We start from the raw sequence: 42926 nt of genomic DNA on the forward strand, positions 1-42926 counted from the left end.
CCCTCCGCCCCGCCCTCCGCGGCAACGCCACCGCAGCGGCGACTGGTTGAGCAGGTCAACGCGCTGAGGAAACGCAATGGGTGTGCGGAGTTGATCGTGGACGCCCGTCTCACCGGGGTTGCTGAGCGGCACGCCGCGGACATGGCGGCGCACCGGCGCGTGGATCACACGGATTCAGCCGGGCGCGACACCGCCGAACGCGTGCGCGGTGCCGGATACGCGTGGTCCGCCGTCGGCGAGACCCTCGTCCATGGTCCGCGGAACCCGGAGGCCGCCGTGGACAGATGGATGCGAGAATCAGGCCAGAACCCGCAATTTGTGAACTGCGCCTACCGACACGTGGGGGTAGGTCGCGTCGAGTCGCCGAGCGGGCCGTACTGGGCTCAGGTTCTCGCCACGCCGAGCTGATATGCAACTGCGGGCCACATGAAAAGAGCGCCGACGCGCGCGTCATCCAGCCCCGTGAGCGTTCACGTCGCGCTGGGTGTACTCCTTTTCGAGGCAGCGAACCAACGGTCAAAATCGAAAAGCTTCCTGCGGCATCCCTGCCCTGCGCCGTTGCCAGTCAACAAAGCGTTTCTCTATGCTCAAGTGGCATGTTCAAGAAATGACATGAAGGCCTCCTTGGCCACCCCCACGTTTTGGTATAGAGGAGTCTGCTGTGAGCAAATGCCTTTCCGTGACTGTGATCTTCGGGGAACGGAACGCAGGCGGACCGCGATTCGTCGGCATCCAGAGTCCCGGCCTCCTGGCGTGGGCCGGGACGTCTTGATGGCCGAGGGCAGTACAGCGGTCGGGCAGCTGTTGCAGGGCTTCGACGAAATGAATCTTCCGGCCTCGGTGTTGTTCTCCGCAGCGGCTCTCGACACCTTCCTGGAAGCCGCTTCGGACGTCTACGACCGCATCACTCCGTGCGATCCCCTGCCATGTTTCGCCGTTCTCCTGGGAACAGGCGACAGGGAACAGTGGTTCGTGGAGGACGTGGCCTTCGGCGAAAACGTCCGCGGTGTCCATCCGAGCGCCCGGGAGGAGTTCCAGGAGTCCATCGTGCCGCGGTTCGGGCCCGCCTACGAGAACCCGGTGCGGGCCTGGTGGCTAGACCCGCAGGACCTCCTGCGGATCACGAGGGAGGGCGAGAACGGCGGGCTCGACGTGCTCGGGTCCATACACATGCATCCCGACTGGCACCGCATCGGTCCGGAGGCGGCCCGCGCGCATCCGCTGGACGAGCAGCCGACGGAGATGGACGCCTACGTGTTCCGTAACACGGCCTGGCCGGTGAACGTGGTCTGCTACCTCCAACGCGACGACGGAATCTACTGCTATGCCCTGTCGGCCTGGGACGCGGACTGCCGGGCTGTCGCCCTCCGACTGCGCCGGCCTGCCCGGGTCCCCGGGATCGGTGATGACCGTGCATGATGACGTCTCCTTGCGCGCCGTGTGGCGGACGATGGCCGAAGCGTGGAGCTCGGGCGACGCTGTGCTGTTCGGCAGCGTCTTCGCCGAGGACGTCGACTTCGTGACGGTCCGGGGCGAGGAACTCCACGGCCGACAACAGGTCGTGGACCGTCATGCTCACCTTTTCGCCACCGTCCACCGCGGCACCCGGCTGGAGGCCGACGTCCGCCCGGTCCGTGAAGTGGCTGACGACACATGGTTGGTCCATGCCGTCACCTTGATACGTCCGTCGGGATACGCCACCCACGCGCAGGCCCTCGTGATCCGTACGGCAGGCGCCTGGACGATCACCGCCTTCCATAACATGGAGTTCAGCGATGTCGAGCTCCCCCCGCCCACGGGAGAACGCTCATGACGCGCCCACGCCTTCGCCACCTTGCCCTGGTCGTTCAGGACGCAGCCGCTACGGCTGCCTTCTATCGAGAGACCTTGGGCATGGAGCAGTTTCACGCGGATCCGGACGGCAGCAGGTTCCTCACCGACGGATACATCAATCTGGCCCTGATCCAGCAGCGCCTCGACTCGGACGTACCTGCCGGGTTCAACCACTTCGGTTTCGAGGTCGCCGATGTCGAAGACACCATGGACCTCATGACGGCTCGTGGTGCCCCCCGCCCTGAGCGACGCAGCGGCAACCGCCCCTTCGCCGAGTACCGGGCGACGGACCCGGAAGGGAACTGGTTCGATCTGTCGGAGCACGGGTTCCTGCCGCCGGAGCGCGAGAGCTGACCAGGAGTGTCGGGACACCGGAACAGCGATGTCGGCCGCGGGTCCCAACCGGGAACCGCGGCCGACCTGTTGGTCGCCGCCTCGTGCGACATCAGCCGGTACCCAACGGCCGCGGACGCAGTCGTGAGGATCTCGGACCTGACACTGTGACCCCGATGGCCAGGGCCGGGCATCCACATGCACGGCGAACGCCGAGCGGCCCTCCACAGTTGTCCCCGGACTTTGTAGAGAGGCCGAGGGCCGGACGGCCTTGTCGCCGGGTTTTCAGATAGGGCAGAGTGCGTGCTGCGGAGCGAGAATGTTGTGGCGGCCCGGCAGGCATCCCCAGTGATGCACCCGGACTGGATGCCGGGGCCCACAGTTTTCCGATTCTCCGGAACGCCTGCCGCCCTACGGAAGGTATTTAGGGAGCTCCGGGTGAGTAGCCAAGCTCGCCCTCGTTCATCAGGCAAGGCCCCACGCCATACCGTGCACGCCCGGCGCGCACCGCGTAACCAGGAAATGCGCGCGGTCCGGAGCGTTCATCGCCAGGCACTTATCTGTGAGGGGTGAGGCTCCGATCTGTTCGCTGTAGACGTGTCTGCAGGATCTCGGTGGCGCAGAGGAATGGAATCGGGTTTCCAGTAGGTATTCGCGCACTGGCGATCCCTCCCAACGGCCGTAATGTGTTGACGGGTTGCCTGACGGCGTGACCTCGATGGTGTAACTGGTGACTTCTGTGGCGAGCTTGGCGAGCACATGGCCGAAATGAACATCGATGACCAGGAGGTTCAGGTCTTTCATGTACACGCTTCGTTCTACATATCCGGAAGTGACACTGATGTGTGGGGGCTCGTTTGCCTCGTGGTCGATAATATGAGCGAAAGTTGCCCGGGTAGCTCCGTGTCGATGTGCCCGGAGGACGGTGGTCGACGCCACCGCAGTCACCGCGCCGTCCGCCCCGACTCTGACCACTTCGTTGGCGATGAGTGCCTGTGTCCGCTGGTCCGCGTCACGCAGTACGGCAGCCAGCCCGTCTCCCATGACCGTTTCCACGTGACCGTGGGGGCCCGGATTCCGCCGAGGACTGTCCGCGACCCTGCCACGAGGCTTCCGCGGACCGAGCAGAGAGCGCAGCGTGCCGTCCGACAGGCCGAGCAACTCGTCCAGCGCGTCCAGGGCGCGCAGCGAGCGGGCGTGTTCGGGACGACGGTGACCGCGCTGCCAACTGCTCAGCGTCGCCGGGCTGACGAAAAGCCCCTGGGTTCGCAGACGCTCGCTCACGCGGTCCAACGGCAGCCCGCTCCTGCGCAACGCCGTCCGCAGTGTTGCTGGAAACGCGTCGTCTGCGGGGTCCCCGCTGCCACCGGGGACGACGGTGGACGACTCCGTTGCGTTGTAGCCGTCATGCATCGTGCTGAGCATCGGTTGCCCGCCTTTCATGCCTCCTGCGCCCGGACCGGTCCTGCCCGGGCGTCCACGCTTCGGAGACAGGTCAAGGTCGGTCCGACAACGAAAACCGGGCGGGCGGGTCCCCTGGCCAATGACCTGGCCCACCACTGACCGGTGTCCGGACGCTGCGAGCCACGCGTCCAGCTACCCTGCGGCCTGCTACCGAGGCCGCCGGCTTACGGAGGACCGTTGACTGAGGTGAACCGAGACTCTCACCGCAGTGCCGAGGGCCCTGACAAGGGAGGGCCGTCGCTGGTGGGTACGACATGTCCCGAGTGCGGTACGGACCTCGGGCCGCACTGGCCCGGCGGGCCGGAGTGTGATTGCGTCTGGAGTGCCGTGTCACAACTGCGCCGTGCGCGGCAGGCCGGCCAGCGGACGGGCTCCGAGGGAGTTCCCCCAACGCTCTTTCCGGAACTGCGGCGCGCTGCCGAATGCGACGTCTTCGTCGAGCATCCGCAGGAGCACGCGCCCGGCGCGGTGGCCCGGCCACACGGGGACGCCGGGACGAGTCCGAGGCTGCGGCGCGTGCCGGGTAGCACCGCCGACCGGTCGGTTCGCCCCGGGCGGGCCCGCAACTCTGGCCGTGTCTCGCTTCGGACCGTAGCCGTCATGGTCGCGGCGGCCGGTGCCGCCGGGATGGCGGTCGTCGGTGTTCTTCTGATGACCGACAACCACGAACCGGCAACGGCGGGTGAGGAACCGCGCCTGTCCTCCTCAATGGCCCCGCCCCCAGGCCCCTCGGAGTCGGCATCTCGGCCAACATCCACCGCCGTTCCCGCCGCCCCCACCACCGCGTCCTCCCGCTCGAAGCCCTCAGCCTCCGCCGAGCCGTCGATCAGCCCAGCGGCTTCTGCCTCTCCCGCTCCGACCATGACGGAACAGCCACGCGGAACACGACTGCCCTCACCATCCGCCGAGCCACTGCGATTCGGGGCCACGGGCGCGGCCGTGGAGGAGCTGCAGTTGAGGCTGACGCAGTTGTCGGCGTACCAGGGCCCGATCGACGCCGAGTACGGAATTGACCTCGCCCTGGCGGTCGGACAGTACCAGCGGACCCGCAAAATCGAGACCGACCGTCCCGGGCACTACGGCCCCGGTACGCGTGCGCGTCTTGAAGCGGAGACACAGTCGCCCCACCCGCAGCTCCAGGACGATGGCGCCGCCGGTAACGACCAGCGGAGCGGCGAGTGAAGCGACAGACGAAACACCCGTCAGCAAAGAAGCTCCGTACAACTTTCTGTTGTCGCTCTTCGCCGCCGGGGTCTCCTGCTGTGTCCCCAGTAGTTCGTCCCTCCGAAGATCGACGAGGAGAAACGATGTCGCATCACAAGGTCTTGCCCCGGCAGGCCGCTCACCGCAAGGTGACCCACAACAAGCCGCGACGTCTTGGAGCGACCCTCGTCACCGTGGCAACCGAGGTCATACGCCCCCATGGGAGGCGCCGTGCTCGGCGGAGATCCGGTTTGGACATACCACCGGGCGACCGCTTCTGCTGGAGACGTTTCGTTCTCGACCATCACCGGCACTGCACTTGCACGCCAGTTTCACCGTCGTGAGAAGCGCTGTAAATCATCCCTGTGCACATCCGGGATGTTAATCACGGAGTCCGGAACGAACCGTGAGGGCAGGCAAAGGCCTCGCACGGTGGTGAGGCTGAGGGGTGGCGATCCTGGCCGCCGGTGCCCCGGATTCGACGGGAAACCCTTGCGGCCGGGATCGTTCGTCGTCGCCGTGCGCTCGGGGTGGCGTCACAGCAGTGGCGAGAGAAGCGTGTCGGGGGCCGGTGGCCGGCCGTCACTGGCGGCGACGGAACGCGGGCGGCGGAGTCGAGGCAGCTCCAGGACAGTGCAGCCGCTGTCGGTGAGGCGCCCCATCAGCCCCTCCGCTTCTTGTGCTCGTCTGTCGAACACCCACGGTCCCGTGACCAGCACGGTGCGGTACCAACCGGCCTGGACAGCGCTGACCAGGGCCTCGAAGCGGCAGAGAGGCGAGCCGGACCGGGCCCCGTTGTCGGAGTACACGGCGGGCTCGAACAGATTCAGTTGTCGTGCGTAGTCGGTCAGGGCGAGCCGGTGACTTTCCATGGCCCATATGTCGTAAGGGAAGCAGCGCAGGTAGATTGCGCAACCCGTGCCGGGTGCCGGAAACAGCTCGCTGGACATCGCCATCAATCTCCTGTGTCGGAAGATGTCGCCCTTTCGAAAACATCCAAGCTCCGAACGGGGATGCGTAGCAATGAGGGAACGGTAGGGGATCGGTCCGGGCCCGATAAACGGGTGGCGTTCCCGCGCCGGCGTCATGCCCTGGTGTGGGCGCGACGCAGAGCGCGTGCGGTGGCGGGGTGCTTCACTGGAAGTGGCCGAACCCGTGGGGGCAGGGATGTCCCGGAGGGCTGTGGATGACTAGGGTCACGGACACCGACCGCTGGAGGAATGGGGAGCGCGAGGGGTTTCCTTTCGTCGGGCGCGGCACGGAGCTGAGACGGCTGACGGCCGCCGTGCGCCGCCCGTCCTCCGTCGTGGTGGTCGAAGGGGAGGGCGGAGCGGGGAAGTCGCGCCTTGTTCACGAGGCGGCACGAGTGCTGTCTCTGCAAGAGCGTCGTGTCCTCGTGGGCTACTGTCACCCCTTGCGCGAGCCGTTCCCGTTCGGGCCCGTCCTCGAGGCGCTTCGGTCCGCCGGGAACTGGTTGCCGCCGACCGCTGACATTCCGCCGGTGGTCGGCTGCCTCGGTCCGCTCCTGCCCGATCTCGCGGACCTGCTTCCCCCGGTCCCGCCCGGGCGGACCGCGGGTCAGCAGCAGCGGCTCCAGCAGATCCAAGCCGTGCGCGCGCTGCTGGATGTCCTCAGCCCCCTCGTGCTCTGTGTCGAGGACCTTCACTGGGCGGACGAGGCGACGCAGGAACTCCTGCTGCTCCTCGGCCGTGACCCGCCGGCCGGCCTCTCCCTCGTTCTGACCTACCGGCGCGAGGACCTTGCTCCGGGTGAGCCCATGCTCGGTTCGGGGTACCGGCGGGGACCGAGCACCGGTGGATGCGAGATCCGCCTGCGGCCTTTCGGCCTCGGTGAGGTCCAGGAGCTGGCGTCCGCCGCGCTCGGCGGGCAGGCCGACAGACAATTGGCAGAAGCGCTGCACCGCCGCAGCGCGGGGCTCCCCCTGATCGTGGAGGAAGACCTGATCACCCTCGTCGAGTCGGCGCACGAGCCCGGTTCCGGGGGCCGTGGACCTGCCCTGGCCTCCGTCCTTGAGCGCGCAGAGGTTCCCCGCACGCTGCGTGAGGCAGTCAGTGCCCGTCTCGCCACGCTGAACGGTCCCGCACTCGCCCTGGTGGAGGCGGCGGCCGTGCTCGATGTCCCCGCGGATGAGCTTCTGCTGGCGCGAACCGCGTGCTTGGAACCGAATGAGGCAGCCCGGGCGGTGACCGACGCCCTGCGGGCCGCCGTTCTCGTCGAGCTGCCGGATGGAAAGTACGGACTGCGGCACGCCCTCGCCCAGCGTGTGGTCTACCTGGGCATCCCCGGCCCCGGACGCCGGCGCCTGCACCGTCAGGCCATCGAGGAGCTGCGGCGGCTGCCCTCTCCGCCGCTGGTGCAGATCGCCCACCACACCCGGGCGCTCGGCGACCGCCAGGCATGGATGCTGGTCGCCCAGGAAGCCGCTGACCAGGCGGTCGCCCTGGGCGACCAGGGCACGGCGGCCGGCCTCCTGCACGAGGTGCTCGCCGACACGGGCCTCGCGGACGACATACGCTCCCGCGCGGCGCTGAGGCTCGTCGGCATCGCCAGCCACAGCATCGACTACACAACGTCCCTGAGCGCACTGCGCCGCTTGTTGGACAGCGTCCGGATGCCGACAGTGGTCCGGGGCGAGATCCGCCTCCATCTCGGGCTGCTCATGATCAACCAGGGCCGCGACCAACGGAGGGGTGGCGACGAACTGAGGCGGGCGGCAGTCGAGCTGTCCCAGAAGCCGCACCTCGCGGCTTGCGCCATGGCAGCTCTCGCCCTGCCGGAAAGCGAACGGCCTCTGGCGGTCGACGAGCAGTGGCTCGCACGCGCCGAGCAGACTATCTCGGGGGGCGCCAGTCCCGGGGTAGTCGCGAGCGTGCGGTGTTCCCGGCTCTCTCTGCGAGCGGCGGCGGGGGACCCAGGCGTCTGGGACGCCGTCGAGAGCGTGCCGCGCCACATTGAGACGCCGGGAGCGGCCGTACAGAACGCGCGCACGGTCTTCTTCCTCGGCGGGATAGCGGTCTTCCTGGGGCATGACGAGCGTGGCCGGAGGCTCATCGAGGAGGGACGGGAAATGTCACGCCTCCTCGGCAGCGCCATGCTCGTGACCAGTGCGGACAACCAACTGCTGAAGCTTGCTTTCCTCGGGGGCGAATGGGAGGGACTGGAGGAACGGTTCGAAGCCCTGCGCGCCGAGAATCGCTCCTTCATGTTCCGGGAGATCGAGAGTTCTCTGGTCCTGGCACGGCTGATGGCTGCGCGCGGACAACAGCACACGGCTCTGGCGCACTTCACCGAGATCCTTGAACGTGCCGAGGAACGTGCGGCCTTCACCGGAATTTCTCAGGCAGCCGCGGAGATCGGTCGGATACTGCTGGACCAGCCGGATTCCACCGGGGAGGCCTGGCAGAAGGTCCAGCCGGCCTTGCGGTCCTACCTCGGCAAAGAGGTGTGGTTCGGCTCCGACCTTATGCCCGTAGCCGTTGAAGCGGCTCTGGCGAGCGGGCATCGCACCGATGCCGAAGCCCTGGTGACCCGGTTCGAACAGTTGACGGGAGGACGCGATCTGCCTGCGGCGCACGCCGAGCTGCTGCTCTGCAAGGCCCTGATCGCCATGGCTGACGCCCCTGGGACAGCCGCTTCGCGATGTGACGAGGCCGCCGAGGCGTTCCGGCGTATCGGTCGCCCCTACGAGACCCTTCGGGCCACCGAGCGTGCCCTGCGCTTGCGCGCATCCTCAGCACCGTCCGACGACATCATCTCCGGCCTCTCCGACACCGCCGACGCGTACGCCGTACTCGGAGCTGAGCATGATGCCGCCCGGTGTCGGCACGCCCTGCGCGTTCTGGGGCACGTGCAGCCGAACAGGCGCGGGCGCCGGGGCTACGGCTCGGCCCTGTCGCCACGCGAGCGGCAGGTCGCGCGGTATCTCACCGAAGGAGTCGGCAACCGCGAGATAGCACAAGCCCTGTTCCTGTCCCCGCGGACCGTGGAACACCATGTCGCCAGTGTTCTGCGCAAGCTCGGGCTCCCGCACCGTGACGCGCTCAAGGGCAGGCTCCTGGACGATCCGTAGCCGTCGACCGCCGCTGCCACTCGCGCCATGATCGGCCCCGAGACGGCGCACCCTCGTGGGAGCGTGCCCGGTTCATTCAAAGCAGCTGGGCGGCGGTCAGTGCCGCGAGAGCCAGCACGGCGGCGCTTGCGGCCGCCGCCGTAGTCGGCCTCATGGAACGGGGCGTCTCGGCGCGGCACAGGGCAGCGATGCGGCGGTGAGCGACGAGCCAGAAGGCGAGCAGCGCGGCGATCGTGCCCGCGAGGAGGGGCGTCGGCGCGAGGGCATCGGACGTCAGAGCCTGGCGTCCGACCAGTGCTGCGGTGACTGTCCAGGTCAGGGTGGTGCGCCGCCAGGCGAGCCGGGTGCGTTCGGGCTGGAGCCCGGGGTCACGGGTGTGAGGAGTGGTCATGCGCCGCCCATGGCCACGACGGCCACCACAACGAGTGACACCAGGGTGACGAGGACGGACAGCACCGCGGGGAAAGCCGTCGCGGGCAGGTCCTCACCCTTGCGGATCGCCCGCTCGCAGCGGACCCAGTGGTGCACCGCCCGCAGAGCGCACAGCGAGCCGGTGCCGATCACCGCCAGGGCCAGCCCCGTGCGCACCGCGTCGGCGATGTCCGGGAGGAACTGGTCGACGGCGAAGCCGCCGCCGATGAGCGCGAGCGCGGTGCGGATCCACGCGAGAAACGTTCGTTCATTGGCGAGTGAGAAGCGGTAGTCAGGGGTGTCGCCGTCGTCGCGTATGAGCTCCGGGGAGAACCACAGCCTCAAGTGATGCGGGGAGCGACGCGGGCGTCGCTCCCCTCGCTCCCGGATCATCCCGCTGTGGCCGTGCCGCCGCCGGTGTCCGCGTCGGACGTGCTGGCGGTGAAGAGCTGTGCCAGCACGGTGTAGGCGGCGCCGGAGGCGTGGTCGGAAGGACCGGTCGCGGCGAGTTCCAAGGAAGGGGGCGGGGTGGTGCTGTGGGTGTACTGGCTACGGAAGACCTGCTCGGTCCGGGCGGTGAGGGCCGGCACGTTCATCTCGGGAGTGAAGGCGATCACGACGCGCTCCGGGCCGAACATCTTGGCCGAGTTGGCCACGGCGACGCCGAGTCGGTCGGCAGCGCTCGCGATGACGTCGTCGTCCCGTCCGGCGAGACCTGCGGGTGTCTCTCCGCGCCGTTCCAGCTCACGCTGGATGCCCCAGTGGCTGGCCCACGTCTCCAGGCAGTCCTGGGCGCCGCAGTGACAGGGGCGACCTGTCCCCGTACCGACGCACGAGTGCGCGAACCCGCCCGCGGTGCCGCTGAAGCCGCGGTGGATGCGCCCCTGCACCACCACGGACACGCCCAGGCTCGTTCCCACGCTGAAGATCATCAGGTTACGGCCGGCCAGTCTGCCGTCGAAGAGCAGCAGGCCGGAGGCCACCGAGTTGACGTAACTGTCGAGGATGACGGGCGTCTCCATCAGGGCGGCGAGACGGCGCTGGAACGGTACGTTCTCCCAGCCCATCGATCCGCTGTGGCGGACGAGGCCGTACTGCTGGTCGACGACGCCCGACACCGCGACGCCGACGCCGATGAGGGCGGAGGAAGCCCTGCCCTCGGCGGCGAGCTGCATCGCACGGGCGACGCTCTCGCCGACGTCCTGCGGGTCCGTGGAGGCGAGCGGCTCCTGGTAGGAGGCGACGACGTCACCGCGCAGATTGACCAGCACCACGTAGGCCTCCGTCGCCGACAGCCTGACCCCGGCGGCGAGGACCGCGTCGCTCCCCAGGTCCAGAAGCCGCGCGGGCCGGCCGCCGGTGTTGCGTACGGCCTCGGCCTCCGTGAGCAGCCCCGCACCGAGCAGCCGAGCCGTGATACCGGTGACCGTGGCCGGACTCAGTCCCGTCTCGGCCGCGATCCGTGCCCGCGCCACCGGTCGGTGGGCGCGGACGACGTCGAGGACCAGGGCTTCGTTGATCTCGCGGATCAGGGCTTTGCTCCCGGCGCGTGGCCTCATGGGTGACGTTTCCTTCTGGTGATCGATCGGCACGGAAAGGGTCTCCCTCGTCAGGGCGGGGAGCAACACTCTAATTTATTCGGTCATTGACAGAAGTTAACACGGTGATTAGCTTCCACGGCATGAGTCACCACCTCGGAGTGGGCCAGGGCCAACGGCCCGACGGCTCGCACATCCGAATCCTTCTCAGCGTCCCCGCGGCGGAGCGGGAAGCGTTCTTCCCGCCCCCGACACTCCACGCCCTGGCAGCTCTCGGCGAGGTCACCGAGTGCGAACCCGCCGCACTGCACGACGCGGACAGGTTTCGCCGGGCGCTCGACGGCGTGCACGTACTCGTCACCGCCTGGGGCTTCCCCCGGCTCGACGCCGACCGCCTCCGGCTCGCCCCCGACCTGCGCTTCGTCATGCACGCCGCCTCCTCGATCCAGTGGCTCGTGAACGACGACTTCTGGGCCACCGGACTGCCTGTCTCCCAGGCGGGAGCCGCGATGGCCCCCGCCGTGGCCGAACTCTCGCTCGGCTTCACCCTGTCCCTCCTGCGCCGCACCCACCGGCACGACCACGCCCTGCGCTCCGGCCACAACTGGGCGACGGCCGCCGGGACCGGGCGGGCGCGTGAGATCAGCGGCGCCCGGATCGGAGTCGTCGGCGCCTCACGCACCGGAAGGCACTACATCCGGATGGCCCGGGCCCTCGGCGCGGAGGTGCGCGTCCACGATCCCTACGTTCCGCCCGGTGATCCGCTCGCCGCGTCCACCGTCGGGCTGCGGGAGCTGATGGAGACGAGTGACGTCGTCGCCGTGCACGCCCCCGCCACCCCGGAGACGCACGGCATGATCGGCGCCGACGAGATCGCGGCGATGCGCGACGGGACCCGGTTCGTCAACACCGCCCGGCCCTCCATCGTGGACATGGACGCGCTGTTCGACGTGGTCGCGTCCGGCCGGATCGACGCTGCGCTCGACGTCTTCGACCACGAGCCGCTGCCCGTCGACGACCGCTGGCGCGGCCTGCCCAACGTGCTGCTCACACCGCACCTCGCCGGCGCCACCAGCGACTCGCGGCAGCGTGCCGGACAGATCGTCGTGGACGAGATCCGCCGCCACCTGGCGGGGGAGCCCCTGGAGCACGCGCTGACGCGCGAGGACCTGGCGAGGATGGGATGACCACGACCACGGCACGCAACATCCTGCTGCTCCACTGCCACGACCTGGGGCGGTTCCTCGGGGCCTACGAGGTCCCCACGGTCGTCACCCCGCACCTGGACGCGCTCGCCGCGCAGTCGACGCTCTTCGAAGCGGCGTTCGCGACCGCGCCCCACTGCAGCCCGGCGCGAGCCTCCTTGTTCACCGGCACCTATCCGCAGACCAACGGCGTCCTCGGCCTCACGCACGACCCCTTCGGATGGGATCTCACCGATCCTTCGGCGCATCTCGCCCACCGTCTGGGCGCGGCGGGATACACCACCGAACTCATCGGCGTGCATCACGAATCCCGGGTCCTGCCGGACGACGTCGTGGCCGGACGCCTTGGCTTCGACCGGGTCCGCACCGGCGGCGACCGTGACACGGTCGTCGAGCGCACCGTCGAAGCCCTCGACCGCGTCGCTACGTCGGACGCCCCCTTCTACCTCCAGGTCGGCTTCCACGAACCGCACCGCACACCGTCGGCGCGTGACCGCCCCGGAGTGATGGGCTTCCTCGGAGACTCCGTGACCGCGGACGACTCGCGCGGGCTCACCGTCCCTCCCTACCTGCGCGACGACGACGGCTCCCGTGAGGAGATCGCCGAACTCCAGGGGGCCGTACGGCACATGGACGGGGGAGTCGGCAGCATCCTGGCACGTCTCGACGCGCTGGGCCTGAGCGACGACACCGTCGTGGTGTTCACCACCGACCACGGGCTGCCGCTGCCCCGGGCGAAGTGCACGCTCTACGACCCCGGGCTGGAAGTCGCCCTGCTGATGCGTGCTCCCGGCCGGCCCGCATGGCGGGAGCGCCGCGTGGACGCCCAGGTCAGCCACGTCGACGTACTGCCCACCCTCTTCGAACTCGTCGGTCTGCCCCACCCCGGGGACTGCCAGGGCACCAGCCTGGTCCCCCTGGTCGAACAGGGCCGACCCGCCCGTACCCACACGTTCGGGCAGCTCACCCACCACATCTACTACGACCCAAAGCGCGCCGTCCGGTCCTCCTCGCACAAGCTCGTCGCCAACTTCGCCAACGCCCCGCTGGCAATGGACCCCACCCAGTCCTGGGTGCACCGCAGCCTGCCCGCAGCCCTCAACGGCCCCACCCTCGGCTCCAGCCCCGTACTGGAGCTGTACGACCTGGTGAACGACCCCCACGAAGGCGACAACCTCGCCCTCGACCCCGCACTCGCCCCCGTCCGGGCCGAGCTCGCCGCGGCCCTGCTCCGCTGGATGCACGACACCGACGACCCCCTCCTGAACCCGAACCCGCTTCAGCCCCGCCACCACGACACCCTCACCGCGCTGACCCACGCGGCACACGCCACCGCGCAACAGTCCGGCGAGCTCCCTTCCCCCGCACCCGCCTCGGCCGACCGTCCCGCCACCGCCGTGGGCCGTAGCGTCGCACCGCCCAGAGAAAGAGAAACAGCATGAGGACACGACCGCTCCGCTTCGCGGCACTGGCCGCCACCGCCTCACTCGTCTTCACCGCCTGCTCCGGCTCCGGCGGGGACGGCAAGGCCGAGGTGACGCTGTGGATGTACCCCGTGATCAAGGACGAAGCCGCGAGCAAGAAGTACTGGGCGCAGACCGAGTCCGCGTTCGAGAAGGCCAACCCCGACATCGATCTCAGCATCGAGCTGCAGACCTTCGACAAGCGGGACGCACAGATCTCCGCCGCGCTCGCCGCCGGCTCCGGCCCCGACATCGTGCTCATCACCCCCGACCAGGCCGCGACTTACCACAAGGTGCGGGGGCTGCTGCCCGTCGGCGACGCCGTCGACGACCAGCGGAAGGCATTCTTCCCCGAGACCCTGAAGGCGGCCACGCTGGACGACGAGCTCTACGGCGTGCCCCTCTTCCAGAACATCAACACCACCGCGTACAACACCAAGATCTTCGCCGACGCCGGACTCGAACTGCCCAGGACCTGGGACGACGTGCGCAAGGCCGCCCCGGTGCTCGCCAAGAAGGGCATCGCCGTCATGGACTACTCCGGCAGCCCGGAGCAGACCCTGAACATGTCGTTCTACCCCCTCCTCTGGCAGGCCGCCGGCACCGTCTTCACCGACGACGGCAAGGACATCGCCTTTGACTCGGACGCCGGCGTCTCCGCTCTCCAGTTCCTGGTCGACCTCAAGAAGATGAAGGGCCTGCCCGTCGACGCGGCGACCGAGGGTCCCGCAGTCGAGGGCGCCCCGATCGCCGCCGGCAAGGTCGCGCTGCGTCCCGTCACCTCCTTGCCGGAGCTGGCGCAGATGCGAGCGGCACTGGGGGAGGAGAACGTGTCCCTCGGCGCGCCGCTCCAGGGCGAGGTGCGGGCGACCTACGGCAACCCCGGTCTGCTCTCCCTGACCTCCATCAACGAAGAGGAGAACCGCGAAGCCGCCTACAAGGTGCTCGCCCACCTGAGCTCGCCCAAGGCGCAGGAGTCGCTCAACGCCGCCGCGGGCAACTTCCCGACCCGGACCGATGTGAAGGCACCGGGCAGAGGCCCCGACTTCGAGGTTCTGAACGCGGCACTCAAGGACGCCAACCCCGGGGAGCCCTCTCCCGCCGCCCGCCAGGTGATGGCCATTCTCGCCCCGTACATCCAGGCGGCCCTCGGCGGTGACCTCTCACCGAAGGAGGCACTGAAGAAGGCCGCCGAGGAGTCACGCGCGCTGCTCGCCCGGTCCTGACCTGCTCGGTGGAGCGTGCGGCCCGGCCCCGGGACCACACGCTCCACCCGACCCGCCTCCTCCACGCTGATAGGCCGCCATGTCCGTGCACACACCTCCGAGCAAAGGCTCGGACAGCAGACCGCTCCGCCATCCTGCACCCATGCACCACACTCCCAGCAACCCCGCGGCCCGCCGCCTGCGGCGCCGTGAGGCGATGGCCGGCATCCTCTTCGTGCTGCCGACGCTCGTCATCTTCGCCGTCTTCAAGTTCTTCCCCATCGCCGGCGCCGGTGCCATGAGCATGACGCGCTACCGCCTCAACGGCGACGTCACCTGGCTGGGGGGCGAGAACTACACGCGCCTCTTTTCCGACCCGCACTTCTGGAAGAGCCTCGGCGTGACGATGAGTTACGTGCTCATCTTCGTACCGCTCATCATCGTCGTCTCCCTCGTCGGCGCGCTGCTCCTGAACAAACTGGTGCGGTTCACCGGCACATTCCGGGCGGTGCTCTTCCTGCCCTACCTCAGCTCCTTCGTCATGGCGGGCATCATCTGGTCGTGGATCTTCGCGACCGACGGTCCGCTGAACGCCGCCCTCGGCGGAATCGGACTCAGCCCCGTGCCCTTCCTGACCGGCGACCAGCTCTTGGTGCTCGCCTGCCTGGCCCTGGTCTCCGTCTGGAAGGGCTTCGGATACTCGATGCTCGTCTTCCTCGCCGGACTGAAAGCGCAGCCGGCGGAGGTGCACGAAGCCGCGCGCATCGACGGGGCGAGCAGCTGGCAGGCCTTCCGGCACGTGACGCTGCCCCTGCTCAAACCGGTGCTCTTCTTCGTCCTCGTGATCGAGACGATCATCGGCTTCCAGGTGTTCGACACCATCTACGTGATGACCGGCGGTGGCCCCAACCGGGCCAGCCACAGCCTCATCTACTTCCTCTACGACGAGGGCTTCAAGTTCCTCGACTTCGGCTACGCGGCGGCGATCGGCATGGTCCTCTTCGTCATCGTGCTGATCCTGTCCCTCATCCAGCGGCGCCTCGTCGAAGGCAAGGAGACCAAGTGACCACCTCCACCTCGGCTGTCGCCTCCCGGCGGGCACGCGCCCACCGGCCGCGCAAGTGGCTGCCCGCCGCAGCCCTGACCGTCATCTCACTGTTCACGGTCGCGCCGCTGCTCACCGTCGTCGTCCTGGCCCTCTCGCCCGAGGGCGCCCCGACGCTGCCGCACGCGATCCCCGACTCCCTGACCCTCGACAACGTCACCAGGATCTTCGAGGTCGGCGAATTCCCGCTCTGGCTGTTCAACTCCTTCGTCTACTCGGCCGTCTCCGTGGTCGTCATCCTGCTCACCGCGTCCATGGCCGCCTACGCCCTCGTGCGCAAGCGGTTCCCCGGCCGCAACGCCATGCTGTGGGCGATCGTCGCCACCCTGATGGTGCCGATGCAGGCCACGCTCATCCCCACGTTCATCCTCGTCGCCCGCATGGACGGCGTGAACACGCTGTGGGGGCTGATCATGCCCACCCTCGCCAACGCACAAGCCGTCTTCCTCATCCGGCAGTTCGTCCGCGACCTGCCCGACGAACTGTTCGACGCGGCCCGCATCGACGGGGCGGGGGAGTGGCGCACCTTCACCCGGATCGTGCTGCCCCTCATCCGCCCCGTGCTCGCCACGCTCGCCATCTTCGTCTTCCTGTGGCACTGGAACGACCTGCTCTGGCCCCTCATCGTCGGGCAGAGCGACGAGGCCCGCACCCTGACCGTCGGACTCGCCACGCTGCACACCGAGACCGTGTCGACGGCCGGCATCATGTCCGCCGCGTTCGTCAGCTTCATCCCGTGCCTCGTCATCTTCATCCTGCTGCAACGGCACATCGTCGCCAGCATCACCTCGTCGGGGGTGAAGGGATGATCCCCGGTTCGCCTGCCGCTCCGCTCCGCTTCGGACTCATCGGCGTCGACTCCCCGCACGCGCCTTCCTTCATTCGCCTCTTCGGCGACGGAGTCACCGGCACCGTCCCCGGCGGCACGATCACGGCCGCGTGGAAGGGCGAAGCGGCCGCGGACTTCCCTCCCGGTCGGGACCGCATCGAATCCTTCGCGCAGGAGGTGACGGCACTCGGGGTCCCCCTGCGGGCAAGCCCCGAGGAGGTGGCCGAGCACTGCGACGCCCTGCTCGTCGTCGCCTCCGACGCCCGCACCCACGCCGGGTACTTCACGCGGCTTGCCCCGCTGGGGAAGCCGGTCTACGTCGACACGCGCTTCGCACTCACGACGCGCGACGCCCGTCACATGCTGGGCTGCGCCTCCGCCTCCGGATGTCTGCCGCTGGCCGGCTCGCCCAAGCGCTTCACCCCCGAATTCCGCGACGCCGTCGGCTCCGGCCGGATCGACCGGGTGGACCTGACCGGTCCGCTGCCCACCCAGCCGGGACACCCGGTCCTCGACTGGTACGGCGTACATCTGGTCGACCTCGCCGTCGCGGCGCTCGGACCTGGATGCGTGGGCGTCGACGCGTCGGCGAGCGGGAGCACCACACTGACCTGGTCCGACGGGCGGGTCGCGACGCTCGGCGGGGACGAGGAATGGTCGCCGCTCACCACCGGACGACTGAGCGGCCCGGCCGGAGACCGCCACTTCACCATCGAGGCGGGGCCGCCCATGCTCAGTGGCCTGCTCACCTCGATCGTGGACGCCTGCCGACGTGGCGCCCCCAACGTCCCCCTGGCCGAGGTGTCCGAGATTGTCTCCATCGTTGAGGCCGCCCGCCGCAGCCGTGCAGCAGGCGTGCCCGTCACGCTGCCCGGCTGACCCACTTCTCTCCGTACTTGCTGGCAGAGCGACGCCCCCCCCACCTGGGCGTGCCCTTCCATCAACCGTCCGTACCGAATCAGGTGTTGCCCCGATGCTCCAGACCTCGTGCTGCTCCGCAAGTCGTGCCACCGCGGCAGGGCCGGAGCCCCGTGTGCCGGACGCGCCGTCAGCGCGCAAACAGGATGTCGTAGAACGTCGGAACATGGCGCACCTTGCCGGTGGCACCTTCCTCATGGGTACGGACGCCGGCGACGGGTACGCGGCCGACGGCGAGGGCCCGGTGCGTGAGATCCACCTCGCGCCGTTCCTGATGGACACCACGACCGTCACCAACAAGGCGTTCGCCGAGTTCACCGACGCCACCGGCTGGGTGACGCTGGCGGAGCGGTTCGGCACGTCCTTCGTGTTCGCCGGCCTGCTGCCCGCGGGTGCACACCACGGTCGCCCCGTACCGACGACACCGTGGTGGCGGGAGGTCGCGCACGCGGACTGGCGCCACCCGGAGGGTCCCGGATCCGGTATCGCCGCCCGCATGGACCACCCGGTGGTCCACGTCACCTGGCGTGACGCCCGCGCCTACGCGAAGTGGGCAGGCAAGCGCCTGCCCACCGAGGCCGAATGGGAGTATGCCGCCCGTGGTGGTCTGGCCCGGGCCCGCTATCCGTGGGGCGACGAGCGCGAACCCGGTGGAGCGCACCGGATGAACGTCTGGCAGGGCGAGTTCCCCGCACGCAACACCGGCGAGGACGGCTACCTCGGCACCGCACCGGCCGACGCCTACGAACCCAACGGATACGGGCTGTACAACACCTGCGGCAACGTGTGGGAGTGGTGCGCCGACTGGTTCCACCCCACATGGCACGCCACCGGTCCCCGGAACGGTCCCACCGGTCCACCGAGCGGGGACCGCAAGGTGATGCGCGGAGGGTCCTACCTCTGCCACGAGAGCTACTGCTTCCGCTACCGCGTCGACGCCCGCAGTTCCAACACCCCGGACAGCAGCGCGGGCAACATCGGCTTCCGCTGCGTGGCCGCAGCCGACTGACCGCACCCCCGATTCCTGTCGTCCGGGCTCCGCCCACCTGAGAGCAAGCGCTTTCCCTCTTGGGCGATCCGCTCGGGCGCCACCACCTCACAGAAGAAGGACACGCCAAAAATGTCCCGCAATGTCATCGGCATCGTCATGAACGGTGTCACCGGCCGCATGGGCTATCGCCAGCACCTGGTCCGCTCCCTCCTGGCCATCCGTGAACAGGGCGGCCTGCCCCTGGGCGACGGCACCGTCATCTGGCCCGAGCCCATCCTCGTCGGCCGTAGCGCCCACAAGCTGAAGGAACTGGCCGACCGGCACGGTCTGGAGCACTGGACCACGGACCTGGGCGAGGCCCTGGCCCACCCGGTCGCCCAGATCTACTTCGACGCCCAAGTCACCCAGGCACGGGAGCAGGCCATACGGACCGCGATCGCTGCCGGCAAGCACATCTACACCGAGAAGCCGACCGCCGAATCCCTCGACGCAGCCCTGGAACTGGCGCGGCTGGCACGCGCGGCGGGAGTGTGCAACGGCGCGGTGCAGGACAAACTTTTCCTCCCCGGCCTGCTGAAGCTCAAGCGGCTCATCGACAGCGGATTCTTCGGCCGGATCCTCTCCGTACGGGGAGAGTTCGGCTACTGGGTCTTCGAGGGCGATTGGCAGAGCGCCCAGCGTCCGTCCTGGAACTACCGGGCCGAGGACGGCGGCGGCATGATCCTCGACATGTTCCCGCACTGGCGGTACGTGCTCGACGGGCTGTTCGGCGAGGTCCGGTCCGTGTACGCGCACACCGCGACCCACATCCCCGAGCGGGTCGACGAGCAGGGACACGGCTACGCGGCGACAGCGGACGACGCCGCGTACGGCTTCTTCGAGCTGGAGGGCGGCATCACGGCCCAGATCAACTCCTCCTGGGCCGTGCGGGTGGACCGGGACGAGCTGGTCGAGTTCCAGGTGGACGGCACGGAGGGAAGCGCCGTCGCGGGCCTGCGCAACTGCCGCGTCCAGCATCGCTCGCAGACGCCGAAGCCGGTGTGGAACCCCGATCTGGCGGTGACCGAACCGTTCCGCGACCAGTGGCAGCAGGTCCCGGACAACGGCGCGTTCGACAACGGCTTCAAGGTGCAGTGGGAGCTGTTCCTGAAGCACGTGGTCACCGGCTCCGCGTACCACTTGGACCTGCTGGAGGGCGCCAAGGGCGTCCAGCTCGCCGAGCTCGGGCTGCGGTCCGCCCGTGAGGGCCGTCGGCTCGACGTCCCCGCGCTGGAGCTCCGATGACACTCGAACTGCGCCTCCCGGGCGGTGTCCACCGACTCCGGACACCGATCGCGCTTGACGCGCCCGACCGCCCGATCACTTCCCGCCGTGTCTACGCCGCCGCCCATGTGGTGGCCGATCCTCTGGGCCAGAACAGCCCCGGAGCGCCGGCGGCCGTCGACTGGGACGCCACGCTCGCCTTCCGACGGCACCTGTGGTCCCTCGGCCTGGGCGTCGCCGACGCCATGGACACTGCCCAGCGCGGAATGGGCCTTGACTGGCCCGCCACCCGTGAGCTCATCACCCGGTCCGGAACGGAGGCGCGCGCCGTCGGCGGGCTCCTGGCCTGTGGTGTCGGCACCGACCACCTCGCCGGGGCCGACCACACCCTGCGTGACATCATCGGCGCCTACCGGGCGCAGTTGGCCGTGGTCGAGGAGTCCGGCGCACAGCCGGTCCTGATGGCCAGCCGCGCGCTCTCCGCGGCGGCCAAGGGACCTGATGACTACCTTCACGTATACGGCGAGGTCATCGACTCGGCCGCGCAACCGGTGATTCTGCACTGGCTCGGCGACATGTTCGATCCGGCGCTGGCCGGTTACTGGGGCGGCGCGAGCCTGGACGACGCAACGGACACGGTGCTCGACCTGATCCGGGAGAACGCGCCGCGCGTCGACGGCATCAAGGTGTCTCTCCTGGACGCCGGCCGGGAGATCGAGCTCCGCCGGGCGCTGCCCGAGGGCGTACGCCTGTACACGGGGTGCCGTTAACGAGCGACGAACCAGGTGACAAGTAACCCGTCAGTAGCTGGATCGAAGACGGCCCCCTCGCCGGGACGCGGCGAGGGGGCCGAGTGGTGCGCGCTGGTGTTCAGGCCGCGGCCGGCTCCGGCTCAGGGTCGATGGGGGCGGCGACCGCGAGCTGGAGGCGACTGCCCATGTTCAGTCGTACCTCGCCGTAGGGCTGGATGTGCATCCAGAACAGCGGGGTCAGAGCCCGCTTGTCCTCGTCGGTGAGGACGTCGGCCCATTCTGGGTCGGCAAGCATGTCCTGGATCATCAGGGTGTTGACGAAGACGAGCGCGGTTTGCAGGAGATGCAGCGCGAGAACGGAGAGTTCTTGCTGGTCGCGGCGGTTGGAGGAGAGTTCGCCGCTCTTGCCGAAGAAGATGATGTCGTTGGCGCCGTTCCAGCCCTCGACGACATTGAGGCCCTCCTGGATCTCGCGCTGGAGGTCGCGGTCGCGCAGGTAGCGGGCGACGAAGATAGTCTTCTGTGCCCGCCCGACTTCGAGCATGGCCTGGTAGACGGGGTGGGATGCGGTGCGGGTGAAGCGCCGCAGGATGGCCTCGGTGGAGGCGGTGCCGACCCGGATCGCGGTGGCGTACTTGATGAGCTGGTCGTAGTTGTTCTCGATGACGTCCCAGCGGATCGGGCGAGTCATCGCGTCGGCGAGGTTGTCGTAGGTGTCCTCGTCCTCGCGGCCGGGCCGGTACAGCTTGACCTTGTTGATCTGCTTGATGCGGGGCAGCAGGTCGTAGCCCAGGAGCCTGGTCAGTCCGAAGCCGATTTCCGACTGGCCGTGCGAATCGACGTAGTTGCCCTCGGTCTGCATGGTGGTGGCGTGCCGCATCATGCCCTCGATCGCGGCGGAGACCTCGGAGGCCGTGCAGTTGAGAAGCTGGCTGTGAATGGCCATCGAGCCTTTTTCGATGTGCCAGTAGACGAGCACTCCGCGGCCCCCGTACCGGGAGTGCCATTCGGTGAAGATGTTGCGGTCCCAGGCTCTGAAGTGCGTGGAGTCGGAGGCCACGGTGGTGGTGCCCTGGCCCCACACGGTCTCGGAGCGGGCGGCGAAGGTGGCGTTGGCGATCTCGACGCCGGCGGCCTTGAGGCCGACGGCGGTCAGGTAGCGGCGGGCGGTGTAGCGCAGGTCCTCCTCGCTGTGTCCGTGGGCGCCGGCGGCGACCGAGCTGATCCCCGAGTTGGTGCCGTACGCGTACGCGATCAAAAGCAGGCGTTCCAGGAGCTTCGCCTCGTCGATCGACTCCCTCGTGCCGACCGGGGCGAGGGCCTTGAGCATTCCGGTGCGCAGGGCGGCCTCTTTGAGGATGTCGATGAGGGCGACGGTGCCCCATTTCTTGCGGATCGCCTTCTTGAGCTTGCGCAGGTTCTTCGGCTCTTTCTGCGGCTCGGGCTCGGTGAACTTGATCGCCCCGTTGCGGTGCTTTCCGCTGATCGTGACCCATGGCAGCTTCGGGAGCTTGGTATCCAGGGCGCCGAGCTCGGCGCGCATCTCGCTCTGGAGCTGGGCGGTGAAGACCTTGCCGTCGCGCGGCTTGTTGAGCTTCTCGTAGTACTCCGCGCGCCTCATCTCGAAGTCGTCGGGCAGGTCGTCGTCGGGGTTGCGCCACTTGTCGGCGCCGGTCACCCAGATCTCCTTGCAGCGCAGCCTCTCGCGCAGGGCCTGGAAGACGCACGCCTCGTAGACCGTGCGCATGACGCGCTTGGGCCCCTTGTCGGGGGTGAAGATCGCGAACTCCATCCAGTCCTTGCGCACCACGCCGTCCAACGGGATGGTCTCGCCGAGCGGCAGGTAGGTGGTGGAGGAGTCCTTGTGCCGCCCGATCAACTTCAGGGCGTCGATGACGGGCTTGTGCCGGTGATTGGAGGAATGGAACTCCAGCACACCGAGCAGCTTCATCAGCCCGCTGCGGTAGTGGTTGCTGTAGGAGGACCTGAACACCTCCCGCTTGTTGCGGGCGAACTCCGCGTTGGTGGCCTTCAGCTCCGCGACCAGGTCTTTCAGCGTCTTCTCCCCGCCGGCGGCCGGGTAGATGACCTCCTTCACCGAGCCCTCGGGGGCGCCGAGCGATGCGGCGGCGATCTTCCCGAGAAGCCCGGCCTTGCCCCTCACCTTCGTGAACTCGGCGACGAACGCCTCGGTCACCTTCTTCTCCGCCCGCGCGTTGATGCGGTGCACGGTGGAGTTCAGCAGCTCCACCAGCGTGTCGGTGATCTCCCGCTGCCGCTGGAACAGCAGCGCCGCGAGCAGGACGTGGCGTACGGGGGCGTCGAAGCGGCGCAGGTGGCTCGGGGAGGATGCCGAGGCCCGTGCCCGCCAGGCGTTGACGACCCGCACGCCGATCCCGGTGAAGGCGTCGGCCGGGACGGCGACGGCACCGACGTGCTTGAGTTTGGTGGTCTCGTCCAGCAGCGAGTTGAGGCTGACGTTGCCCGGATGGGCCTTGATCTGCGAGAGGACAGCTTCGACGTCCTCCTCGTCGCCATCCGCGGTGTCGCCGTCGTCGCTGTCCTCGTCGGCGCCCTCGGTTGTGGTGTCGCCGGGCAGGTCGGTGAAGACCAGTGCGTCGAGCCGCTGCGGACACCCCTCGGCCCGCGCCAGGCGGGCGGCGACCTCGGCGACGGCCCGCTCGTCGGCCTGGTGCAGCGCGGACTTGAGGATCGCGGTGATCTGGTCCGGGGTCGGAGGCTCGATCAGTTCGGCCCGCATGTACCGGTACAGCTCGATGCGGACCTGTTCGTCGCGCCGCTCGTCGTGCCAGATCGCGTCCACCAGGTGCGAGACGGTCTTGGTGGTGTCCGTCTGGCTGCATTCGTGCCAGCCGGTCGCATCCCGGATCTCACTGCGGTGCCGCTTCGCGGCCCGGGAGGTGAGGTCGTAGAAAGCCAGCTCCGAGGCCGGCACCCCGGTCTGCTTCGCGAGGTGCTCGACTGCGTCGTCGGGGAGTTCGTGCCGTGCCTTGGGAAACCGCCCGCGCCAGGTCAGGAACTTGAGCTGAACGCTGAAGCCCAGCCTCGTGGCCCCCGCCTTGTTCCGTAACCAGCCCGCCTCGTCGCTGCCCAGGGTGAAGTGGTCCACCACCCCGTCCAGACCCAGGTCCCGCCCCACTGCATGGCCCCTTTCGCCCGCCCCGCGTGATCAACTCTCGGGCTGGACGGTAGAGCCGCCGACGCAGGGCGGGCGCGGATATCGGTGAAGCATCCCGGCCGGGCGGGCGGACCTGGTACAAGTGCTGGCTTCTACGGAAGAAGGCCTCTCCGTAGTACTCGCCGAAAAACAACGGATATCGCTGACCTGCACTGATGCGACTCCAATCCTCGTGGAGCCGACGGATCGGTCCGGTCCCGTGGTTCCGGCCTCGTGGTTGCCCGACCTGCGACAGGGGCGGCGAACTCCCGGGCGGCGGCGGGCGGCAGGTTGACGCCCCCTTGGAGGAGGTGCTCGACGAGGGCCTCGCCCGCGCCCTCGTCCCGTGATCGACACGGTCACCGGGACCACCGTGGCCACCATCCCCACCGAGGACACACCCTCCGGCGTGGCGCTCTCCCCCGACGGCGAGCACGCCTACGTCACCCACACCGACCCCGCGAAGCTGACCGTCATAGACACCGACACCAACACGGTGACCGTCACCTTCCCGGTCGGGACCTCCCCCTTCGACGTCGCCGTCAGCCCATCGGGCACCCAGGCGTACGTCGCCGACCTCGACGCCGACAGCGTCCGGGTCGTGGACCTGGCCACCCGGGCGACCGTCGCGACGATCGCCGTCGGCGGTGCACCTCGACCATCGTGCCCGGCATCACCTCGGGCACCTTCGGCGGCACCTTCCACGTCCCCAACCGCAGCTGCCTCACCCTCGCCGGCGCGGGCACCTCGACCTCGACCATCACCTGGAACACCGGACAGAACAGCACCCTGTCCCTGAACTTCACCACCACCATCGTCGGAGCCGTCTACACCTCCGTCCTGACCGGCCCCGCCACCGACGTCCTCCTGTGCACCCTGGGACTGGGCACCGTCTCCGGCATCCACACGGTGGGCGTCATCACCTTCGTGTGAACAGGGTTCGAGGACGCCCGCGGACCCGCTTTCGGTGCGCGGGCCCGCAGGGGGTCACGGTTCGTACACCCGCACCGGCGCCCGCACCGGGTCCACGCAGACGCAGTCGCCGCACGGTCGCCTGCGGCCGGTCATCCCAACAGGGCTGCCGGGCAGGGGAGTTCGCCACCGACGCGCCCCTCCGCCCGTCTTCGTCGCTTTATGTTCCGTCCTGATGACACGGAGGCATCGGGCGTGGACACTACGAGAGGCATGTACGCGCGGCGACCCCCGGGAGGGCCTGGCGGTCGCCTGTGAACAGGGGAGTCGCACATGGCCTACAAGGAAATAACCTCGGCGGATGGTCGGGTGACGATCACGGTGCCGGACGGACCGGTGCAGGCTGGGCAGCCTTTCACCCTCCGGGCGCGTATACCGGCTCGCGGGGACGGCACGCAAATCGGGGATCTGGTAAGGGAGCTGTATTTCAGCGTCTACACCGGTGACCGCGCGGTGGGTAACTGCGTGGCCTTCGCCGACACGGTCACGGCCGGCCCGGTGCCGGGGTGGTTGTACAAGCGGGACGACCCGCAGCCGGAGGGAGACCTGTTCGGGCAGACCGGCTGGTACCGGGGCCGGGAGAAGCCGGCCCGTTCGGTGGACGTCACCATGACGGCGACGGTGAACAAGGCCGGTGTCTTCGATGGCTGGTGCGAGTGGGGGTTCGACGACAACGAGCGCTACGGCAGGGAGGCGGTCATGCTGGGCTTCCCGCTGGCGGTGGAGTCCGCGGCCACGGGAATCGCGATCACCAACGTGTTCTACAAGGGCCAGGTCAAGTCCACCCAGGCCGATGAGTACGTCGAGATCACCAACCAGAGCACCGAGGGCCGGGACCTGACGGGGTGGAAGGTGAACGCCGGGGACAGTGGCCAGGACTTCGTCTTCCCTCAACTCGTGCTGCATGCCGGAAAAAGCTGCCGGATCTACACCAATGAGACACACCCTGAGTGGGGCGGATTCTCCTTCGGGTCAGGCCGGTCCATCTGGAACGACACCGGCGACACCGCCGAACTGCACGGTCCCGACGGAACCCTCGTCTCCGCCTACAGCTATGGCAGCCAGGCCCCGTCGACCCCGGCCGAGTCCGGACCGCCGGTGCCCGACCCGGTGGCCACGGAGCGGATCCCGTCGATCACCGTGCTCCGCACCTCCGGCCGCTGGATCTACACGGTCGTCTCGGGCGGCCGATGGGTGGAGTTCCACGACACCCAGATACTTCGCACCGGGGATGTCGCCGCCGACGCCGCCGGCAAGGCCACCGGCCGGTGGGCCAAGACCCTGCCCCGCACGTTGTGGCAGGGCCCCGTCGTCGTCGGCGTCGCCCAGGACCCCGCCACCCTCGACGGGGCCCCCACACCCGCGCCGACATACGTGTTCGTCCAGGGCGACGACATCGCCTACGTCACCGACCAGGCGCTCGTCGAGCACGTCGGCTTCGACGTCCGATGGCCGGATGTGAGGAAGTGGCTGAACGGTGCTCCACTCCAGGCCCTGGGACCCACCCAGGACGCCGGCGGGAAACGCAAATACCTCGCCCTCTCCGGGGACCGCTACGCCTTCTTCGTCGACAGCGGCGTGGTCGAGACGGGAAGCATCGCCACCAAGTGGCCCTTCCTGCCCGCCGCCTTCCGGGCCGACGTCGACTCCGTCACCGTCGTGCCCGAGAGCCCCCGCTGGAAGTACCTGGTCACCAAGGGGGACCAGGTCCTCTTCTTCACCGACGCGGGCATCGCCGAGGGGCCTCGCCCCATCTCCGCCAAATGGCCGCATCTGTGGACCTGGATGCACAACGACGGCCGATAGACACACCCCGGGAGGAGTGCTCTGTCCCGGGACGTAGTTCTTGGGGCGTGCGGAGCGCCCGGGAACCCTGTCCCGGGCGCTCGGCCCCTCGACCGGCCCGGAACCGGGTCGCGGCGGTCGCGCCCGGAAGGTGGGGGCGTGGGACGTCCCACCGTCCCGCGACCGGTGACCTGTGCGGGCAAGGGCCCCGTCGCCCGCGCAGGTCCGGCACGAACAGGCCGATGGGGTGTCGGAGGTCCTCACCGGCGGGAGGGGTCCCGCGTCCCGACCTCCGGTTCGGCTCCGGGTCAGGCGTCGGTGTCCCGGCCGGTGAGGCCCGGCTTCACCGGGACGCATCCCGTGCCCACGGTGTTCGTGACGGTGTCGAAACGACGGCGACCTCTCCGGCTGATCAAGGTGGTCACACGACGTCTCGTGCCGATGACGGTGGACGGCGTCGGCAGGTGGCCGCTCGCGATCGATCGCCGCTCTTGTGGGGACGGCCGGTGTGCTGTGACCATGTCACCGGACGTGTTCGGGTCGGTACTCGTTTTCGCGGGCGGTGTCCGCGAACGTCACGGCCCGGGACGCGTCGGGGTTCGTCCGACGACGGAGAGGAATGACCGCGTGCCGACCGCGACCATCACCGGAACGTTCGCCATCGGAATCCAATCGGGCATGTACTCGACGCCGGAGAGCGTCGCGGGGCAGAACACCGACCGCATGACCTGGGGGACGCCACCGCCGGGCGGGTCGCCCAAGTCGTACCGGTTCACCGGCCGCACCACGGAAATCCCCCTGGACGGCTCGGAGTTCCTCCTGGGTACCATCACCCACGAGGACCACCCGATCACCGACCCGCCGATCCAGTTCGATTTCACGATGACCGTGCGGTTGTCCCTCCCCGACGGCGGTGGTCACGACTTCCGCTACCCGATCGTGCACTCGGACCGGGACTACGGCGACCCGGGCGATCCCGAGAACGCCTCCTTCGACGCGCAGAGCAGGACCCGGGACACCGTCGACATGGGCGGCGGCCTCTACGAACCGGTGATCACGCGCCTGGTGCCCGTGGACGAACTCGAACGCACCTCGGCGGTCTACGCGGGCGCCTTCTGGGATTTCCCCCCGAGCGGCCCCGGCGGCTCCTTCTGGGTGATGGCCACCATGTGCCTGCCGAGCAACAACGACGCACGGCCGCGCATCGACACCGTGCGGTACAAGGGTTCGGCCGCGGGCCAAGCCGACGAGTACGTCGAGATCTCCAACCCGTACACCGGACTGGTCCAACTGGAGGGCTACCGGCTGAGCGCCGGCGACTCCGGCCAGGACTTCGTCTTCTCCCACAACGATTACCTGCACGGCGGACACCGGTTACGCGTCTACACCAACGAGGACCATCCCGAATGGGGCGGCCACTCCTTCGGCATCGGCCGCTCGATCTGGAACGACAAGGGCGAGGTCGCCGAACTCCGCACCGCGCGCGGCGACCTCGTCTCCCGATACGCCTACGGCGACCAGGCCGCCACCGCCGAAGAGTCGGCGGTCCCCTCCGACCGCCTCCCCGCGATCGCCATCGTCCGGCGCTCCGGCTGGGTCTACACGGTCCTGTCGGGTGGGAGATGGGTCGAGTTCGACGACCGCCGGATCCTGCGGACGGGCGACATCGCCGGGGCCTCCGGCCGCTGGGGCGCCGTCCTGCCGCCCGCCTTCCTGCGGGACGCACCCGTCGGCGGCGTCGTCCAGGACCCGGCCACGCTCTCGGGCGGGACCGGGGATCCCGACATCCACGTGTTCGTCGAGGGCGACGACGTCGTGTTCGTCACCGACGACGCGCTCCTGGAACAGGACACGATCTCGGGGAGGTGGCCGGCCGTGCGGAACTGGGCGGCCGCCGCCCCGCTGCAGGCCCTCGCCCCCGCGCGCCCGACCACCGGCCCGGTGAAGTACCTGGCGCTGACCGGGGACGAGTACTGCTTCTTCACCGACGCCGGCCTCCTGGAATCCGGCCGGATCGCCGAGAAATGGCCGTTCCTCCCGGCGGGCTTCACGCGCGACATCGACGCCGTCGCCCTCGTTCCCGAAGCCCCGCGCTGGAAATACCTGTTCGCCAAGGGCGGCGACATCCTCTTCCTCACCGACGCCGGCATCGCCGAAGGACCCCGCAGGATCTCCGCCAAATGGCCGCACCTGTGGACCTGGATGCAACAAGGCGGCCGATGACACCCCACCACCGTCCCGCGCGGGGAGACGACGAGGATGCCGGTCAGTGGGTGCGTTGGACGCGGGGTGGTGTCCAGGTGGCGTCGAGGATGGGCTGTCGGGGCCAGTAGGCGCGGATGTACAGGGAGAACGCGCCTTCGGGGGCGGGCAGCCAGTTCTCGGTGGGGGCGCCGTCGGGCGGGGTGTGGCCGGCGTACAGGGTCAGTGATCCGTCCGGCCCGTGCACCAGGTCGGGGTTCTTGGTGCCCAGGGAGTATCGGCCCAGGTCGTTCTCGTAGTAGAAGTGGTGCTCGTTGTAGAGGGTGACGGAGAAGAAGCCGTCCACGGGCGGCAGTTCGCCGGCGTCGAACCGCACCGTGTAGGCGTGGGCGCCTTCGAGTTGCGCGCCGTCGATGTCGGTGTCGGTGAACAGGTACTTCGTCTCCTGCGGCGTGTTCTCGAACATGTTCGAGCGGGCGAGCGCGGTGCGGGTGAGGTAGTCGGTGCCGAACGCCGAGTTGTTCGTGGGGGAGTACCACTTGTTCCCGGCCGCGGGACCGTTGTACTCCCACCGCAGCAGCGGCGTGACGATCTCCTTCTCGGTCTCGCGGGCGACGTCGACCAGCGCCCGTTTGACCTCCGGTGAGGCGTCGGCGGCGGCGAGGAGGTCGCGGAACTGCCGGTACAGGGCCTCCTCGCCGGGAAGCGGCGGCACGCCGTCCAGGACCTCGGGCAACCGGTCGAAGAACGCGTCCGGGTCGACCCAGCGGATCTCGCCGTCGCCGGCGGCCTCGGGGACCGGGAAGGTGGGCACGTTCGCCCAGTCGTCCTTCCTCATCGTGCCGTCGAACTCGTCCAGCGGGTAGATCGTGACGTACGGCAGGAGTTCCATGACCCTCGCCCGGTCCTGGGCGGTGTCCTCGATGAACACCCGAGGGCAGAACGCCGCCAACGCGGTCGTGGACCGGAACGATCCGGTGATGCCCTCGGGGAGGTCGCCGGCCCAGTTCGGGCCGAGCACGGCGTAGAACCCGGGCGCGGTGCCGTACTGCTTGCCCAGGCGCGCGAAGGAGTCCGTGCGGTGGTCCCACGCGGCCGCGACCCAGAACCGGTCGCCGAAGTCGGGAATCTGGAACACGGCCGGCTGCTCGTCCAGGCTCCCGAACCCGAACCCGTACAGCACGTCCTGGTTGGTGCAGGCCACGAACCGCTGCCCGGCGGGGATGTAGTCGGTCATCATGCACACCCGACCCAGCGGCGCGTTCGGCAGCACCCCGCCCCGCAGGCCGGGCTCCGACACCGACGTCAACGCGGTGCGCCGGTTGATCATCGACACCATGGGCCAGCCCCACACGTACGCGATCCGGCCGACCGCCCGCACGAACGACTCCGGCATCCGGGCCGGAGAACCCACGCCCACACTCTTCGACGACATCGCAGCCCCTTCCAACCTCCACGCCAACGGACGATTCGACGCTAATCGCGCGACGCCCGACCGGCGACCGGGCATCCGTCCACACCACCCGCGGTGACGACGGTGTACGAACGCGGGCTCGCGCGGCTCGTGGCACACGAGATCGACCATCTCGACGGACTGCTCTACACCGCCCGGATGCGGCCCGGAGTCGAACCGATCCCCGTCGAGGAATACCGGCAATCCGGCCGGTCCTGGGCCTACGACTCTTAACCGACCCGCCTGGTCGCGGTGTCCTCCGGCAAGAAGTAGCCCCGCATGCCGGGCCCGGTTGACTCTCAGCCCCGGCGACGTACCGCAGGGTCGCGTGCGGCGACGTGCCGGGCGACCGCGTCGACGCCGGGGCGTGCGTACCGCTCCAGGGAGCGGACGGAGGCGTGGCGGGAGCGGGCCAGCAGCATCGGGGTGGAGGTGCCGCCCTCGGCATCGTGGGTGAGCGCACTGTGGCGGAGCCGGTGCAGCGTCCAGCCGTCCAGGTCTTCGATGTCCTCGGGTGAGGCGAGCGGGTTGGCCAGCAGCCTGGTGTTCTCCTCGAAGATCTCCTCGGCCCGCCGGTAGGAGAGCCGCGCCCGGCCGGTCTCCGGGCACACATCGAGGGTTGGCGTCCCGGCCGGTGCCTTGCGGCCGGTGAGGAACAGCGGGCCACGACTGCGGCCCGCGATCAGGCGGGGCAGCAGTTGGGCGGTGCCGGATTGCCAGTGAATCCACTCGGTCGCGCCGCCCTTGGCCAAGGTCCGGCCGCGCTTGTCGCCCGGGTGCAGGTCCTCCACGTTCAGGCACAGCACCTCATCGGCCCGTGCGGCGGACTCGTAGAGCATCTTCCACTGCGTCTTCTCCCGGAGCCCGACGTCCAGGCGCCACAGGCCGGCGATCTGGTTCTCCGCCAGGGCCTTGGTGCGGTCCGGTGGCGCCGGCCGCCGCTCGATGCCGATCGTCGGATCGCCTGCGATCCAGCCCTGGCGCTGCCACCAGCCGATCGTCTTGCGCGCGATGGACAGCTCCCGATTGACGGTGTCGGCGTCCATCTCGTCCGCCCGCGCCGCCGCCAGCTCGGCCAGCACCTCGGGCAGCGCCGGGTCGTCGATCGCGGCGACGGGGAAGACGGGCGGCTTCGCGCCCCGGCGGGCGGGTCCGGTCGGCGCCGGTTCGCCGACGAACATCCACCCCCACGTCGTCAGCGAGATCCGGTAGATCCGCGCGGAGGACTTCGCGATGCCCGCACCAGTGAGGTACCGCTCGACCGCCGCGGCGTACGACGCCGGAGCGGCGGACAGGGGCACCACCCGGGCGCGCGGCAACCGAAGCGCGCCCCCGCCTCCGAGTTCGGTCACTGGTTCGATCGTCACGTCCGCCCCGCCTCCCGGAACTGCCGCAGTAAATGCGTACACCTCACCCCGGCGGCCGGAATGCCCCGCCGCAGGTCGCGATGATCACGGTAGAGGCTCCGCCGCAGTAAATCCGGCATTTACTGCGGCAACATGCTGACGGGGCGCCAGGGCCCAGAAGTCCGATAAGCCGACCTCGAAGCGGAATCACTGCTACCGCTATCCGCTGCTCGATTCGTCCTCACCCCGAGCAAGCGGCCGACCGTCACGTTGACTACAGAGTGCTACTTGTCACTTGGTTCGCCGCTCGTTAACGGCACCCCTACACGGGTGACGACTTCAACTACCCCGAGCTCGTACGGGGGGACGAGGCCGGTCACAGCGACGCGCTGCTGGGGGTCTTCGACCCCATCGCTCCGGTCGCGGCTGCCGCGCTGCGTGCCCTGGACGCGGACGACACCGAGCGGTACGACGCGCTGATGACCCCGACGCTGCCCCTGGCTCGGCATCTGTTCGCAGCTCCGACGTTCCACTACAAGACCGGGGTGGTCTTCCTCGCCTGGCTGGCCGGCCATCAGAACCACTTCACCATGGTCGCCGGCGCCCAGAGCAACCGCTCCGTTCCTCATCTGACTGAACTGTTCCGGCTCGCTGACGCGGCCGGCATCCTTCCTAACCCGGAGCTCGCCGTCCACCGGATGCGCCAGTTCCTCTCCCTGGCGGGAGTGGACGCGTGAACGCCGCTCTTGGGCGCCTGTCGCTCAATCAGATCACCACCAAGCGGTGGAGTCTCGCCGAAGCGGTCTAGGGGTGCGTTGACGCCGGCGTCCCGGCGATCGGCCTGTGGCGGGACAAGGTCGCGGAAACGGGAGTCGCCGAGGCGGCGAAGCTGGTCCGCGACGCAGGCTTGGCTGTCAGCAGCCTCTGCCGCGGCGGCTTCCTCACCGTCGATGGACCGGACGCGCACCGGGCGGCCCTCGCGGAGAACTTCGCGGCGCTGGAGGAGGCGGCGCTGCTCGGCACCGACACCCTCGTCATGGTGGTGGGCGGCCTACCGGAAGGCTCACGCGATCTCGTGGGCGCCCGGGCTCGCGTCGCCGATGTGATCGCCGAACTCGCTCCGCACGCCGACGACGTCGGGGTGCGTATGGCGATCGAGCCGCTCCACCCCATGTTCTGCGCGGACCGGGCCGTCGTGTCCACCCTCGCCCAGGCGCTGGACATCGCCGAGCAGCACCCGGTGCACCAGGTGGGCGTGGTCGTCGACAGCTACCACGTGTGGTGGGATCCGGAGCTTCCGCGACAGATCGAACGTGCGGGACCGCGTATCGCCTCCTATCAGGTCTGCGACTGGACCTTGCCCCTGCCAGCTGACGCCCTCCTGGGTCGGGGCCATGTCGGGGACGGACACATCGACTTCCGCACTCTTACCCAGCAGGTCGCCGAGGCTGGCTACGCGGGGTGGATCGAGGTCGAGATCTTCAACGAGCAGATCTGGGACACCCCCCGGCGATCGGACCCTCCAGACGGTCGTCGAACGGCACCTGGCCCACGTGGCCGGTCGATGAAGTCCGTCGTCATCGCCCCGGAATCCTCCAAGCGAACCGTCACAGCAGCGCAGACGGACCGGGCCAGCTCCCCGCACCGCATCCCGCGGGCAGCGAAGGCCCTCGCCGGAGACGTTTCCGGCAAGGGCCGAGACTGAGCCGACACCTCGCCGGAGGGCCGCTCAAGGTGGCACCCATCGGCCCGCCGACCCGACCGGACGAGGTCGACCTAGCCCCGGTGGTGGTTCGAAGTGCCGTGCCAGTACGCGCTGTCAGTCCAGGTCGGTCACCGTGACAGAGTCGATGTGGACCGTGGCGACGGAGACGCCGATCGGGAAGTCACGGCCCTTGGCCGGGTTCCAGGACGGCCGGTAGATGCCGACCTTGAAGTAGGGCTCCTTCGGCTGGTGGAAATTGTTCTCCCCGGAGTCGTTCACCAGTTGTCGGCCGTCGCGGCACACCCGCAGAGCCCCTGCGTGGCCAGCGGTGGACCAGTCGATGTCGAACGTCCAGTTGTTCCACCTGCCGAGGCTCACGGTGCCCAGACGGTACTCGCGTCGTACGGGCTTGGTGTCGGTCGGGTTCTCCAGGTGGAACACGCTCAGCAGCCACTCGGAATTGCGCACGGAGAGCGCGATAGGCGGATTGGTGTTGGACCCGTCGGACAGTGGCTTGCCGTGCCACTGCGCGACGACGGTGTCGAAGTTGGTCCGTTCCCAGTCTGCGGGCAGGTAGTTGGAGAAGCTGAAGCGGTACGCGCCGTAGCCCATGGCGTCGTTCGCCACTTCCGCTCGCCACGACTTGCCGTCCCCGGGCACGGTGAAGCGCCCCGACTGCTTGCCCGCCAGCGCCGGTGAGGTGGCAGCGGTGATCGAACTGCCGGCTTCAGCGCCGTCGTAGCGGTGCTTGACGAAGTTGAAGTTCTCCGCCGAGCCCTCGAATCCGTCGCTGAAGACGGTCCTCCCGTTGACGGGGGCCGTGCACGAGGAGGGAAGAGCCGACGGGGCGGCCGGCGCGGTCGCGGCGCCGAAGGCGACCGGTGTCAGAGCAGTCGCGCCCGCGACGAGGGCCGTGGTGCAGATGAGACGCGTTCGGCGGGATGGGCGACGGCGGTTCCCGTGGTGGGCCGCGGTGGAACGGGTGAACTTCATGGAGCTCCTTCCAAGGAGCGGTGAGAGATGGGCCGACCGTGCCGGGCGTACCTGTCGCCAGAGGCAGGTGATGGGTCGGCGGGCATCGACGTCGTCCGGTTCTTTCGTGCCGGACCGACGTCGCCCATACGGGAGTCGGGCGTGGTCGACCAGGTGGGGGACGTCCCGATTACCGACGGGCGATGGTTTCGTCCGTGGCCTTCGAGGCGATGGCTGCGGATGCTTCCACGGCTCGCGGAGGGCGGTCAATGGCCTGGACGAACATGCTTTAGTCATTGACAAAAGAACGGGGGGCTGACTAGTTTCCGCCCCAGGCTTCAGGCCCGGATCGCGAGCCTCTCTCCGCCGTCGGACCTGCTCTGGAGTGCTGCTCCTCGTGGCACAACGAGGGTCATGGGCCGTACGACGGCCGTCCCGCCGACCTCGTCCCCCTGTCATCAAGGAGACCTATGCTCCGTCAACCGCCCCCGAGCAGGCGCCGCATTCTGCAGATCGCCGGTGCGGGCGGGCTCGCTGCCGCCGTTGTGACAGCGGGGGCGTCCTCCGCGACGGCTTCGCCCGCGCGGGAGCCCCGTACGACGGTCACCGACCTGGGGCCCGCCGTCGTCCAGTTCTCCTTGATGAGCGGGTTGCTGGTCGGTGACACTCTCTACATCGGATCCCGCAACCTGGAGCCGGCCCGGGTGATCGGCTTCCATGTGCCGAGCCGGAAGGTGGTGTCCCGCACGGATCTGCCTGCGGGGTCCACGGTCGCGGCGCTTGCCGTGGATCCGACGGGCCGGTTCCTGTACGCCGGAGTCCTGAGCAAGGCCAAGGGCAAGCCCAACCTGTTCCGGTGGGATCTGGCGAGTCCGGACAAGCCTGCCGAGCCCCTCGGGAAGATCGGCGCCGAGCCCAACGTCCGTGATCTGGCCGTCGCCCCGGACGGAAAGGTCTACGCGGTGGGCGGCAACCCCGGCATCCCGCCCGCCCTGTGGGAGTACGACCCGTCCACCGGTGCCCTCGTCAGTCTGGGCGTGCCCGATCCGAAGGCCACCCTGGCACGGGCCGTCGCGGCCACGGAGACCACCGTCTACTTCGGGGCGGGGAGCATGCTGGCCGGCGGGGGTGACACGAGCAAAGCCTCGTTGTTCGCCTTCGATCGGGCCGCGAAGAGCTTCACCTCCATCGTGCCGAAGGAACTGGAGGGTGACCCGTCCCTCCGGGAGCTGGCTGTCGTCGGTGACCGCTTGGTGATCGGCACCTCCGGGTCGGGCGAGCCCGCGAAGCTGGCCGTGATGGACCAGGCCAACCCTTCTTCGTACACCGTGGTCTCCGCCGGCGGGAACATGGTCAAGACCATGACCTCCGACGGGGAGCAGGTGTACTTCACCGACGAGTCCGGCCTGCACGCCTACTCCATGGCTTCGAAAACGGTCTCCCGCGTTGAGTTCGACGGGCCGGAGCTGGGCGAGGTCTGGGGCGTGGACCACCGTGACGGCAAGCTGCTGGTCGTTTCCGCCTACGGCTTCGTGGCGGAGATCGACCTGGCGGAGGGCACGTCGGTGGTTACCGATCTGGCCGGGGCGGGTGCCACCGTCGGGCCGCAGTTGGGCATGGGCATCGCCGCCGGTGGGGGCTACGTATACGTCGGAGGCACCGGGGCCATCGCCCGCCACGACACGCGCACCGGCGCGGTGGTCAACTTCGCCGTGCCCGGCGAGGCGAAGGACGCCGATGTCGTAGACGGGGTGCTGTACACCGGCCAGTACAACGCGCAGGGAATCTGGGCCTACGACCCCACCGACGGTAAACCCCCGCAGCGGGTGGCGAAGTTCGCGAGCGAGCAGAACCGCCCGCTGGACACCTGCTGGGACCCGTGCAACGGACTCCTGCTCGTCGGCGTCCAGTCCGACACCGAGGGCGGCGGATCCCTGTGGATCTACGACCCGAGGACCGGCCGGTCGGCCATCCACACCAATCCCGTCGACGATCGGCAGCTCGTCCGCGCGGTCGCCACCCGTGAGGGCGTCGCCTACCTCGGCGGCGACAACATGCAGGATCAGGGCCCCCGCGCCACGGTCGTCGCCTTCGACCCGGTCCGCGGTCGGGAACTCTGGCGCATCGACCTGCCGCAGAGCTGGGGCGTGGCCGCGATGGCAGTCCGGGACCGGCACCTCTACGGGCTGTCCAAGCGGGGGGAGTTCTTCGTCGTCGACCTGCGGGTCCGGCGTGTGGTGCACACGGCCGACCTGAAGGGCATCTCGCCCGGGTTCGCCGCCATGGTTACCAACCGGGGCACCGTCTACGGAGTGTCGGACACCACGCTCTTCCGGTTCGATCCCCGGACCTTCGCCGTCAGCACCGTGGTGGCGGACATCAATGGCGGTTGGTACAGCGGCCCCCACCTCAACCGGGACGAGCGCGGCATGCTCTACACCCTCAGGGCGACAGACCTGGTGCGGATCGACGACCGGGTGCGTTGACGTGCTGCCCGCCCCGGCTTCCGGCGTTTGGCGGAAGCCGGGGCTTCGCCGTTCCCGCCTATGGCAGCGGAATCTCGAAGTGCACGGTGCCCACCCCCGGGCCGTGCTCCCCGGTCGTGCGGGCGTCGAAGATCTCCTTGGCCACACTGCGCCAGAACGCCTCGGCGCCCTCGACGTTGACGTTGGTGTGCAGGTAGACGCAGTCGTAGCCGGGGGTCTCGGCGGCGAAGGCGCAGGCCCGGTCCACCAGGGTGCGAGCCAGGCCGTGACGCCGGTGGTCCGGGCGCACGTAGACGCGTACGAGCTGCGCGGTGGTGCCTGAGGGGTAGCGCTCGGCGAGCCAACGGGGGTGTGGCGGATGGGACGGTCCCACCGACCGGATGCCTGTCGTGGCGACGACCTCGCCGTTGTGCAGGGCGACCATCAGCACATGGCGCGGGTCATCCACATAGGTGCTCTCGATGTGGATGACGTCCTGGTGCCACGCGGGCACGTAGCCGTATCCGAAGTCCCGGTAGAAGGTGTCGAGCATGACCCGGCGGGCGCCTTCGGCGTCGGCCGAGGTTGCGGGGCGCACGGTGTAGGGGTGTGAGGGGCGGTGCATGGGCTCTCCTGTGAACGCCTGCGGTTCTGCGTGGGGCACGACGAAGCCCCACCCGCTAGGTGACAATGAAAACGATTATCGATAGTGTCCTGCTTGGTCAAGTGACGACACGGTCGCCATGACCGCTGAACGCCTCAATCGCGCTGTGTCAAGGGGAGAACGTGGCTCATTTGCTGATGGTCGAGAGCTGGGTCGGATCCATGAGCAGACTGTTGCCGCGGGCCGTGCGCGAGGCCGGCCACGAGTTCACCTTCCTCACCCGTGACCTGCACCACTATCTGCGTTCCGCCCCCGAGGGCACGGCGCATCCGCTCCTCGCGGCCCGCCATGTGCTCACCACCGAGACCAACGACACCGACGCGCTTCTGGACTTCGTCAAGAAGGCCCACGCATCGCTGCGCTTCGACGGCGTGATCACCTCCTGCGACTACTATCTCCCGACAGCCGCCCGGATCGCCGGCATGCTGAGGCTGCCCGGCCCCACGCCGGAGGCCGTCGGGAACGCGTGCCGCAAGGACGCGACCCGCCGGGTCCTGGCCGGGGCCGGCGTGCCGGGGCCGCGTTTCGCGGTGTGCGCGGACTGGGCCGAAGCCGCCGCCGAGGCCCGCGACATCGGCTACCCGCTGGTGCTCAAGCCCGTGGACCTGTGCGCCGGGATGTTCGTCCGCCGTGTCGACGACGAGGCCGCGCTGGCGCACGCCTACCGCGCCCTCGCCGCCTTCCCCGTCAACGCCCGCGGGCAGCGCCGCGCACCCGTCGTACTCATCGAGGAGCTTCTCGACGGGCCGGAGGTCAGCGTCGAGACCGTGTCGTTCGGCGGAGCCGTGCACGTCATCGGCGTCACCGACAAGAGCGTCGGCGGCGCACCCGCCTTCATCGAGACAGGACACATGTTCCCGGCCGCCCTGGACGCCGCGGACACCGAGGCCGCGGAGCAGACCGCGCGCCGGGCACTTGAGGCCCTCGGCCTGGACGAGGTCGTCGCTCACACCGAGATCAAGCTGACGGCCGACGGGCCACGCCTGGTCGAAGTCAACCCCCGGCCGGCCGGCAACCGCATCACCGAGCTCGTACGGCACGTGACCGGCATCGACCTCGCCGCCGCCTGCGTGGACGTGGCGCTCGGCCGCGAGCCGGACCTGCGCCGTCGTGCCACCGGACTGGCCAGCGCGGCGATCGGCTTCCTGGTGCCGGACCAGGACGGAGTTCTGGAGACCGTCGACGGCGCGGAAGTGGTCCGCGAGGCACAGGGCCTGCTCGAACTCCAGCTCGCGGACCCCGGCAGGGCCGTCAGGGCCGCAGGGAGCAACAACGACTACCTCGGCCACGTCATGGCGGGCGACAGCCGTGGCCCGGGCGCCCGCGCGAGTGTCGACGTCCTCCTCGCACAGCTGAGCCCCCGGGTGGCGACCCGATGACCGCCCTCACCGGCGCGGGCCCCGTGGCCACCTCGTACGACGATCTCGCAGAGCGCGTCCTGGCCGGTGTCCTCGGCCCTGACCCGCGCTTCCTGCGGATCTCGGTGGCCTTCACCACCCGGCAGGCGGTCCGGCACGTGGGCCGCGGCTCCGGTTACCGCAACGAAGTGCTCAGTCTGCGTCTCGGCGCATCCGTGGGCTCCTGTGCCGTGGAGCCCGGGGAACTGCCAGAGGGTGCCGCCGAGGACTGCGTCGGCGCGGACGTCGCCGGCCTGCTGGCACACCAGCTGACGCCGGTCCGCGTCGCCGCTCTCGACGCGTACCTGATGCACGTGCTGCCGCACGGCCCCGCCCAGGGCGCCCAGCCCTGCCGACTGCCCGCCGGTACGTCGCTGGAGAAGTCCCGGGCGCGCGCCGAGGCCGTGGTCGGGCTGATCGACGCCGCGCCGGGAGCGACGGTGCTCATGGTCGGCGTGGTCAACTCGCTGCTGGAGGCCCTGCGGTCGCGCGGACTCGTGTACATCCCCTGCGACCTCAAGGGCGGTACGACCGAATGGGGGGAGCCCGTACGCACCGACGCCCTGGCGGAGCTGGAGCGCTGCGACGCGGTCCTGGCCTCCGGCATGGTCCTCGGCAACGGCAGCTTCGAACCGCTCCGTCAGCACGCCCAGCACCATGGCACGCCCCTGGTGATGTTCGCGCAGACCGGCAGCGCGGTCCTGCCCCGCCTGATCGGCTCCGGCGTCACCGCCGTGTGCGCGGAGCCGTACCCCTTCTTCTGGCTGGACGGCGGCCCGGGGACCATCCACCGCTACAGGAGCACCCTGTGACCACGGCAGTCCTACCGACCGCGAAAACCAGGGGCAACCGGGGACTCCTCGACCTGCTCGGCCGGACCCCGCTCGCCCACGTCACCGTGGACCTGCCGTGCCCGCAGCCCGGATTCTGGGCCAAACTCGAAGGACTCGGCGTCGGCGGCATGAAAGCGCGGGCGGCCGTCTCCATGCTTCTGGGCGCAGAGAAACGCGGTGAACTGCGCCCGGGCGCACCCGTGGTGGAGTCCACCTCCGGGACGCTCGGCATCGGACTGGCCTTCGCCGGGCAGGCCCTCGGCCACCCGGTCGTGCTGGTCGGCGACATCGAGCTGGAGCCCTCGATGCGGCAGCTGCTACGTGCTCACGGAGTCCGGCTGGAGCTCGTCGACCGTCCGGCGGCCGAAGGCGGCTGGCAGGCCGCCCGGCTGGCCCGGCTGCACGAACTACTGACACGGCTACCGGGCGCGTACTGGCCCGACCAGTACAACAACCCCGACAACACCGCCGGTTACGCCTCCCTCGCGGCCGAACTGACCGACCGGCTGGACCACCTCGACGTACTGGTGTGCAGCGTCGGAACCGGCGGGCACAGCGCCGGGATCATCGGCCCGCTCCGGCGCCGCTGGCCCCGCCTGCGGCTCATCGGCGTGGACGCCACCGGCTCGACCATCTTCGGCCAGCCCGCCCGCGTCCGGCTGATGCGGGGCCTGGGCAGCAGCATTCATCCTCGCAACGTCGCCTACGAAGCCTTCGACGAGGTGCATTGGGTCGGGCCTGCCGAGGCCGCCGACGCGTGCCGACGGCTGGCCCGCTCCTCCTTCGTCAGCGGAGGCTGGAGCACCGGGGCCGTCGCGCTCGTCGCCGCCTGGGCCGCCCGCGTCCACCCGGGTGCCGTGGTCGCCACGGTCTTCCCCGACGGTCCGCACCGCTACCTCGGCAGCGTGTTCGACGACGACTTCGCCGCCACTCATGGCATCGACCCGGCCACCGCCGCCACGCGTCCCGTCGAGATACCGCACCCCACCTCCGTGGAAGTCACCGGCTGGGCCCGGTGCGGCGCGGTCACCGACCCGGTCGCCGCGATCCGGGAAGAGAGCCCGTGAAGGCAGCCCAGCGCACCGTGCGCCTCGAACTCACCGAGCCGCTGCGCATATCCCGCTCCACCATGTCGGCCCGCGAGGCGGTCTGGCTCACCATCGAGCACGAGGGACTGCGCGGTCACGGAGAGGCCGTCAGCAGCGTGTACTACGACCTGGACGCCAAGACCCTCGGGCGGCTGCTGCACACGCGATCCCTGTGGCTGACACGCTTCAGTGACCCCGAGACCGCCCTGGACGACCTTCGGGCCGGCGCCGCAGGGTCCGCCGATCCTCCCTCCGTGGCCGCGGCCGTAGAGGCAGCACTCCTCGACCTGGTCGGCAAGCGCGCGGGAGTCCCCGTGCACCGACTCCTGGACCCTTACGGATCGCCGCCCTCCGTCGCGACCGCCCGCACCATCGGCATCACCACACCGGAACGAGCAGCAGAGCAGGCGAGACGCCTGGTGCGGGACGGCTTCTCCATCCTGAAGCTCAAGGCCGGCGCGGCGCCGGACCCGGCCGAGGACCTGGCCCGCGTACGGGCCGTCCGCGACGCCGCCCCCCACACCCGGCTGCTGCTGGACCCCAACGGAGCGTGGACCGTCCAGGAGTCCGAGCGACTGCTGCCGCTCTACGCCGAGTTGGGCGTAGAGGCCGTCGAGCAACCCCTGCCCCCCGGCGACCCCGAGGCGCTGGCACAGCTCGCGGAACGGTCGCCGTTGCCGGTCATCGCCGACGAGGACGCGATCGGCTTCGAGGACGCCCGCCGACTCGCCGGACGCGTCCACGGCATCAACGTCAAACTCGCCAAATGCGGGGGAGTGGGCGCCGCACTCCGCATCGCCGAACTGATCGCGGGCACCGGAACCGAGCTGATGCTCGGCTGCCTGACAGCCAGCACCCTCGGCATCGCCCCCGCCGTCCACATCGCCGACCGCGCCCGCTGGGTCGACCTCGACGGTCACCTGCTGCTCGCCGCCGACCCGTGGGCGGGCATCGGCGGCAACGACGGCACGGTACGCGTCGGCCGCGGCCCGGGCCTCGGCGTGCGCCGGCGCGACGCCGAGGAGCCTCCGGCATGAAGACCTGGCACGAGATACGCGCATTCCCACCCGCGATACGGCTCCTCCTCGTCAACCAACTGGGCGTCAACACCGGCTTCTACCTGCTGATCCCGTACCTCGCCCTGCACATGAGCGAGAACCTCGGGATGTCGGCGGCCGTCGTCGGCATCGTGCTCGGCGTGCGCAACCTCAGCCAGCAAGGGCTGTTCCTCATCGGCGGAACGGCATCCGACCGGCTCGGAGCGCGCGGCGTCATCATCACCGGCTGCGCCCTGCGCACCGTCGGCTTCGGCCTGTTCGCGCTCGGCGACGGACTTCCCGTGCTCCTCGCCGCTTCCGTCCTCAGCGGCCTGGCCGGGGCACTGTTCAACCCGGCGGTGCGGGCCTACCTCGCCCTGGAGGCGGGGGAACGCAAGGTGGAGGCGTTCGCCCTGTTCAACCTCTTCGCCACCACGGGCGCCCTGATCGGGCCGCTGCTCGGCAGCGCCCTGCTGCTGGTCGACTTCCGTGCCTCGGCGCTCACCGCCGCAGGGATCTTCGCTGTGCTCACCATCGCCCAGGCACTGGCACTCCCGGCCCGTCACGTCACGACGACCGGGAACAGCGTGATGGCCGACTGGCGCGAGGTGATCGGCAATCGGGGCTTCGTGGCCTTCGCCCTGGCCATGGTCGGCATGTTCACCCTGGAGAACCAGCTGTACCTGCTGCTCCCCGACGGGGCACGACGGGCGACCGGCTGGGAAGGCGCGGCAGGACTCGTCTTCCTCGTCGGCACCCTCACCCACCTCGGTCTCCAGCTGCCGATCACTCGCGCACTGAAGGGACGGGGAACCAGAGGGCGCTGGATCAGCGTCGGACTCACGCTGATGGCCCTCTCCTTCGTCCCGCCGATGACCCTGGCGGGCCACGGCACGCCCCCGGAAGGCCTGGTGGAGACAGCATGGCGCGCACTGCCCGTGCTGGGCGGCGCCGTGCTGCTCCAGTTGGGCGTGATGACTGCCCAGCCCTTCGTGATGGAACTGATCCCAGGCTTCGGCAGGCCCGAGCTGACCGGCACCTACTTCGGCCTGTTCTACGTGCTCTCCGGCATCGCCGCCGCCGTCGGTAACACGGTCATCGGCTGGGCCATGGACACGGGGGACCGCACGGCTTCTCCCTGGCTGCCGTGGGCGTGCTGTCTGGCCTTCGGCGTCGCGTCCGCCGCCGGCGTCGCCTGGCTCAACCGTCGCCGGGTCCTCCCCGCC

General features: G+C 69.5%; 35 protein-coding genes and 3 pseudogenes. 28 read left to right on the forward strand and 10 right to left on the reverse strand.

The genetic code is table 11. The annotated features are described in order from the left end of the window. Positions 1 to 42: 42 nt before the first annotated feature. From HET64_RS40030 to HET64_RS38895, 4 genes are all read left to right on the forward strand, one after another. Positions 43 to 408, forward strand: a complete 366-nt coding sequence (locus HET64_RS40030; RefSeq protein ID WP_374105547.1) for a CAP domain-containing protein — start codon at positions 43 to 45, stop codon at positions 406 to 408. A gap of 363 nt (positions 409 to 771) precedes the next feature. After that, positions 772 to 1419, forward strand: coding sequence for a hypothetical protein (locus HET64_RS08305; RefSeq protein ID WP_215103412.1), 648 nt, complete (start codon positions 772 to 774; stop codon positions 1417 to 1419). Then, the gene (locus HET64_RS38890) at positions 1406 to 1813 is read left to right on the forward strand and encodes an SgcJ/EcaC family oxidoreductase (RefSeq protein WP_251144983.1); all 408 of its coding nucleotides are present in this window, start codon (positions 1406 to 1408) and stop codon (positions 1811 to 1813) included. The genes HET64_RS08305 and HET64_RS38890 overlap by 14 nt, the downstream gene beginning before the upstream one ends. Continuing rightward, positions 1810 to 2187, forward strand: coding sequence for a VOC family protein (locus tag HET64_RS38895; protein WP_251144984.1), 378 nt, complete (start codon positions 1810 to 1812; stop codon positions 2185 to 2187). Before HET64_RS38890 ends, HET64_RS38895 begins: the two co-directional genes overlap by 4 nt. A gap of 444 nt (positions 2188 to 2631) precedes the next feature. Here the strand turns inward: HET64_RS38895 and HET64_RS08315 are convergent, their stop codons facing one another. Continuing rightward, positions 2632 to 3450: an XRE family transcriptional regulator gene (locus HET64_RS08315; protein ID WP_215103413.1), complete on the reverse strand. Its 819-nt coding sequence runs from the start codon at positions 3448 to 3450 to the stop codon at positions 2632 to 2634. A 1041-nt stretch (positions 3451 to 4491) separates the two neighbouring features. Here HET64_RS08315 and HET64_RS08320 point away from each other — a divergent pair. After that, on the forward strand, positions 4492 to 4812 hold the full coding sequence (locus HET64_RS08320; RefSeq protein WP_215103414.1) for a peptidoglycan-binding protein: 321 nt from the start codon (positions 4492 to 4494) through the stop codon (positions 4810 to 4812). Positions 4813 to 5369: 557 nt separating this feature from the next. On the opposite strand, the gene HET64_RS08325 is transcribed toward HET64_RS08320, so the two are convergent. Further along, positions 5370 to 5783, reverse strand: a complete 414-nt coding sequence (locus tag HET64_RS08325; protein WP_215103415.1) for a recombinase family protein — start codon at positions 5781 to 5783, stop codon at positions 5370 to 5372. Between the two features lie 236 nt (positions 5784 to 6019). On the opposite strand from HET64_RS08325, the gene HET64_RS08330 reads away from it, so the two are divergent. Continuing rightward, entirely contained in the window at positions 6020 to 8923 is a 2904-nt protein-coding gene (locus HET64_RS08330; RefSeq protein WP_215103416.1) for an AAA family ATPase, read from the forward strand. Between the two features lie 76 nt (positions 8924 to 8999). Here the strand turns inward: HET64_RS08330 and HET64_RS08335 are convergent, their stop codons facing one another. From HET64_RS08335 to HET64_RS08345, 3 genes are read right to left on the reverse strand one after another with little or no spacing between them, the layout of a single operon-like run. Beyond that, a complete protein-coding gene (locus HET64_RS08335) occupies positions 9000 to 9314 on the reverse strand; it encodes a DUF202 domain-containing protein (RefSeq protein ID WP_215103417.1) in 315 nt (104 codons plus the stop codon). Next, complete coding sequence (locus HET64_RS08340; protein WP_215103418.1) at positions 9311 to 9727, reverse strand: YidH family protein; 417 nt, start codon at positions 9725 to 9727, stop codon at positions 9311 to 9313. The genes HET64_RS08335 and HET64_RS08340 overlap by 4 nt, the downstream gene beginning before the upstream one ends. Continuing rightward, positions 9724 to 10893 carry an ROK family protein gene (locus HET64_RS08345; RefSeq protein ID WP_215103419.1) on the reverse strand — a complete coding sequence of 390 codons (1170 nt, stop codon included), beginning with the start codon at positions 10891 to 10893 and terminating at the stop codon, positions 9724 to 9726. The genes HET64_RS08340 and HET64_RS08345 overlap by 4 nt, the downstream gene beginning before the upstream one ends. Positions 10894 to 11015: 122 nt before the next feature. Here HET64_RS08345 and HET64_RS08350 point away from each other — a divergent pair, with 122 nt between their 5' ends. The 9 genes and pseudogenes from HET64_RS08350 to HET64_RS08390 form a co-directional block, all read left to right on the forward strand. After that, positions 11016 to 12059, forward strand: a complete 1044-nt coding sequence (locus tag HET64_RS08350; RefSeq protein ID WP_215103420.1) for a hydroxyacid dehydrogenase — start codon at positions 11016 to 11018, stop codon at positions 12057 to 12059. Further along, positions 12056 to 13519 (forward strand): sulfatase, encoded by a 1464-nt coding sequence (locus HET64_RS08355; RefSeq protein ID WP_215103421.1) that lies wholly within the window; start codon positions 12056 to 12058, stop codon positions 13517 to 13519. The genes HET64_RS08350 and HET64_RS08355 overlap by 4 nt, the downstream gene beginning before the upstream one ends. After that, positions 13516 to 14766: an ABC transporter substrate-binding protein gene (locus HET64_RS08360; RefSeq protein ID WP_215103422.1), complete on the forward strand. Its 1251-nt coding sequence runs from the start codon at positions 13516 to 13518 to the stop codon at positions 14764 to 14766. Before HET64_RS08355 ends, HET64_RS08360 begins: the two co-directional genes overlap by 4 nt. Before the next feature lie 142 nt (positions 14767 to 14908). Beyond that, a complete protein-coding gene (locus tag HET64_RS08365) occupies positions 14909 to 15811 on the forward strand; it encodes a carbohydrate ABC transporter permease (protein ID WP_215103423.1) in 903 nt (300 codons plus the stop codon). Continuing rightward, the gene (locus tag HET64_RS08370) at positions 15808 to 16659 is read left to right on the forward strand and encodes a carbohydrate ABC transporter permease (RefSeq protein WP_308369913.1); all 852 of its coding nucleotides are present in this window, start codon (positions 15808 to 15810) and stop codon (positions 16657 to 16659) included. The genes HET64_RS08365 and HET64_RS08370 overlap by 4 nt, the downstream gene beginning before the upstream one ends. Beyond that, positions 16656 to 17558: a Gfo/Idh/MocA family protein gene (locus HET64_RS08375; protein WP_215103424.1), complete on the forward strand. Its 903-nt coding sequence runs from the start codon at positions 16656 to 16658 to the stop codon at positions 17556 to 17558. The genes HET64_RS08370 and HET64_RS08375 overlap by 4 nt, the downstream gene beginning before the upstream one ends. A gap of 94 nt (positions 17559 to 17652) precedes the next feature. After that, complete coding sequence (locus tag HET64_RS08380) at positions 17653 to 18606, forward strand: formylglycine-generating enzyme family protein (RefSeq protein WP_215103425.1); 954 nt, start codon at positions 17653 to 17655, stop codon at positions 18604 to 18606. Between the two features lie 111 nt (positions 18607 to 18717). After that, positions 18718 to 19872, forward strand: a complete 1155-nt coding sequence (locus HET64_RS08385) for a Gfo/Idh/MocA family protein (protein ID WP_215103426.1) — start codon at positions 18718 to 18720, stop codon at positions 19870 to 19872. Next, a pseudogene (locus HET64_RS08390) lies at positions 19869 to 20612 on the forward strand (DUF993 family protein); the annotation flags it as partial. The gene HET64_RS08385 and the pseudogene HET64_RS08390, both read left to right, overlap by 4 nt. Before the next feature lie 109 nt (positions 20613 to 20721). Here the strand turns inward: HET64_RS08390 and HET64_RS08395 are convergent. Further along, the gene (locus HET64_RS08395) at positions 20722 to 23763 is read right to left on the reverse strand and encodes a Tn3 family transposase (RefSeq protein ID WP_215103428.1); all 3042 of its coding nucleotides are present in this window, start codon (positions 23761 to 23763) and stop codon (positions 20722 to 20724) included. 427 nt (positions 23764 to 24190) lie between these two features. Between HET64_RS08395 and HET64_RS40035 the strand changes: the two are divergent. The 4 genes and pseudogenes from HET64_RS40035 to HET64_RS08410 form a co-directional block, all read left to right on the forward strand. After that, a pseudogene (locus HET64_RS40035) lies at positions 24191 to 24388 on the forward strand (YncE family protein); the annotation flags it as partial. A 56-nt stretch (positions 24389 to 24444) separates the two neighbouring features. After that, a complete protein-coding gene (locus HET64_RS38905) occupies positions 24445 to 24714 on the forward strand; it encodes a hypothetical protein (RefSeq protein WP_251144987.1) in 270 nt (89 codons plus the stop codon). Positions 24715 to 25218: 504 nt separating this feature from the next. Then, the gene (locus tag HET64_RS08405; protein WP_215103430.1) at positions 25219 to 26559 is read left to right on the forward strand and encodes a lamin tail domain-containing protein; all 1341 of its coding nucleotides are present in this window, start codon (positions 25219 to 25221) and stop codon (positions 26557 to 26559) included. A 606-nt stretch (positions 26560 to 27165) separates the two neighbouring features. Further along, positions 27166 to 28761, forward strand: coding sequence for a lamin tail domain-containing protein (locus HET64_RS08410; RefSeq protein WP_215103431.1), 1596 nt, complete (start codon positions 27166 to 27168; stop codon positions 28759 to 28761). A gap of 43 nt (positions 28762 to 28804) precedes the next feature. Here the strand turns inward: HET64_RS08410 and HET64_RS08415 are convergent, their stop codons facing one another. Further along, positions 28805 to 30175, reverse strand: a complete 1371-nt coding sequence (locus tag HET64_RS08415; RefSeq protein WP_215103432.1) for a DUF1254 domain-containing protein — start codon at positions 30173 to 30175, stop codon at positions 28805 to 28807. A gap of 93 nt (positions 30176 to 30268) precedes the next feature. Between HET64_RS08415 and HET64_RS08420 the strand changes: the two genes are divergently transcribed. Then, positions 30269 to 30427: a peptide deformylase gene (locus tag HET64_RS08420; protein WP_308369916.1), complete on the forward strand. Its 159-nt coding sequence runs from the start codon at positions 30269 to 30271 to the stop codon at positions 30425 to 30427. A gap of 65 nt (positions 30428 to 30492) precedes the next feature. On the opposite strand, the gene HET64_RS08425 is transcribed toward HET64_RS08420, so the two are convergent. Further along, the gene (locus HET64_RS08425; protein WP_308369918.1) at positions 30493 to 31545 is read right to left on the reverse strand and encodes a site-specific integrase; all 1053 of its coding nucleotides are present in this window, start codon (positions 31543 to 31545) and stop codon (positions 30493 to 30495) included. A gap of 317 nt (positions 31546 to 31862) precedes the next feature. Here HET64_RS08425 and HET64_RS08430 point away from each other — a divergent pair. Both HET64_RS08430 and HET64_RS08435 read left to right on the forward strand, forming a co-directional pair. After that, positions 31863 to 32276 (forward strand): annotated as a pseudogene (locus tag HET64_RS08430) (DUF993 family protein); the annotation flags it as partial. Between the two features lie 104 nt (positions 32277 to 32380). Next, on the forward strand, positions 32381 to 33244 hold the full coding sequence (locus HET64_RS08435) for a sugar phosphate isomerase/epimerase (RefSeq protein WP_308369919.1): 864 nt from the start codon (positions 32381 to 32383) through the stop codon (positions 33242 to 33244). 114 nt (positions 33245 to 33358) lie between these two features. Here the strand turns inward: HET64_RS08435 and HET64_RS08440 are convergent, their stop codons facing one another. Then, complete coding sequence (locus HET64_RS08440) at positions 33359 to 34237, reverse strand: polysaccharide lyase (protein WP_215103433.1); 879 nt, start codon at positions 34235 to 34237, stop codon at positions 33359 to 33361. 449 nt (positions 34238 to 34686) lie between these two features. Here HET64_RS08440 and HET64_RS08445 point away from each other — a divergent pair, with 449 nt between their 5' ends. Next, positions 34687 to 36702 (forward strand): PQQ-binding-like beta-propeller repeat protein, encoded by a 2016-nt coding sequence (locus HET64_RS08445; RefSeq protein WP_215103434.1) that lies wholly within the window; start codon positions 34687 to 34689, stop codon positions 36700 to 36702. A 58-nt stretch (positions 36703 to 36760) separates the two neighbouring features. Here the strand turns inward: HET64_RS08445 and HET64_RS08450 are convergent, their stop codons facing one another. Next, a complete protein-coding gene (locus tag HET64_RS08450; RefSeq protein WP_215103435.1) occupies positions 36761 to 37306 on the reverse strand; it encodes a GNAT family N-acetyltransferase in 546 nt (181 codons plus the stop codon). 161 nt (positions 37307 to 37467) lie between these two features. Here HET64_RS08450 and HET64_RS08455 point away from each other — a divergent pair, with 161 nt between their 5' ends. From HET64_RS08455 to HET64_RS08475, 5 genes are all read left to right on the forward strand, one after another. Next, positions 37468 to 38724: an ATP-grasp domain-containing protein gene (locus HET64_RS08455; protein ID WP_215103436.1), complete on the forward strand. Its 1257-nt coding sequence runs from the start codon at positions 37468 to 37470 to the stop codon at positions 38722 to 38724. Continuing rightward, a complete protein-coding gene (locus HET64_RS08460) occupies positions 38721 to 39554 on the forward strand; it encodes a hypothetical protein (RefSeq protein WP_215103437.1) in 834 nt (277 codons plus the stop codon). Before HET64_RS08455 ends, HET64_RS08460 begins: the two co-directional genes overlap by 4 nt. Further along, on the forward strand, positions 39551 to 40642 hold the full coding sequence (locus tag HET64_RS08465; protein ID WP_215103438.1) for a PLP-dependent cysteine synthase family protein: 1092 nt from the start codon (positions 39551 to 39553) through the stop codon (positions 40640 to 40642). The genes HET64_RS08460 and HET64_RS08465 overlap by 4 nt, the downstream gene beginning before the upstream one ends. Then, a complete protein-coding gene (locus tag HET64_RS08470; protein ID WP_215103439.1) occupies positions 40639 to 41700 on the forward strand; it encodes a dipeptide epimerase in 1062 nt (353 codons plus the stop codon). The genes HET64_RS08465 and HET64_RS08470 overlap by 4 nt, the downstream gene beginning before the upstream one ends. Beyond that, positions 41697 to 42926, forward strand: a 1230-nt coding sequence (locus HET64_RS08475; RefSeq protein ID WP_215103440.1) for an MFS transporter, incomplete at its 3' end; no start/stop codon positions are given. The genes HET64_RS08470 and HET64_RS08475, both read left to right, overlap by 4 nt.

The organism is Streptomyces sp. McG3 (assembly GCF_018619185.1).
Lineage (GTDB): Bacteria > Actinomycetota > Actinomycetes > Streptomycetales > Streptomycetaceae > Streptomyces.

What these genes read in the sequence shown, in the direction of transcription:
- HET64_RS38895 (WP_251144984.1), top strand. Translation starts at nt 1,810, where the DNA reads ATGACGCGCCCACGCCTTCGCCACCTTGCCCTGGTCGTTCAGGACGCA.
- HET64_RS08355 (WP_215103421.1), top strand. Translation starts at nt 12,056, where the DNA reads ATGACCACGACCACGGCACGCAACATCCTGCTGCTCCACTGCCACGAC.
- HET64_RS08375 (WP_215103424.1), top strand. Translation starts at nt 16,656, where the DNA reads ATGATCCCCGGTTCGCCTGCCGCTCCGCTCCGCTTCGGACTCATCGGC.
- HET64_RS08365 (WP_215103423.1), top strand. Translation starts at nt 14,909, where the DNA reads ATGCACCACACTCCCAGCAACCCCGCGGCCCGCCGCCTGCGGCGCCGT.
- HET64_RS08345 (WP_215103419.1), bottom strand. Translation starts at nt 10,893, where the DNA reads ATGAGGCCACGCGCCGGGAGCAAAGCCCTGATCCGCGAGATCAACGAA.
- HET64_RS08330 (WP_215103416.1), top strand. Translation starts at nt 6,020, where the DNA reads ATGACTAGGGTCACGGACACCGACCGCTGGAGGAATGGGGAGCGCGAG.
- HET64_RS08415 (WP_215103432.1), bottom strand. Translation starts at nt 30,175, where the DNA reads ATGTCGTCGAAGAGTGTGGGCGTGGGTTCTCCGGCCCGGATGCCGGAG.
- HET64_RS08440 (WP_215103433.1), bottom strand. Translation starts at nt 34,237, where the DNA reads ATGAAGTTCACCCGTTCCACCGCGGCCCACCACGGGAACCGCCGTCGC.
- HET64_RS08335 (WP_215103417.1), bottom strand. Translation starts at nt 9,314, where the DNA reads ATGACCACTCCTCACACCCGTGACCCCGGGCTCCAGCCCGAACGCACC.
- HET64_RS08460 (WP_215103437.1), top strand. Translation starts at nt 38,721, where the DNA reads ATGACCGCCCTCACCGGCGCGGGCCCCGTGGCCACCTCGTACGACGAT.
- HET64_RS08340 (WP_215103418.1), bottom strand. Translation starts at nt 9,727, where the DNA reads ATGATCCGGGAGCGAGGGGAGCGACGCCCGCGTCGCTCCCCGCATCAC.
- HET64_RS08360 (WP_215103422.1), top strand. Translation starts at nt 13,516, where the DNA reads ATGAGGACACGACCGCTCCGCTTCGCGGCACTGGCCGCCACCGCCTCA.
- HET64_RS08305 (WP_215103412.1), top strand. Translation starts at nt 772, where the DNA reads ATGGCCGAGGGCAGTACAGCGGTCGGGCAGCTGTTGCAGGGCTTCGAC.
- HET64_RS08450 (WP_215103435.1), bottom strand. Translation starts at nt 37,306, where the DNA reads ATGCACCGCCCCTCACACCCCTACACCGTGCGCCCCGCAACCTCGGCC.
- HET64_RS08385 (WP_215103426.1), top strand. Translation starts at nt 18,718, where the DNA reads ATGTCCCGCAATGTCATCGGCATCGTCATGAACGGTGTCACCGGCCGC.
- HET64_RS38890 (WP_251144983.1), top strand. Translation starts at nt 1,406, where the DNA reads ATGACCGTGCATGATGACGTCTCCTTGCGCGCCGTGTGGCGGACGATG.
- HET64_RS08320 (WP_215103414.1), top strand. Translation starts at nt 4,492, where the DNA reads ATGACGGAACAGCCACGCGGAACACGACTGCCCTCACCATCCGCCGAG.
- HET64_RS08445 (WP_215103434.1), top strand. Translation starts at nt 34,687, where the DNA reads ATGCTCCGTCAACCGCCCCCGAGCAGGCGCCGCATTCTGCAGATCGCC.
- HET64_RS08380 (WP_215103425.1), top strand. Translation starts at nt 17,653, where the DNA reads ATGCTCCAGACCTCGTGCTGCTCCGCAAGTCGTGCCACCGCGGCAGGG.
- HET64_RS08350 (WP_215103420.1), top strand. Translation starts at nt 11,016, where the DNA reads ATGAGTCACCACCTCGGAGTGGGCCAGGGCCAACGGCCCGACGGCTCG.
- HET64_RS08325 (WP_215103415.1), bottom strand. Translation starts at nt 5,783, where the DNA reads ATGTCCAGCGAGCTGTTTCCGGCACCCGGCACGGGTTGCGCAATCTAC.